At 69.0% G+C, this 56,425-nt stretch carries 51 protein-coding genes and 1 tRNA gene (2 of these 52 only partly in view); 20 read left to right on the top strand and 32 right to left on the bottom strand.

Annotated elements, in window-relative coordinates:
- Positions 1-287 carry the 3' end of an argininosuccinate lyase gene (argH, locus tag O9280_RS05350; protein WP_298339790.1) on the top strand. Its footprint begins 1,006 nt before the window's first position, so only the last 287 of its 1,293 coding nucleotides appear in the window; its start codon lies beyond the left edge, outside the window; its stop codon occupies positions 285-287.
- 22 nt (positions 288-309) lie between these two features.
- On the opposite strand, the gene O9280_RS05345 is transcribed toward argH, so the two are convergent.
- The 4 genes from O9280_RS05345 to O9280_RS05330 all read right to left on the bottom strand — a co-directional run bounded on the left by O9280_RS05345 (position 310) and on the right by O9280_RS05330 (position 5,221).
- Positions 310-735: a hypothetical protein gene (locus O9280_RS05345; protein WP_298339787.1), complete on the bottom strand. Its 426-nt coding sequence runs from the start codon at positions 733-735 to the stop codon at positions 310-312.
- Positions 736-817: 82 nt separating this feature from the next.
- Positions 818-2,179: a DUF3999 family protein gene (locus tag O9280_RS05340; protein WP_298339784.1), complete on the bottom strand. Its 1,362-nt coding sequence runs from the start codon at positions 2,177-2,179 to the stop codon at positions 818-820.
- The gene (locus O9280_RS05335) at positions 2,176-4,935 is read right to left on the bottom strand and encodes a DUF2339 domain-containing protein (RefSeq protein ID WP_298339781.1); all 2,760 of its coding nucleotides are present in this window, start codon (positions 4,933-4,935) and stop codon (positions 2,176-2,178) included. Before O9280_RS05335 ends, O9280_RS05340 begins: the two co-directional genes overlap by 4 nt.
- A 209-nt stretch (positions 4,936-5,144) precedes the next feature.
- Positions 5,145-5,221 (bottom strand) — tRNA-Pro (locus O9280_RS05330).
- A 174-nt stretch (positions 5,222-5,395) separates the two neighbouring features.
- Between O9280_RS05330 and hisS the strand changes: the two genes are divergently transcribed.
- Together hisS and O9280_RS05320 are read left to right on the top strand one after the other, a co-directional pair.
- The gene (gene hisS, locus O9280_RS05325; protein WP_298339778.1) at positions 5,396-6,775 is read left to right on the top strand and encodes a histidine--tRNA ligase; all 1,380 of its coding nucleotides are present in this window, start codon (positions 5,396-5,398) and stop codon (positions 6,773-6,775) included.
- Position 6,776: 1 nt separating this feature from the next.
- Positions 6,777-8,651, top strand: coding sequence for an aromatic amino acid ammonia-lyase (locus O9280_RS05320; RefSeq protein WP_298339774.1), 1,875 nt, complete (start codon positions 6,777-6,779; stop codon positions 8,649-8,651).
- 1 nt (position 8,652) lies between these two features.
- Here O9280_RS05320 and O9280_RS05315 read toward each other — a convergent pair whose 3' ends face one another.
- From O9280_RS05315 to O9280_RS05290, 6 genes are read right to left on the bottom strand one after another with little or no spacing between them, the layout of a single operon-like run.
- Positions 8,653-9,789 (bottom strand): PQQ-dependent sugar dehydrogenase, encoded by a 1,137-nt coding sequence (locus tag O9280_RS05315; RefSeq protein WP_298339771.1) that lies wholly within the window; start codon positions 9,787-9,789, stop codon positions 8,653-8,655.
- A gap of 56 nt (positions 9,790-9,845) precedes the next feature.
- A complete protein-coding gene (locus tag O9280_RS05310; RefSeq protein WP_298339768.1) occupies positions 9,846-10,658 on the bottom strand; it encodes a PQQ-dependent sugar dehydrogenase in 813 nt (270 codons plus the stop codon).
- Positions 10,655-11,098, bottom strand: coding sequence for a PQQ-dependent sugar dehydrogenase (locus O9280_RS05305; protein WP_298339766.1), 444 nt, complete (start codon positions 11,096-11,098; stop codon positions 10,655-10,657). Before O9280_RS05305 ends, O9280_RS05310 begins: the two co-directional genes overlap by 4 nt.
- Positions 11,099-11,155: 57 nt before the next feature.
- Positions 11,156-12,421 carry a TIGR03862 family flavoprotein gene (locus tag O9280_RS05300; RefSeq protein WP_298339763.1) on the bottom strand — a complete coding sequence of 422 codons (1,266 nt, stop codon included), beginning with the start codon at positions 12,419-12,421 and terminating at the stop codon, positions 11,156-11,158.
- Positions 12,422-12,431: 10 nt separating this feature from the next.
- Positions 12,432-12,878: an FKBP-type peptidyl-prolyl cis-trans isomerase gene (locus O9280_RS05295; RefSeq protein WP_298340609.1), complete on the bottom strand. Its 447-nt coding sequence runs from the start codon at positions 12,876-12,878 to the stop codon at positions 12,432-12,434.
- Entirely contained in the window at positions 12,878-13,723 is an 846-nt protein-coding gene (locus O9280_RS05290; RefSeq protein WP_298339760.1) for a hypothetical protein, read from the bottom strand. Before O9280_RS05290 ends, O9280_RS05295 begins: the two co-directional genes overlap by 1 nt.
- A gap of 88 nt (positions 13,724-13,811) precedes the next feature.
- On the opposite strand from O9280_RS05290, the gene O9280_RS05285 reads away from it, so the two are divergent.
- Both O9280_RS05285 and putP read left to right on the top strand, forming a co-directional pair.
- Positions 13,812-14,564: a sulfurtransferase gene (locus O9280_RS05285; RefSeq protein ID WP_298339757.1), complete on the top strand. Its 753-nt coding sequence runs from the start codon at positions 13,812-13,814 to the stop codon at positions 14,562-14,564.
- Positions 14,565-14,640: 76 nt separating this feature from the next.
- Complete coding sequence (gene putP, locus O9280_RS05280) at positions 14,641-16,146, top strand: sodium/proline symporter PutP (RefSeq protein ID WP_298339754.1); 1,506 nt, start codon at positions 14,641-14,643, stop codon at positions 16,144-16,146.
- A 51-nt stretch (positions 16,147-16,197) separates the two neighbouring features.
- Here the strand turns inward: putP and O9280_RS05275 are convergent, their stop codons facing one another.
- Positions 16,198-18,102 carry a DEAD/DEAH box helicase gene (locus O9280_RS05275; protein WP_298339752.1) on the bottom strand — a complete coding sequence of 635 codons (1,905 nt, stop codon included), beginning with the start codon at positions 18,100-18,102 and terminating at the stop codon, positions 16,198-16,200.
- Positions 18,103-18,245: 143 nt separating this feature from the next.
- On the opposite strand from O9280_RS05275, the gene O9280_RS05270 reads away from it, so the two are divergent.
- The gene (locus O9280_RS05270; protein WP_298339749.1) at positions 18,246-20,147 is read left to right on the top strand and encodes an ATP-binding cassette domain-containing protein; all 1,902 of its coding nucleotides are present in this window, start codon (positions 18,246-18,248) and stop codon (positions 20,145-20,147) included.
- Between the two features lie 36 nt (positions 20,148-20,183).
- Here O9280_RS05270 and O9280_RS05265 read toward each other — a convergent pair whose 3' ends face one another.
- Both O9280_RS05265 and O9280_RS05260 read right to left on the bottom strand, forming a co-directional pair.
- Entirely contained in the window at positions 20,184-20,798 is a 615-nt protein-coding gene (locus O9280_RS05265; protein WP_298339746.1) for a putative metalloprotease CJM1_0395 family protein, read from the bottom strand.
- An 82-nt stretch (positions 20,799-20,880) separates the two neighbouring features.
- On the bottom strand, positions 20,881-21,258 hold the full coding sequence (locus O9280_RS05260; RefSeq protein WP_298339743.1) for a VOC family protein: 378 nt from the start codon (positions 21,256-21,258) through the stop codon (positions 20,881-20,883).
- A 101-nt stretch (positions 21,259-21,359) separates the two neighbouring features.
- On the opposite strand from O9280_RS05260, the gene O9280_RS05255 reads away from it, so the two are divergent.
- Genes O9280_RS05255 through O9280_RS05235 form a run of 5 tightly spaced genes read left to right on the top strand, consistent with a single transcriptional unit; the run spans position 21,360 to position 32,145 of the window.
- Positions 21,360-23,453 (top strand): amidohydrolase family protein, encoded by a 2,094-nt coding sequence (locus tag O9280_RS05255; protein ID WP_298339740.1) that lies wholly within the window; start codon positions 21,360-21,362, stop codon positions 23,451-23,453.
- 49 nt (positions 23,454-23,502) lie between these two features.
- Positions 23,503-28,350: an NAD-glutamate dehydrogenase gene (locus tag O9280_RS05250; RefSeq protein WP_298339737.1), complete on the top strand. Its 4,848-nt coding sequence runs from the start codon at positions 23,503-23,505 to the stop codon at positions 28,348-28,350.
- Positions 28,351-28,364: 14 nt separating this feature from the next.
- Positions 28,365-29,132 (top strand): NAD kinase, encoded by a 768-nt coding sequence (locus tag O9280_RS05245; protein ID WP_298339734.1) that lies wholly within the window; start codon positions 28,365-28,367, stop codon positions 29,130-29,132.
- Positions 29,132-30,022 carry a 5'-nucleotidase gene (locus tag O9280_RS05240; protein ID WP_298339732.1) on the top strand — a complete coding sequence of 297 codons (891 nt, stop codon included), beginning with the start codon at positions 29,132-29,134 and terminating at the stop codon, positions 30,020-30,022. The genes O9280_RS05245 and O9280_RS05240 overlap by 1 nt, the downstream gene beginning before the upstream one ends.
- Before the next feature lie 59 nt (positions 30,023-30,081).
- The gene (locus tag O9280_RS05235) at positions 30,082-32,145 is read left to right on the top strand and encodes an EAL domain-containing protein (protein ID WP_298339729.1); all 2,064 of its coding nucleotides are present in this window, start codon (positions 30,082-30,084) and stop codon (positions 32,143-32,145) included.
- Here O9280_RS05235 and O9280_RS05230 read toward each other — a convergent pair.
- Positions 32,128-33,282 carry an MFS transporter gene (locus O9280_RS05230; protein WP_298339727.1) on the bottom strand — a complete coding sequence of 385 codons (1,155 nt, stop codon included), beginning with the start codon at positions 33,280-33,282 and terminating at the stop codon, positions 32,128-32,130. The two genes, O9280_RS05235 and O9280_RS05230, sit on opposite strands and share 18 nt — an antisense overlap.
- Before the next feature lie 122 nt (positions 33,283-33,404).
- Between O9280_RS05230 and O9280_RS05225 the strand changes: the two genes are divergently transcribed.
- The 4 genes from O9280_RS05225 to O9280_RS05210 all read left to right on the top strand — a co-directional run bounded on the left by O9280_RS05225 (position 33,405) and on the right by O9280_RS05210 (position 35,760).
- Positions 33,405-33,743, top strand: a complete 339-nt coding sequence (locus O9280_RS05225) for a metalloregulator ArsR/SmtB family transcription factor (RefSeq protein ID WP_298339724.1) — start codon at positions 33,405-33,407, stop codon at positions 33,741-33,743.
- On the top strand, positions 33,740-34,126 hold the full coding sequence (locus tag O9280_RS05220; protein ID WP_298339721.1) for an arsenate reductase ArsC: 387 nt from the start codon (positions 33,740-33,742) through the stop codon (positions 34,124-34,126). Before O9280_RS05225 ends, O9280_RS05220 begins: the two co-directional genes overlap by 4 nt.
- Positions 34,123-34,794: an MIP/aquaporin family protein gene (locus O9280_RS05215; RefSeq protein ID WP_298339718.1), complete on the top strand. Its 672-nt coding sequence runs from the start codon at positions 34,123-34,125 to the stop codon at positions 34,792-34,794. Before O9280_RS05220 ends, O9280_RS05215 begins: the two co-directional genes overlap by 4 nt.
- Positions 34,795-34,860: 66 nt before the next feature.
- Positions 34,861-35,760 carry an ion transporter gene (locus O9280_RS05210; protein ID WP_298339715.1) on the top strand — a complete coding sequence of 300 codons (900 nt, stop codon included), beginning with the start codon at positions 34,861-34,863 and terminating at the stop codon, positions 35,758-35,760.
- A gap of 40 nt (positions 35,761-35,800) precedes the next feature.
- Here O9280_RS05210 and O9280_RS05205 read toward each other — a convergent pair whose 3' ends face one another.
- The 17 genes from O9280_RS05205 to asnS all read right to left on the bottom strand — a co-directional run bounded on the left by O9280_RS05205 (position 35,801) and on the right by asnS (position 51,699).
- Positions 35,801-37,939 (bottom strand): GGDEF domain-containing phosphodiesterase, encoded by a 2,139-nt coding sequence (locus O9280_RS05205; RefSeq protein ID WP_298339712.1) that lies wholly within the window; start codon positions 37,937-37,939, stop codon positions 35,801-35,803.
- Positions 37,920-38,465: a heme NO-binding domain-containing protein gene (locus O9280_RS05200; protein WP_298339709.1), complete on the bottom strand. Its 546-nt coding sequence runs from the start codon at positions 38,463-38,465 to the stop codon at positions 37,920-37,922. Before O9280_RS05200 ends, O9280_RS05205 begins: the two co-directional genes overlap by 20 nt.
- Before the next feature lie 12 nt (positions 38,466-38,477).
- Positions 38,478-39,929 carry an exodeoxyribonuclease I gene (gene sbcB, locus O9280_RS05195; RefSeq protein WP_298339707.1) on the bottom strand — a complete coding sequence of 484 codons (1,452 nt, stop codon included), beginning with the start codon at positions 39,927-39,929 and terminating at the stop codon, positions 38,478-38,480.
- Positions 39,926-41,311, bottom strand: coding sequence for an NAD(P)/FAD-dependent oxidoreductase (locus tag O9280_RS05190; RefSeq protein ID WP_298340608.1), 1,386 nt, complete (start codon positions 41,309-41,311; stop codon positions 39,926-39,928). Before O9280_RS05190 ends, sbcB begins: the two co-directional genes overlap by 4 nt.
- A complete protein-coding gene (kynU, locus tag O9280_RS05185) occupies positions 41,296-42,573 on the bottom strand; it encodes a kynureninase (protein WP_298339705.1) in 1,278 nt (425 codons plus the stop codon). The genes O9280_RS05190 and kynU overlap by 16 nt, the downstream gene beginning before the upstream one ends.
- 8 nt (positions 42,574-42,581) lie before the next feature.
- Entirely contained in the window at positions 42,582-43,592 is a 1,011-nt protein-coding gene (locus tag O9280_RS05180; protein ID WP_298339702.1) for an amidohydrolase family protein, read from the bottom strand.
- A gap of 1 nt (position 43,593) precedes the next feature.
- Positions 43,594-44,553 (bottom strand): sodium-dependent bicarbonate transport family permease, encoded by a 960-nt coding sequence (locus O9280_RS05175; protein WP_297867192.1) that lies wholly within the window; start codon positions 44,551-44,553, stop codon positions 43,594-43,596.
- Entirely contained in the window at positions 44,550-45,080 is a 531-nt protein-coding gene (locus O9280_RS05170) for a 3-hydroxyanthranilate 3,4-dioxygenase (RefSeq protein WP_298339699.1), read from the bottom strand. Before O9280_RS05170 ends, O9280_RS05175 begins: the two co-directional genes overlap by 4 nt.
- Positions 45,081-45,105: 25 nt before the next feature.
- A complete protein-coding gene (locus tag O9280_RS05165) occupies positions 45,106-45,531 on the bottom strand; it encodes a Rid family hydrolase (protein WP_298339696.1) in 426 nt (141 codons plus the stop codon).
- Positions 45,528-46,184 (bottom strand): carbonate dehydratase, encoded by a 657-nt coding sequence (gene can / locus O9280_RS05160; RefSeq protein ID WP_298339693.1) that lies wholly within the window; start codon positions 46,182-46,184, stop codon positions 45,528-45,530. Before can ends, O9280_RS05165 begins: the two co-directional genes overlap by 4 nt.
- On the bottom strand, positions 46,169-47,605 hold the full coding sequence (locus O9280_RS05155) for an aldehyde dehydrogenase family protein (protein ID WP_298339689.1): 1,437 nt from the start codon (positions 47,603-47,605) through the stop codon (positions 46,169-46,171). The genes can and O9280_RS05155 overlap by 16 nt, the downstream gene beginning before the upstream one ends.
- 48 nt (positions 47,606-47,653) lie before the next feature.
- Positions 47,654-48,445: an endonuclease VIII gene (gene nei, locus O9280_RS05150; RefSeq protein ID WP_298339686.1), complete on the bottom strand. Its 792-nt coding sequence runs from the start codon at positions 48,443-48,445 to the stop codon at positions 47,654-47,656.
- 45 nt (positions 48,446-48,490) lie between these two features.
- The gene (locus O9280_RS05145; protein WP_298339683.1) at positions 48,491-48,808 is read right to left on the bottom strand and encodes a PilZ domain-containing protein; all 318 of its coding nucleotides are present in this window, start codon (positions 48,806-48,808) and stop codon (positions 48,491-48,493) included.
- A gap of 23 nt (positions 48,809-48,831) precedes the next feature.
- Entirely contained in the window at positions 48,832-49,605 is a 774-nt protein-coding gene (locus O9280_RS05140; protein WP_298339680.1) for an SDR family oxidoreductase, read from the bottom strand.
- Positions 49,602-49,865, bottom strand: coding sequence for a hypothetical protein (locus O9280_RS05135; RefSeq protein ID WP_298340607.1), 264 nt, complete (start codon positions 49,863-49,865; stop codon positions 49,602-49,604). Before O9280_RS05135 ends, O9280_RS05140 begins: the two co-directional genes overlap by 4 nt.
- A gap of 112 nt (positions 49,866-49,977) precedes the next feature.
- The gene (locus O9280_RS05130; protein ID WP_298339677.1) at positions 49,978-50,271 is read right to left on the bottom strand and encodes a hypothetical protein; all 294 of its coding nucleotides are present in this window, start codon (positions 50,269-50,271) and stop codon (positions 49,978-49,980) included.
- 27 nt (positions 50,272-50,298) lie between these two features.
- Positions 50,299-51,699 (bottom strand): asparagine--tRNA ligase, encoded by a 1,401-nt coding sequence (gene asnS, locus O9280_RS05125; RefSeq protein ID WP_298339673.1) that lies wholly within the window; start codon positions 51,697-51,699, stop codon positions 50,299-50,301.
- A gap of 133 nt (positions 51,700-51,832) precedes the next feature.
- Between asnS and O9280_RS05120 the strand changes: the two genes are divergently transcribed.
- Entirely contained in the window at positions 51,833-52,174 is a 342-nt protein-coding gene (locus tag O9280_RS05120) for an iron-sulfur cluster assembly accessory protein (protein WP_298339670.1), read from the top strand.
- Positions 52,175-52,268: 94 nt separating this feature from the next.
- Here O9280_RS05120 and O9280_RS05115 read toward each other — a convergent pair whose 3' ends face one another.
- Positions 52,269-53,573, bottom strand: a complete 1,305-nt coding sequence (locus O9280_RS05115) for a M12 family metallo-peptidase (RefSeq protein WP_298339667.1) — start codon at positions 53,571-53,573, stop codon at positions 52,269-52,271.
- 320 nt (positions 53,574-53,893) lie between these two features.
- Here O9280_RS05115 and rpsF point away from each other — a divergent pair, with 320 nt between their 5' ends.
- The 4 genes from rpsF to O9280_RS05095 all read left to right on the top strand — a co-directional run.
- Positions 53,894-54,304: a 30S ribosomal protein S6 gene (rpsF, locus tag O9280_RS05110; protein ID WP_298339665.1), complete on the top strand. Its 411-nt coding sequence runs from the start codon at positions 53,894-53,896 to the stop codon at positions 54,302-54,304.
- Entirely contained in the window at positions 54,304-54,576 is a 273-nt protein-coding gene (gene rpsR / locus O9280_RS05105) for a 30S ribosomal protein S18 (RefSeq protein WP_297867205.1), read from the top strand. The genes rpsF and rpsR overlap by 1 nt, the downstream gene beginning before the upstream one ends.
- 95 nt (positions 54,577-54,671) lie before the next feature.
- A complete protein-coding gene (gene rplI, locus O9280_RS05100; RefSeq protein WP_298339662.1) occupies positions 54,672-55,121 on the top strand; it encodes a 50S ribosomal protein L9 in 450 nt (149 codons plus the stop codon).
- Between the two features lie 188 nt (positions 55,122-55,309).
- Positions 55,310-56,425, top strand: the 5' portion of a protein-coding gene (locus O9280_RS05095) for a replicative DNA helicase (RefSeq protein WP_297867207.1). 276 nt of this gene lie beyond the right edge of the window; the window shows 1,116 of its 1,392 coding nt (coding positions 1-1,116); it begins with the start codon at positions 55,310-55,312; the stop codon falls past the right edge of the window.

Here is a 56,425-nt window from a genome sequence, read left to right as displayed (position 1 = left end):
GTGGCCTGGCGGCACTGGGTTTGCTGCCGGACCTGCTGCGGGCGTTGGAATGGCAGCCGGAGCGCATGCGTGCCGCCATCGAGCCTTCGATGTACGCCACCGATCTGGCCGTTGAACTCTCCGCTGGGGGCATGCCGTTCCGCGACGCCTACCAGCAGGCCGCGGACCCGACGCAATGGGCCGAGCGTGATCCGCAGGGCAGCCTCGAATCGCGGGTGTCGCCGGGTGCTGCGGGCGATCTCAGGCTGTCCGTTCTCGTCGCCCGCTGGTCGTCCTTGAACCGCTGAGGCGAAGGCCGGGACGCCTCGCTCAGCGCAGGATCGAGCGGTTGGCGTCGGCCCGGCGCGATTCGAGGGCGCGGAGGACGCGATTCATCGCGTCGCCGATGCGGTCATGCGAATCGCGGGGTTCGCGCAGGCCGAGCGCACGCTCGAGGTCGGCGAAGTTGGCATCGTCCGGAAGGGCGTTGAGCGCGTCGATGATCCGGTTCACCGCGTCCAGCGTTGGCTTCAGCTCCACGGCCTTCAGGTTCGCGAGGACGAGGCTTCCTCCGAGGGCGAGGACGAGGGGTGACCAGGCCGGCTGGGCCGGGACCGCGCCACCGTCCGGATCGGAGCGCAGGGCGAGGGTGTTCACGCGTTTTTCCGCGGCACGCCAGCCACTGTGTGGGGCGATGCGGCCGCGCGCCGAGATGTCGAAGGCGTCAACGTGGGGAATCGGGGCGATCGCATCCATGGCTCGTCTGGGTGTCAATAACTGTCAATAAGTGCAGTCTGTCACGCATCGACCCCCGTGTGTATGAACGTTTCGTCAGAAATCACTCCGCGGGCGTCGGTGCCCGCAGAAGGCGCCAAGCGAGGCCCCCGACGACCAGCGCCCCGAGGCCCAAGACCGCCCAGAGGCCCCACCGCCCCACGTCGGTCGGTGGCGCCAGGGCCGCGGCTCCGGCCAAGGTCTGGGCCGCGCCGACGCCGGCCAGCGGCGGCTGCCAGTCCGCCCCCTGCCGTCGACGGATGGCCGCGAGGGTGTCTTCCATGCCCACCGACGCCTGTCGGAGGCGGGCGCTGCCGGCCAGCAAGCGAAAGGGCGGCGTGCCGTTCGCCATCACGATGACGCGGTCCGGGGCATAGCCGAGCACGAGGCTGGGGGGCCGTGCGGGCTGCGCCAGCTGGATCCGCAGCGGGCCCATGACGCTGCGCCAAAGGGGCGCCGGGGCGGCTTCAAGCGTTTCGCCGCCAATGGAAAGCCGCCACGCCGTGCCGCTGGCCACTGTCTGCCAGCGCTCCCCGACCTGTTCCTCGATGCGGTACTCGAGGATCCCATCCCCGTTCACGAGTCGGACCTCGGCCTGCTGGACGGGCAGGGGACCGAATGGAGCGAAATCGACGCGCAGACCATCCTCGGAGACCGCGACGGCTTCAAGGACACGCGAGGCCAGCGGGGCCGGCTCGGCCTCGCGCCGACGCAAGCCCTCGAGCATGGCCACGATGGGCAGGGCGGATTCCCCGGTGACCGGGCGTAGCGCCAGGTAGCGATGCGTGGTGCGGGCGAAGCGCAGGTCCAGTCGCTCGATGCGACGTCCGTCGCTGGACGCGCGGAGCACGGGGAGGGCGGATTGCAGGTCCTCCCAATGCACCAGATCGTCGGAGCCGCGGATGTCGACCAGCGTCCGGAAATCGGCGTCACTCTGTGGCCTCAGGCGGAGGCCATCGAGACCTCGCCGCGCCTCGGCGCCGACGTCGATCAGCCATTCGGCGGGGGCGGAGCCGTATGCGACAACGTCGGTGCTTCGCAGATCCAGGGCTGACAGCGTGCCTTCGGCATCGCGGCGCACATGCAGTTCCAAAGCACCCGGCATCGACGCGGCGTCACCCGGCACGGCGATCGGCAGCGGCAGCGCAAAGGCTTCCGGCGCCTGCGGCGGGGCGGGCGGCGGCGGGCGATGCAGGCTGATCGGCTGCTCGCGCCCTTGAGCGTCCACCACGACGAGGTCGGCCAGGTCGGAGGTTGTCAGCGTCGCGTAGGCCTCGGCAGGGAGTTCGATCGCGAACACCGGCGCGTCTGCGGGCGCGTCGATGGGGAAGGCGAGCGCGAAGTCCGCGTCGCTGGCGAGCACCGGCACGGCGGACACCGCCACCGCCATCGCGAAAACCAGAGAGCGATTGGCAGGGCGGGTCATTCGGAAGCCTCCAGACGGCTTGGGGGACGGGGCGCGAGTCGGCCGACGATCACCAACAGGCCGCCGACGGTCAGGAAGGACACGATGCCGAGCAGGTCGCCGAGGTTCTCGCGGTCGACCAGCAGCAGTTTCAGTAGCACGGCCGCCAGCAGCAGCGCGCCGAAGGTCCACAGCGGGCGGCTCCCGCGGCGCGAACCGAGGACCCAGCACACCACGCCGGCCAGCGACCACACGACACTGAGTGCGGCCTGCGAGACGGTCCACGACGCGACATCCCCCCAATCCACCGAGGTCATCCACGGCGTGCCTGCGAAGCCCTCGGCGCCCCAATGCCACGATGCCCGCAGGGTCGCCATGGTCATCAAGGTGAACACTGCGGCTCCCAATGCCACGGCCGCGATGGGCCGGGTCGGGGCCTGAGGCGGCAGGCCCTTCAGCCACGCTGCCAGACCCAGCACGCCGATCAGCTGGAACAGCTCGACCGGGTTGAGTAGTGGCACCCAAGGCAGCGGCGCCGCGGTGCCGGCCACCACCTGGGTCACGACCCAGACCGAACCAAGCACGAGCAACGCAAGGCCAAGCGCGATGCGGCGGTAGCCCTGGGCATCCGCGCCCACCGGCCACGCCGCGAGCGTCGGGCGACGGAGCAGCAATGCCGTGAGCGCGGCGAGTGGCAGCCACGGCAGGATCCAGCGCCAGCCGTCCCCGAGGGCCTCGGCGTTGATCGCTTCCAGCCCTTCGCGGATCCCTAGGCCCAAGGCCAAGGTGAGGGCCGCCAGCGCACTGATGTGGGTCGTCGCTTGTCGGCCAGTGAGGCCGCGCATCGTGGGAAGCACCGCGACCATCGCCACGGCCAGCGCGAGCAGGGTGAAGCCCCGGGGCTGCGACAACCAGGACGACGATTCGAGGTAGGCCACGACGACGGCGAAAACGGCGGTCGGCATGGCCAGCGCCGGCAGCCACGCGGGCTTGCGCCAATCGGAAAGGCGACGAAGCCAGGCGGCTAGCAGCGCACTGAGCGCGACGAACAGCAGCCAGCCGGCGCCGAGCTCGAGATCCGCCCCGCCGGTGGAGGCGTAGACATTGTCGAGGCGCTCCACTTCGCGTGCGCCCGCCCAGAACCACCAGCCGAGGGCCGCGGCCGCGAGCAGTGCGCCACCGGCCGAGCGCTGGTTCTCGTGCGCCCGGTCGAGCAGCCACGCGCAGGCCCCCGCACCGGCGACGAGCAGCAGCAGGTTCAGCGTGTGCGCGTTGAGCACGGCCGTGCCGTCATGACCATGTTCGAACGAAGCGACGTAGGCCAAGCCCGCCAGCACCTGCAGGCCGACACCCGCGGCCTGCGGCCAACGGCGCTGTTGCGTCTGTCCGAGCCACAGCAGGGCTACGCCCTGCAGCGCCCAGGTGGCCGAAGTCCAGCGCGCGGAGAGCGCCAGTGGCACGGCGAGGGTGGCGAAGGCGAGGCCGAGGGCCGCCGCGCTCTGGCCAAGCACGCGCAGTTTCTCCTCGCGCCGCGACCACAAGGCCAGCAGCAGGTACACGGCGGCAACCGCGAGGGCCGAGAACGCCAGGGGCATCGTTTCGCCATCGAGCAGCGCCACCTGCATCGGAAACGCGATCAGCGGCGTACCGAACAGGAGGGTCGCATCGACTTTGCCGGGTTCGCGGCCCTTCAGCGCGTAGGCCACGGGGATCGTCACGTACATCAGGAAGAAGGCGACGAGGAACGGCTCGGTCGTACTGAACAGTTCGGGGCGGAAGTACTTCGCGCCCCACAGGGCACCGACGCCGAAGGTGAACACGAAGCCCATCAGGTTCAGCGCACGCCACGGGCGCACCCAGGCCATGGCGAAGACCGCGCCATTGAGTAGCGCGTAGTAACTGAAGAGCGCGACGTGGTTGCCACTGCCGGTCGAGAGCAGGATGGGCGCGAGGTAGCCGCCGAGGAATCCGATGACCGCGAGCCACACCGCGTTCTGGCGGATGGCGAGTACGGCCGCACCAGCGACCAGCACCAGCACCAGGGCGAACGCGAGGCCGGCGGGCAGCAAGTCCGGCACGCGGAAGCTGCCGAACACGGTCAGCAGCAGGATGCCGATGGCGCCGCCCTGCAGGCTGAGCCCGAAAGCGGGGCGCTCGCGGACCTGCTTCAGTCCATAAACGAGCATCGCGATGGCTGCCAGCGCGATGCCGGCGTAGCGCATGGACACGGGCACGGTGAGCCAGCCTGCGCTCGCGGCATAGCGGATCAGCGCGGCGACACCGAACAAAGAAACAAGCAGGCCGAGCTTGACCGGCACGTTGCCTTCGAAAAGGAACACCCGCAGGCGCGCCGCGAAACGCTCGATCGCATCGGGCTCGGCCGGCGGCGCGCGAGAGGCGGCAGGACGTGGTGCAGGGCGCTCGAAAGCGGGCGAGGGGCTTGGGGTGGCTGCGGGTTTCGCGTCGACCATCGACGGGATCGGTGGCGGTTCCTCGGGCGCTGGCGCAGCCGCGGGCGACGTCGATTCCGCCACCGTTCGCGAGGGCTCCGGCGTCGGAGCTTCGGCCGGACGGGCCCGCGATTCGGGCTGCGGGCCACGCCGCGCTTCGAGGTCGCGAAGGCGCGCCGTCAGTGCATCAATGCGGCTGGACTGGCGATGCAGCAATCCGAGCGCGGCAACGATGAGAAAGCCCGCGCCGAAGCCGAACACGGCCTCCGCCTCGGACGCCAGCAAGGCGCCCATCAGGGCTGCGGCGAATGCGAGCACCCAGATCATTGAACGCGTCTCCCCGCGCGTGAAGTCCGCCGCAGTTCATCCGGATTGGGGCGGGACGTCAACGAAGCCTCGACGAGGTGCGCATGCGTCTCGCGTGGCAGCACGCGGAAGCGCGGATTCCGCTACCTGTGGTCCGCCGCCGATCATCGCGGCGCTACCGGGGACGAAAACGCAAAACCCGCCTTTCGGCGGGTTCGGCTTGGAACTTTTGGTCGGGGAGACAGGATTCGAACCTGCGACTTCTACGTCCCGAACGTAGCGCTCTACCAGGCTGAGCTACACCCCGACGGGAGCCGCAAAGAATAGTGGGATTTGCCGCCCATCGCAAGCCCCCCGACACTCTGCCGCCGCGCGTCGCCCTCCTCTCGGCCCCCGATGTTTGCCGTCATCGCGCCACCGCGCCGCCTCGCGGTCGATTTGCGACAATCCGCGGCCTATCGATATCCCCCGGAGAGTCCGCGTGATCAAGCCCCGCACCCCGCCCGGCGTCCTGGAACTGCTGCCTCGCGACCAGATCGCCTTCCAGCGCGTGCTCGACGTGATCCGTCGCAACTACGAGCGCTTCGGTTTCCTGCCGGTCGAAACGCCGGTGTTCGAACTCACCGATGTGCTGCTGACGAAGAGCGGCGGCGAAACCGAGCGCCAGGTGTACTTCGCCCAGTCCACCGGCGCGCTGGAGAAAAAGGACGAAGGCCTGCCGGAACTCGCGCTGCGCTTCGACCTCACCGTGCCGCTGGCCCGCTACGTGGCCGAGCATGAGCACGACCTCGCGTTCCCGTTCCGCCGCTACCAGATGCAACGCGTCTACCGCGGCGAACGCCAGCAGCGCGGGCGTTTCCGCGAGTTCTACCAGTGCGATATCGACGTGATCGGCAAGGACGCGCTCTCGGTGCGCCACGATGCCGAGATGCCCGCAGTGATCCACGCGATCTTCGCCGAGCTCGGCATCGGAAAGTTCACCATCCAGATGAACAACCGCAAGCTGATGCGCGGCTTCTTCGAGCGCCTCGGCGTCGCGGATGGCGCCCTGCAGATGTCGGTGCTGCGCGAGGTGGACAAGATCGACAAGCGCGGTGCCGACTACGTGCGCGACACCTTGACCGGCGAGGGCTTCGGCCTGTCCGCCGAATCGGTCGCGCAGATCCTCGCCTTCGTCTCGGTCCGCTCGAACGGCCACGACGACGCGCTGGCGAAGCTCGATGCCCTCGGTGGCGGTAACGCCACGTTGGAGCAGGGCGTCGCCGAGTTGCGCGAAGTGCTGTCGCTGGTGAGGGCGCTCGGCGTCCCCGAAGCCGACTACGCGATCAACTTCTCGATCGCGCGCGGCCTCGACTACTACACCGGCACCGTCTACGAGACGACGCTCGACGCCCACCCGCAGATCGGCTCGATCTGTTCGGGTGGCCGCTACGACAACCTCGCCAGCCACTACACGAAGTCGCACTTGCCCGGCGTCGGCATCTCCATCGGCGTGACGCGCCTGTTCTGGCAGCTGCGCGAGGCGGGGCTCATCGCCACGGCGGAGAGCAGCGTCGAATGCCTCGTCGCCCTGATGGACGATGCCGGCCTCGCTGATGCCCTGGCGCTCGGCAGCCGCCTGCGCACGGGCGGCATCAACGCCGAAGTGCAGCTCGAGCCGAAGAAGCTGGCCAAGCAGTTCCAGTACGCCGACCGCGCCGGCATCCGCTTCGTGCTGCTGCGTGGCGAGGACGAGCTGGCCAAGGGCACCGTCGCGGTGAAGGATTTGCGCCGCAACGAGCAGTTCGAAGTCGCGGAATCCGAGCTTGTCGCGGCCCTGAAGGTCGAGCTGGCGCAACATCGCGCGCTCGCGGGGCGCTGACGTGGCCGCCGCTCCCCAAGCCATCCGCCTCGACGGCGCGTCCCTCACCCGCGAACAGGTCGTGGCCGTCGCTCGCGGCGCGTCGGTCGTGCTCGATGCGACGCAGCTCCGCGCCGTGCAGCGCACCGCGGATTTCCTCGCCGAGCAGGTCCGCCGGCAGGAGCCGCTCTATGGCGTTTCGACCGGTTTCGGCAGCAATGCCGACCGGCTGCTGGGCGCGCACCGCCTTCGCGGCGACGGCGAAGCCGGCACCACGCTGCACGAGGAGCTGCAGGAAAACCTGATCACCACGCATGCGGTGTGCATCGGCGAACCGTTCCCCGAGGACGTCGTGCGCGCGATGCTGGTCATCCGCATCAACACGCTGATGAAGGGCCACTCCGGCGTGCGCTCCAGCACGCTCGAGGCCTACGCCGCGATGCTCAACGCCGGCATCGTGCCGGTGGTGCCGAAGCTGGGCTCCGTCGGCGCGAGCGGCGACCTCGCCCCGCTGTCGCACCTCGCCATCGTGCTGCTGGGGCAGGGCGAAGCCTTCTTCCGTGGCGAACGGCTGTCGGGCGGCGAGGCGCTGAAGCGCGCCGGGCTCTCCCCGATCCGCCTCTCGTACAAGGAAGGCCTTGCACTCAACAATGGCACCGCGCAGATGCTGGCCACGGCCGTGCTTTGCGCGGCGCGCCTCGAGACGCTCGTGGACCTCGCCGATCGCTGCGCGGCGATGACGATCGACGCTTTCGCCGGTCGCCGACGTGCCTTTGATGCGCACGTGCACGCATTGCGTCCGCACCCCGGCCAGGTGGCCAGTGCGGCGAACCTGCGGGCATTGCTCGACAGCTCGACGCTCTCCGAAATCGCCTACCACCTCGTCCCACGCGCGAAGCCCTGGCTGCCGTCAAGCTGGCCGAATGCCTCGCTCGCCGCGCTGAGCTTCGATATCGGCTGGGACTGGGTGCCCGCCGACCAGCGCCATGGCCGCGAGCGCTTTTACCAGCGCTTCAAGCCCTTCCGCGGTGGGAAGAAGCACCAGCCGCAGGACAGCTACAGCCTGCGCTGCGTGCCGCAGGTGCACGGCGCGGTGCGCGATGCGCTGGCCCAGCTGCAGCGGGTCGTCGATGTCGAGCTCAATGCCGTGACCGACAACCCGCTGATCTTCCCGGACCTCGACGGCGCGAAGCACATCGAGGACCAGGTGGTCTCCGCCGGTCACTTCCATGGCATGCCGATCGCTCTGGCGATGAGTTACGTCAAGGCGGCGATCCCCGTGCTGGCGTCGATCTCGGAGCGCCGACTCAACAAGCTGGTCGACCCGGCCACCAACGACGGGCTGCCGGCCTTCCTGAGCGGCAACGAGGACGGCACGGATTCGGGCTACATGATCGTGCAGTACACCGCCGCGGCCATCGTCAACGACCTCGCCTCGCGTGCGCATCCGGCCACGGTGTATTCCATACCCACCAGCGCCAACGCCGAAGACCACGTCTCCATGGGCGCGAACGAGGGGCGCCACGTATTGGACATGAGCGCGGACCTCGCCAAAGTGCTCGCACTGGAGCTGATGACCGCGGCGCAGGCTCTGGATTTCCGCCGCGACATGATCGAAGCCGCGCGACGCTTGGCTCGCGAGGCGGACCTCGCGACGTTCGCGTCGAAGGTCGGAAACGCACCGCCCGATCCGCATCCGCAGCGGGCGCAATTCCTCGCTGAGTGCGATGCCCTCCGTGCCGAGCTGGCGTCCTCGGCGGGCTTCACGCCGGGCCGCGAGGTGGCCGACCTGCATGCGACCTTCCGCAGCAAAGTGGCCTTCCTCGGAAAGGACCGCGCCCTCGACGGCGACGTCGCCGCCGCCGTGGCATTCGTGGAGGGTTGGCTGGCGCGCTGAATCAGCGGGCCAGCAGCTCCACCTTCGCGACCTGCCCGTTGCGAGCGTCGGTCAGGACATACAGCGCGCCGTCCGGGCCCTGGCGAACGTCACGGATGCGCTCGTTCCAATCGTCGAGCAGCACCTCGGTGTCCGCCACGCGCTCTCCATCGAGTACGAGCCGCTGGAGGTGCGTCAGCGCCAGCGAACCGACGAAGGCGTTTCCCTTCCACGCCGGGAAGCGGTCGGCCGTGTAGAACGCGAAGCCCGAGGCGCCGATGGACGGCGTCCACTGGTGCAGCGGTTGCTCCATGCCGTCCTTTTCCTTGAGGCCGTCACCGATCGTTGAACCGTTGTAGTTGATGCCGTAGGTGATCACCGGCCAGCCGTAGTTGCGGCCTGCGCGTGGCACGTTGATCTCGTCGCCACCGCGGGGACCGTGTTCGTGGGTCCAGACGAGGCCGGTCTGCGGATGCAGGGCCATACCCTGGATGTTGCGATGGCCGAAGCTGAACACGCCGGGATGCGTGCCTTCGCGGGCGGCGAGCGGAAGGCCCGCCACCGGGGTGCCGTCCTCGTTGAGCTTGAACAGCTTGCCCTGGCCACGGGTGAGGTCTTGGGCGGTGTCCTGCATGCCGCGATCGCCGGAGCTGACGTAGAGCTTGCCCTCGCGGTCGAAGACCAAGCGGGAGCCGTAGTGGAACCCGGTGTCGACCTTCGGTGCCTGGCGGAAGATCACCTGCACGTCCGTCAGAGTCTCGCCCTCGAGGCGGCCCCGGGCCACCGAGGTGCCGGCGCCACCGCTGCCGGGCTCCGAGAAGCTCAGGTACACCAGACCGTTCTCGGCGAACTTCGGATGCAGCACGACATCGAGCAGGCCGCCCTGGCCGCGGGCCTGCACGCGCGGCACGCCGGCGATGGGGCGGGAGAGCGTCCCGTCGGCGTTGACGATGCGGAGGCGCCCCGGCCGCTCCGTCACCAGCATCCGGCCATCGGGCAGGAAGGCGAGGCCCCAGGGGTGCTCGAGGCCTTTGGCCACGGTGGTCACCCGGACGGGGCCGTTCTCGCTCGCGAATTCGTGGGATTCCGCGGCCAGCGTCGAAGCGGCGGGAAGGGCCAAGGCAAGGGCGAGGAGAGCGGCGATTGGGCGTCGGGACATGGTCGGCGGAGTCAGGAAGGACAGCAGAGTGTCACGGCGTCCGCATCAAGGGCGCGTCACCGCGCCTGCCGGGCGGACTTCGCCGGGATCCGCTCTTCGCCGGACGGCGCCGCCGAGGGCGCGGTGGCGGGGCGCTTTCCGCGCGGCGTGGCCGTGGGCGGCTCGATGCGGAGTACGCGGCCGTTGCTGTCGTCGGTCAGGGCGTAGACATTGCCGTCCGCACCGACGCGCACGTCCCGAATGCGCCAGTTCAGGCCCGAGAGCAGTTGCTCCTGCGCAACGACGCGGTTGTCGACGTCGAGACAGAGCCGATGGACGCTGCGCGAGACGAGGCCGCCCACCAGAACGCTGCCAATCCACTCCGGCGATTTCGGGTGGTTGTAGAAGGCCAGACCGCTCGTACCGATCGAGGGAACCCAGTAGTGCTGCGGTTGCTCGAGGCCAGCCGCGCTGGTGCCCGTGGCTTCCGGAATCGGGCGGTCGTCGTAGCCGATGCCCCAGGTGATCGTCGGCCAGCCGTAACTCAGGCCGCGGCCGACGCGGTTGAGTTCGTCGCCGCCTTTCGGGCCGTGCTCGTTCATCCACAGCTGGCCGGTGACCGGATGGAAGGCCATGCCCTGCGGGCTGCGGTGGCCGGTGGACCAGATTTCCGGCAACCACGCACTGTTGCCGACGAAGGGGTTGTCGGGGGGCGCCGTGCCGTCGGTGCGGATGCGCACGATCTTGCCTTGGTGCTGGTTCTGCCGCTGTGCCGTCGCATTGCTGAAGTTGTCGCCCGAGGTGACGTAGAGGAAGCCATCGGGGCCGAAGGCGAGGCGAGAGCCGAAGTGGCCCTGCGTGTTGAGCTTGGGTGTGGCGCGGAAGATCACACGCTGCCGTTCACCAGGCCGGTGCTGCCGGCGTTCAATTCACCCCGGTACACCGCCGTGCCCGCCGTGCCGTTCGTGCCCGGCTCGGCGAAGCTGAGGTAGACGCGACGGTTGGTGGCGAAGGCCGGATCGAGCGCCACGTCCAGCAGGCCGCCCTGGCCCTGCGCGAACACCGCCGGAACACCGGTCAGTGCCGTGGAGACGCCGCCCTGCGGTGTGACGACCCGCAGCCGACCCGGACGCTCGGTGACGAGGAAATTGCCATCGGGCAGGAACGCCAGCCCCCAGGGATTCTGCAGGCCGGTGGCGATCGTGGTGACACGCACAGTGCCCAGCTGGCTGGGGGTGTTCTGGGTGTTGGCCTGCGCGGCGGCAGCCGAGGGCCAGAGCGCGGCGGCGAGCAGGGAGCCGAGGGTGACGGCGAGGGCAGTACGGCGCATGGGGATGGCCTCCGGGGGAAGGAGCCGAGAGGCTAGCGCGGCCCCGATGCCACGACGTTAACGCGGCGTTGTTGCGGCGCGACACGCCGATGCGGCAGCGTGGCCAGCCACCACGCCGCTCGCAAAGCAAGCGGTAAGGAGGTAGCCGCCGGTCGGGGCGTCCCAGTCGAGCATTTCCCCGCAGGCGAACCAGCCGGGCAGGGCGCTGAGTCCGAGCTTCACGTCGACCGCGCCCATGGCGAGCCCGCCCGCTGTGCTGATGGCCTCGGCGATGGGCCGCGGTGCACCGAGACGTACTGGCAGGCGCTTGATGGCCTGCGCCAAACGCCCGGCGTCCGCGAGATCGGCAGGCGGCAGACTTTCGCGCAGCAGGGCCGCTTTCGCGCCGTCGAGTTTCAGTCGGCGGCGCAGGACCTCGCTGAGCGAGCGGCCCTCGCGGGGCTTGGCCAGCGCATCGCGAACGCGCTCGGGCGGGAGCCCGGGGACGAGATCCAGCCCGATGTCCACGTGGCCGTCCCGACGCAAGGCGGCCCGAAGGTCCGGGCCGATGGCGTAGATGAGGCTGCCTTCGATGCCGTGCGCCGACAGGACGCATTCGCCCTGCATTTGGCGTTCGCGCCCACTGGCGTCCCGCCAATGCGCGATCACCGGTTTCAATGGTGCGCCGGCGAACTTCGTGGCGATGAAGGGGCTCCACGCCACGTCGAAGCCGCAATTGGAAGCTTCCAGCGGCACCGTGGGCACTCCGCGCTCGGCCAGCCACGGCAGCCACGCACCGTCGGAGCCGAGTTGCGGCCAGCTTCCCCCGCCGAGGGCCAGCACCACGGCCCGGGCCTCGAGACGTCGAGGCCCGTCGGGGCCTTCGAGCAGGGCATGACCGTCGCTATCGAATCCCGTCCAGCGTTGCCGCATGTGCATGCGGACGCCCTCCTGCTTCAGACGCGCCACCCAGGCGCGCAGCAGCGGCGCGGCCTTCATGTCGTTAGGGAAGACCCGCCCCGAGCTGCCGACGAAGGTCTCGACGCCGAGCTCCCTCGCCCAGGCACGGAGCTGTTCGTTGTCGAAGGCGTCCAGCCAGTGTGCGACATCGCCTGTGCCCCGGCTGTAGCGCTGCTCGAAACGGGGGCGCGCATCGCTATGGGTGAGGTTCAATCCCCCGCGGCCGGCGATCAGGAATTTCCGGCCCACCGACGGCTTGGCTTCGAACAGGTCGACTTCGACGCCCGCACGGCGGGCCACTTCCGCGGCCATCAGGCCCGCCGGCCCGCCGCCGATGATGGCGACGCCGGGGCAGACCCATGCCTGGGTGTTCGCGCCGCTCACGGAACCGCGCTCAACGCGCTGGCTCGACGGCCAGCAGTTCGACTTCGAAGATCAGGGGCTGGTGCGGCGGAATCACGCCACCCGCGCCGCGGCTGCCGTAGCCGAGGTCGGCGGGAATCGCGAGCTCGCGCAGCTCGCCGACCTTCATGCCCACGACGCCCTCGTCCCAGCCGCGGATGACTACGCCACGCCCCAAGGGGAAGTCGAAGGCCTCGCCCCGCGGACGCGAGCTGTCGAACTCCGTGCCTTTCCGGCCGGCGACGCGCTCGTCGTAAAGCCAGCCGGTGTAGTGCACGCGGACGGTGTCACCGCTGCGCGCCACGGCACCATTGCCTGCGCGCAGCACGGTGATCTCGAGATCGGCCGGGCTGCCGCCCGCGGGAGGTCCCTCGGGTGCGCGGCAGCCTGCGAGCAGCACGGCCGCGAGGGCCAGCGCCGCGAAGGGTAGGGAACGGATCACTGTTCGGTCAGGGTGATCGTGTAGTTGCCGTTCTGGTTGCCGTTCGTTCCGACGAAGATCTGGTACTGGCCCGGCGCGAACATGCCGCTGATCTCGGCGTCGAGATCGCCATGGCTGTCGTCGTCGCACCAGGTGCGGTTCGGGCCGACCACCACCAGCGTGGAGTCGGTGGTGCTCTCGACGAAGATCTTCAAGTTCAGGGCCGAGGTCACGGTGAGGCGATGGTCGGGCGTGGTGTCGATGGTGCCCACGCAGGCCTTGCCGAAGCTGCGCGCATCGCGCGAGCCGCCGGTCTCGCCGCGGCTGCGCTGCGGGTCCGGGGTGAAGCCGGCACCGAGCGTGAAGTCTCGGTAGGCCTCGATGCTGCCGTCGCCTCCCGGCCCCGGCCCCGTGCCACCGACGTTCTCGGTGAGGGTGAGCGTGTACTGGCCCGTCTGGCCAAGGTGGCCGACGTACACCTCGTAGCGGCCGGGGCGCAGCACGGCGTTGATCTCGGCGTCGAGCTCGCCGCGGCTGTCGTCGTCGCAGAACGTGCCCGAGGGACCGCGCATCACCAGCGTCGAGTCGGTGGTGCTGGTGGTGTAGAGCTTCAAGTTGACCGCGCTGGTGACCGTGATCACGTGGTCGGGCGTGGTGTCGACGCTGCCACTGCACTGGCCACCAAACGCCTGCGACGCGTCGCGCGCGCCACCGGTGGTGCCGGTGCCCGTCTGCGGGTCGGGAGTGAAGCCGGCGCCGATGCTGAAGTTGCGATAGTCCGAGGCCGTTGCGAGACCGGCAACGAGGGCGGCGCCAAGGGCGATGGACTGCGCGGCGGCGCGGCGGAGGGCGATGCCGTTCATGGCGGCTCCCGTGGTGGTTGCCGGGAAGTCTGGCAACCAGAGGATCAATGTCAAGCTATTGCCCGTTCCCGGCGACCGTCGAGCCCGCATGCCTTCGATCCTAAACATCGCTGCCTATCGGTTCGTCCCGATCGACGACGCGGCATCCCTCCGCGGGCCGATCGCCGCGCGCGCCGACGCGGCGGGCCTCAAGGGCACCGTGCTGGTGGCGCCCGAGGGGATCAATCTCTTTCTCGCCGGCGAGCCGTCGGCACTGCGCGGCTTCCTCGCGTGGCTCGGGGACGACGCCCGGTTTGCCGGTTTGGCCGCCAAGGAGAGCTGGAGCGAGGCCGTTCCTTTCGCGAGGCTCAAGGTGAAGCTCAAGCGCGAGATCATCGCCTTCCGTCGCGATGGCATCGACCCGATCAGGGCGCCGGCGCCTTTCGTCGATCCGCCCACGCTGAAGCGCTGGCTCGACGCGGGGCGCGACGATGTGGGCCGGCCGGTCGTGCTGCTCGACACGCGCAATCGCGAGGAAGTGGCCCACGGCACCTTCGACGGTGCGCTCACCCTGCCGATCGACGACTTCGTGCAACTGCCCGAGGCGCTCGAAGCCGAACGCCATCGGTTGGCCGGTGCCACCGTGGTGAGCTTCTGCACCGGCGGCATCCGCTGCGAGAAGGCCGCGCCCTTGCTCCGTGATCTGTGCTTCGGCGACGTGCGCCAGCTCGAAGGCGGCATCCTTGGCTACTTCGATGCCGTCGGCGGGGCGCATTGGCAGGGCGGGTGTTTCGTCTTTGATGATCGGGTGGCGCTATCCCCCGACCTGCTGCCAGTGGGCAATCCCGACGGGCAGGCCTAGACTCGGCCATCCCGACGGTGCGCGATCTGGCCGATCGCACCCTGATCACCTTCGCCTGCCCGGACACCGTCGACGCATGACCGCCACGCCACTGCTCATCACCTTCGGCCTCTACCTGCTGGTGATGGTGGGCATCGGCGTCTGGGCCTGGTGGCGCACCCGCAGCTTCGACGACTACATCCTCGGCGGCCGCTCGCTCGGCAGCGTGGTCACGGCGCTGTCGGCCGGCGCCTCCGACATGAGCGGTTGGCTGCTGATGGGCCTGCCCGGCGCCCTCTACATCGGCGGCGCGTCGGAGGCGTGGATCGCGATCGGCCTCGTCATCGGCGCTTGGGCGAACTGGAAGTACGTGGCGGGCCCGCTGCGCGTCTACACCGAGCGCACGAGGAACGCGCTCACCTTGCCGGACTACTTCACCCACCGCTTCGAGGACCACGCGAAGTTGCTCCGGGTGTTTTCGGCGACGGTCATCCTCGTCTTCTTCGCCATCTACTGCGCCAGCGGCATCGTCGCCGGTGCACGTCTGTTCGAGAGCGTGTTCGGCCTGCCTTACGCCGAGGCGATCTGGTGGGGGGCCGCGGCCACCATCCTGTACACCTTGATCGGCGGCTTCCTCGCCGTGAGCTGGACCGACACGGTCCAGGCCACGCTGATGATCTTCGCGCTGATCCTCGTGCCGGTGATGGTGGTGATCGGCAGCGGTGGCATCGACGCGAGCCTGGCGCTGATCGGCGAGGCCTCGCCCGCCAAGCTGGATCCCTTCAACGGCGGCGCGCTGGGTTTCGTCGGCATCGTCTCGCTGCTGGCCTGGGGCCTCGGCTATGTGGGGCAGCCGCACATCCTCGCCCGCTTCATGGCCGCCGATTCGCTGAAGACCATCCCGATGGCGCGCCGCATTGGCATGACGTGGATGGTGTTGTGCCTCGGCGGCGCCATGGCCGTCGGCTTCTTCGCGAATGCCTACTTCGCCGTGCATCCCGAACATCTCGGCCCGGTGGCTGCGAACAGCGAACGGGTGTTCATCCAGCTGTCGACGGTGCTGTTCAACCCGTGGGTGGCGGGCGTGCTGCTGTCCGCCATCCTCGCGGCGATCATGAGCACGCTGTCCTGCCAGCTGCTGGTGTGCAGCAGTGCACTCACCGAGGACTTCTACAAGGGCTTCGTGCGGCCGCAAGCCGGGCAGGGCGAACTGGTGTGGTTCGGCCGTGCGATGGTCGCCGCGGTCGCGCTGCTGGCGATCTGGATCGCTCGCGACCCGGATAGCAAGGTGCTGGGCCTCGTCGCTTACGCCTGGGCCGGCTTCGGTGCCGCCTTCGGGCCGGTCGTGATCCTGTCGCTGTTCTGGGGCCGGATGACCCGCAACGGCGCGCTGGCCGGCATGGTCGCCGGTGCGGCAACGGTGATCCTGTGGAAGGAACTCATCGTCGCGGGTGGCCACAGCAGCCTCTACGAGATCGTTCCGGGCTTCATCGCCGCCGCCATTGCCATCGTCGTGGTGAGCCGCTTCGGCTCAGGCCCAAGCGAGGCCATGCGCGAACGCCATGACGGCGTGCGGGCGACGCTGCGCGCCGAAGGCTACTGACCGCCCCTTTCGGCGCGACGTGGATTCGCTTTCACGATCCGAAGCGCGGCCTCACTCGCCGCGCGGCTTGCCCTTGAAGCCCGGCTTGAAGTTGCCGCCCTTGTGCCCGCCGGGCTTGAAGCCGCCCTTCTTCGGGAAGCGCGGTGCAGCGCCTTCGAGCTCGCCGCTGTCGTCCTTCGACGGGTCGTAGGCCTTGAGCATCAGGGCCTGGCCGGCGACGCGCACCTTCTTCAGGTGGGCCATGATCTCCTTGGGCATGCCCTCCGGCAGATCAACCAGCGTGTCGTTGGTGCGGATGTTGATGCGGCCGATGTGCCCGGCTTCGAGGCCGGCCTCGTTGGCGATGGCACCGACGATGTTGCCCGGCTTCACCTGGTGGGCGTGGCCCACGGCGATCCAGTAGGTCGCGAAACCCGGCTCCGGCGCGCGCGGCGCGTCGAACTTGGCCGGACGCGGCTTCGGCGGGCCGTCCTCGCGCGGGGTGCGCATTTCGGGGCGCCAGCTCATCGGCTCGCCGCGCGGTTGGCGCGGCAGCTTGTCGAAGTCCACGCGCTCACGGCGCTCCGGACGCTCGCCGCGCTCTTCCCGCTCCATGCGCGGCTCGCGGGCGTTCGGATCGAGCAGCAAGGAGGTATCGCCCTGCACCAGGCGGGCCAGCGCCGCGGCGATCTCGATGGCCGGCACGTTGTGCTCGGTCTCGTAGCGCTCGACGAGGGCGCGGAAGGGCTCGATGCCCTCCAGCTGGCGAGCCTGCGTGATGCGGTCGAGGAAGCGGCTGATCCGCGAATCGTTGACGGCCTGCACGGAGGGCAGGGTCATCGGCTCGATCGGCTGGCGCGTGGCGCGCTCGATGGCCTTCAGCATGCCGCGCTCGCGCGGGCTGACGAACAGGATCGCTTCGCCGCTGCGCCCGGCGCGGCCGGTGCGGCCGATGCGGTGGACGTAGCTCTCGGTGTCGTAGGGGATGTCGTAATTCAGGACGTGGCTGATGCGATCGACGTCGAGGCCTCGAGCCGCCACGTCGGTGGCCACGAGGATGTCGATCTTGCGGTCCTTGAGCTGCTGGATCGTCCGCTCTCGCTGCGCCTGCTGCACGTCGCCGTGGATGGCTGCGGCGGCGAGGCCGCGGGCGGCGAGCTTCTCGGCAAGTTCCTGCGTGGCCTGCTTCGTGCGCGCGAAGATGATCATCGCGTCGTAGGTCTCGGCCTCGAGGATGCGGGTGAGGGCATCGAGCTTGTGCAGACCGCTGACCATCCACATCCGCTGGCGGATGTTGGTGGCCGTGGTGGTCTTGGCCTTGATGGCCACTTCCACCGGGTCCTTGAGGTAGGTCTGGGCGATGCGCTTGATCGGCGGCGGCATGGTCGCCGAGAACAGGGCGACCTGGCGCTCCGGCGGGGTCTTCTTCAGCACCGCCTCGACGTCGTCGATGAAGCCCATGCGCAGCATCTCGTCGGCTTCGTCGAGCACCAGAGCCTTTAGCTTCGAGAGGTCCAGCGAACCGCGCTCGAGGTGGTCGATGACGCGGCCGGGCGTGCCGACGACGACGTGGACGCCACGCTTGAGGGCGCTCAGCTGCGGGCCGTAGGCCTGGCCACCATAGATCGGCAGCACCTGGAAGCCGGGGATGAAGGCGGCGTACTTCTGGAAGGCCTCGGCGACCTGGATCGCGAGCTCGCGGGTCGGGGCAAGCACCAGCACCTGCGGCGCGCCGGCGGCGCTGCTACCGATGCGGGTGAGCAGAGGCAGGGCGAAGGCGGCGGTCTTGCCGGTGCCGGTCTGCGCCTGGCCGAGGACGTCGCGGCCGTCGAGCAGTGGTGGGATGGTGGCGGCCTGGATCGGCGAGGGCGACTCGTAGCCCACGGCGGCGAGGGCCTTCATCAGGGCATCGGACAGGGCAAGGTCGGCAAAGCGCAGCGAGGGCGCTTCGTTGGAGGTTTCGGTATCGGCGCTCATGGCGGCCTCGAGAGTGCCGGCTGAAGCGCCCGGCGGGAAGGGCGCGGAGTTTACCCGACCTTCGGGCCCGCCACCCCAACGGGAGCCAACCGGCGGTTTGGCCGGGCGGGGAGGTGCTGCAGCCACCGCGTAAACTCCGACCCATGCCTCTGCTCACCTTGAATCGCGTCGACTACGGCGTCGGCGGCCCGCGCCTGCTCGACGGTGTCGACCTCGCCATCGAATCCAACGAACGCATCGCGCTGATCGGCCGCAACGGCGCCGGGAAGTCCACGCTGCTGAAACTGATCGCCGGGGAGATCGTCCCCGACGACGGCGAGCGCCGCCTCGAGGGCGGGGTGCGCGTGGCGCGACTCGAGCAGGAAGTGCCCGCGCATCTCGACGGCTCGATCTACGACGTCGTCGCGGATGGCCTGGGCTCGGTGGGCCACGACATCGCCGAGTTCCACCACCTGAGCCACGCCGACGAGATCGACATGGACGCGCTCGGCCGGGTTCAGGCCCGCATCGACGCCGCCGACGGTTGGCGGCTCGAAGCCAAGGTCGATGCCACCCTGACCAAGCTCGGCCTCGACGGCGAACTGCCCTTCTCCGCGCAGTCCGGCGGTCTGAAGCGCCGCGTGCTGCTGGCCCGCGCCTTCGTGGCCGAGCCGCAGATCCTGCTGCTGGACGAGCCCACCAACCATCTCGACATCGCCGCCATCGAGGCGCTTGAAGCCGCGCTGCTCGACTACAAGGGCTCGATCGTCTTCGTCACCCACGACCGGCGCTTCCTCAAGGCGCTGGCCACGCGGATCGTGGAAATCGACCGGGGCTCCTTGTCGAGCTGGCCGGGCGACTGGGCGAACTACCTGCGCCGTCAGGAGGAGCGCGCCCATTCGGAAGCGCAGGAGAACGCCAAGTTCGACAAGCTCCTGGCGCAGGAGGAAGTCTGGATCCGGCAGGGCATCAAGGCCCGCCGCACCCGCGACGAGGGGCGCGTGCGCCGCCTCGAGGCGATGCGCCGCGAGCGCGCTGAGCGCCGCGACAAGACCGGCAACGTCAAGATGGCCTTGGCGGAAGGCCAGCAGAGCGGCCGCAAGGTCATCGAAACCCAAGGACTCACCTTCGGCCACGGCGAGCGGACGCTCGTCCGCGACCTCGACCTCAGTGTGATGCGCGGCGACCGTATCGGCCTGATCGGCCCGAACGGCAGCGGCAAGACCACCCTGATCAAGCTGCTGCTCGGCGACCTCCAGCCGCAGTCCGGCGAGGTGAAGCAGGGCACGGGCCTGCAGGTGGCCTACTTCGACCAGTACCGGATGGCGCTGCGCGAGGACTGGAACGCGCTCGACAACGTGTCGCAGGGTGCGGAGTTCGTCGAGGTCGGCGGCCAGCGCAAGCACGTGATGGGCTACCTGCAGGACTTCCTGTTCACGCCCGAGCGTGCCCGCGCGCCCATCCACAAACTCAGCGGCGGTGAACGCAACCGCCTGCTGCTCGCCCGTTTGTTCGCCCAGCCCTCCAACCTGCTGGTCATGGACGAACCCACCAACGACCTCGACGTCGAGACGCTGGAACTGCTGGAGGAACTGCTCGGCGAGTACCCGGGCACCCTGCTGCTGGTCAGCCATGACCGCGACTTCATCGATTCGGTGGCGACCTCGACGCTGGTCATGGAAGGGAACGGCCGCGTCGGCGACTACGTCGGCGGCTACACCGACTGGCTGCGGCAGCGCCCGGCGGCGAGCGTGGCCGCGACCTCGGGGGCCGTGGCCAAGTCCGCACCGCCCGCGCCCGCGGCGCGCACGGTGCCGGCGACGGAACCTGCCAAGCCCGCCGCACCGAAGCGCAAGCTGGGCTTCAAGGAGCAGCGTGAACTCGAAGCCTTGCCGGGTCGCATCGATGCCCTCGAGAACGAGATGGCGTCGCTCACCGATGCCCTGACAGCGCCGGGCTTCTATGCGAAAGACAGTGGGGCCCAAGCCGCGCACCACGCACGGATGGCCGCCGCGCAGGCCGAACTGGATGCCGCATTCGCCCGCTGGAGCGAACTCGACGGCTGAGGCTGCTCCCACCGCCCTCGAGGCGGCGACGCGGGTTCAGGCCACGCGTTCGAGCACGAGACCGAGTGAACGCGGCGGTTCGCCGCGATTGCGCAGGGCGTCGCCGAGCGAGGCCTGTTCCGAATAGGCGTTCGCGGCGGCCTCGCGGCGGGCCAGCTCGGCCCGCGCCCGCTGCTCGATCCGGGCGCCCAGTTTGGCGATGGCCAGGTCGGCGCCGGAGGGTTCCGCCGGGGCGAGGGCCGCGGCCTGGATCCGCTCGCCTTTCTCGAGATTCGCTTCCGGATCGTCGCTGGTCTCGCTGGTGTCGATCTCGACGCTGCCGCCCACGGCGTAGCGCTTGCCGTCCGGGCCGGTGATGTAGCTGTAGCTTGGACCGGACTTCAGCAGGCCGCCAGCGGCCGCCATGTGGGCCTGTTCGTGTTGGCGCACTTCGCGGTCGCGGGCCTGCAACTGCTGGATTGCCACCCGCGTGCGAGCGTCCTCGAGGGGATTGCGCGGGCTGCCTGCGGTCACCGGGACAGCGGCACGAAGGGTCTGCGGCTGGGTCGATGCCGGCGCCAGGGCCACCGCTGGCAATGGCGCGGCCACCGCCTCCGTCTTGGACGGGGCGGACGCGGGGGCCGAAGGAGCGATGGACGGGCCGATCAGCATGGGCAGTCCGGTGCGCGGAACACCGGCACCTTACGCCCGCCGCGGCCCCCGTGTCGTGATGCGGCGCACGATCAGCCGGGGGTCAGCCGCCGACCATGCAGAACGCGTTGAACTTGTTGCCGTCGAGGTCGCGGAAGTAGGCGGCGTAGAAGCCGCCACCGCGGGGGCCCGGCGCCCCCTCGTCCGTACCGCCGAGCGCCAGGGCCTTGGCGTGGACCGCGTCGACGTGGGCCGGGTCGCGGCAGGCCAGGGCGAGCATGCTGCCATTGCCGACCGTCGCCGGCTGTCCGTCATGGGGATAGAGCACGCCGAAGCCGGTGCCGCCATCCTTGCCCTCCCAGGCCTTGAACTTGCCCGGCTCCTCCATGAATACCTTGGCCTCCATCAGGACGAGCAGGGCATCGAAGAAAGCGACGGCGCGATGGATGTCGCGCGTTCCGAGGGTGGCGTAACCGATCATCGCGAGTCACCGGGCGTGGGAGAGTAGGGCAGCCTAGCGCCCCGGCTTGCGGCCCACCACCGCGCGGCGCAGCATCGGGGCATCTTCCGGGGAGAGCGACGATGGCGAAACGAGCGGCCAACGCGGCGATGTGGATCGGATGGGCCCTCGTGGCGGCAGGCGCGGCCTCGGCAGCCGAGACGTCGAATCCCCGTCGATGGGTGATCACCGTGGACAACGGCACGGTCGCCGGTGAACAGACGCTCGCCTGCGACGCTGCCGGCGAATGCCGCGGACGCTTCATTTTCAAGGACAACGGCCGCGGCCCGGAGCTGGACGAGGTGTTCCGGATCGCCAACGACGGCAGCCTGCTCAATTATCGCGCCACCGGGGCGACGACCTTCGGTTCGAAGGTGGACGAGCGCTTCGACGTGCAGGGCCGGAAGGCGACTTGGTCGAGCAGCACGGAGCAGGGCGAAAGCAATTCGCCGGGTGGACGCCTGTACGTGCCCTTCAGCCAAAGCGTGGCGCTCGCTGAAGTGATGTTCCAGGCCGCGGCGCGTCGTGGGAACACCCTCGACCTGCTGCCCTCGGGCCGGATGACCCAGCGGGAGATCACGCGCACCACGGTCGGCGAAGGGGCCAGCCGTCGCGAGATCGCCCTGATCGCCCAGAGCGGCCTGGGGCTCACGCCCTCGTTCGGCTGGGTCACCACCGGGGACGAACCGACCTTCTTCGGATTCATCGTTCCGGGCTATCTCGCCGCGTTACCCGAGGGCTACCAGGCCGACGAGAAGCGCCTTGGCGAACTCCAGCTGGCCGCGGAGGCCGAGATCCTCGGCGGATTGAACCAGCGGCTGGCCACCCCGATGCCCGGCCTCTCGGTCATCCGCAATGCCCGCGTGTTCGACAGCGAGGCTGCCAAACTCGGCGAGGAACTGAGCGACGTCTACATTCTTCGCGGCCGCATCGCCGCCGTGCTGCCCGCCGGCAGCGACGCCCGCGGCGCGGCGCGCACGCTCGACGCCGAGGGGCGGGTGCTGCTGCCCGGCCTGTTCGACATGCATGGCCACGTCGGTCGCTGGGAAGGCGGACTCAACCTCGCCGCTGGCGTCACGACGGTGCGCGACATGGGCAACGACAACGCCACGGTGCAACGCATCATCGACGAGACCGCGCGTGGCGAGGTGTTCGGCCCGCAGGTCGTGCCGGCCGGGTTCCTCGAGGGCGAGAGCCCGTACTCCGCGCGGAACGGGTTCGTGGTGAGCACGCTGGAGGAAGCGAAGGCCGCCATCGACTGGTACGCCGCGCGCGGCTATCCGCAAATCAAGGTCTACAACAGCTTCCCGCGCCAGCACCTCCGCGAGACCGTGGCCTACGCGCATTCCCGCGGCCTGCGCGTCAGCGGCCATGTGCCGGCCTTCCTGCGCGCTCGCACCGTCGTCGAATACGGCTTCGACGAGCTGAACCACGTCAACCAGGTGCTGCTCAACTTCCTCGTCAACGACAAGACCGATACGCGCACGCTGGAGCGCTTCTACCTTCCGGCGGCGCGCACCGGCGAGATCGACTTCGACAGCGCGCCGGTGCAGGACTTCATCCGGCTGCTCGACGAGAGAAAGACCGTCGTCGATCCGACCCTCGCCACCTTTGATTTCCTGCGGCAGAAGGACGGCACGGTGTCGCCGGCCTACGCCGCGGTGGCCGACCACTTCCCGCCGAGCGTGCAGCGCGGCTTCCGCAGCGGCGGGATGGAGATTCCCGACGACGCCACGCAACAGCGCTACGAGAAGAGCTATCTGGCGATGATCGATTTCATCGGCCGCCTGCACCGGGCCGGCGTGCCGCTCGTGGCCGGCACCGACGCGATGGCCGGATTCACGCTGCAGCGCGAGCTTAAGCTCTACACGATGGCCGGCATTCCCGCGAACGAGGTGCTGCAGATCGCGACGCGGAACGCCGCGCGCTACAGCGGGCTCGCCAGCGAACGTGGCCGCATCGCGAACGGCTTCGTCGCCGACCTTGCCCTCGTCGATGGCGACCCGACCGCGGACATCACCGCACTCCGGCGTATGGTGACGGTGGTGACGCAGGGCAAGCACATCGACCCGACCGCCGTCTACCAAGAATTGGGCATCAAGCCCTTCGTCGATGGAGGCCCGCGATGGGTGGAAAACGGCCCAGCGGCGCCGTCGGGAGCATCGAGCGGCCGTTGAGACCGCGTACACTTCGAGCTTTCACTCAGTCGCCGGATCGACCGACCCCATGAGCGCCCCGAACGCCGCCCCCAACCCCGAACTTTCCGCCCTGGCCACGGCTGCAGCGAACTCGGGACCTGACGGGGCGGCGCTGTCGCGCTTCGTCGAACGGTTCTACGCCAGGGTGCCGCAGGAGGATCTGGTGCTTCGCCCCGCCGACGCCTGGTTGGCCGTGGCCCGGGACATGCTCGCGTTCGCCGCCGGTCGCGCCGCAGGTGCCCCGAAGCTCCGCCTGCTGAATCCGGAGTCTGCGCCGCAAGGCTTCGGCAGTTCGGCCACGGTGCTGCAGATCGCCAATGACGACATGCCCTTCCTCGTCGACTCGGTGAGCATGGCGCTGGCCGAGCGTGGCATCGGCATCCACCTGCTCGTGCATCCGGTCATCGACGGCGAATCGTTGATGCACATCGAGATCGACCGCCAAGCAACGGAGGACTTCGCCGGCATCCAGCAGGGCATCGAAGGCGCCCTCGCCGACGTGCGCGCCTGCGTGCAGGACTGGGCGGCGATGCGCGACATCATGGTGCGTGCCGCCGACGAGATGTCGACCCGCGCGCTGCCGGTCAACGACGTCATCCGCGCGGAGTCTCAGGATTTCCTCCGCTGGGCCACGGACAACCACTTCACCTTCCTCGGCTACCGCGAATACCGCGTGTCGGGAGACGGCGCGGAGCGCACGCTCGCCCCGGTGGAGGGCAGCGGCCTCGGCCTGATGCGCCACGCCTCCACCCAGCGCCCGCGTGCGGTCAGCGAATTCGTCGCGCCTCGCCATGCGGGAGAGCGGGACGTACTGATCCTGACCAAGACGAATGCCCGGGCGACGGTCCATCGCCCCGGCTACATGGACTACATCGGCGTGCTGGTCTATGACGAGAACGGCGTGGCGGTTGCCGAGCAGCGGTTCCTCGGCCTGTACACCTCGGGTGCCTACAACCGCCGCCCGTGGGAGATCCCGCTGGTGCGCCGCCGGCACGACCAGATCATGGAGCGCTCGGGCCTCTCCGCCGCCAGCCACAGCGGCAAGGCCCTCCGCCATATCCTCGACACGCTGCCGCGCGACGAGCTGTTCCAGAGCTCGGCGGATGAACTCTTCACCACGGTGATGGGCATCCTCGCGCTGCAGGAGCGGGTGCGCAGCCGCCTCTTCCTGCGCCGCGACCGCTACGGTCGTTTCTTCTCGGCGCTGGTGTACATCCCGCGCGACCGCTTCAGCGGCGAGGTGCGCAACCGCATCGAGACGCTGCTGCGCGACGCATTGCAGGGCGAGCGCCTCGATTCCGGCATCAGCATCGGCGAGTCCCCGCTGGCGCAGATGTACCTCGTCATCCGACCGAGGGCCGGCGCCACCGTGCAGGCCGACGCGGCCGCCCTCGAGCAGCGCATCGCCGCCATCGTCCGCAACTGGCAGGACGGCCTGCGCGATGCGCTGGTGCGGGCCAAGGGCGAGAGCGACGGCCTGCGGCTGGCCCGCCGCTTCGCCAAGGGCCTGCCGCCCGGCTACATCGATGCGGTCACGCCGGAGATGGCGGCGCAGGACCTCGTCCGCGCCGACCAGCTCGCGACCGAGAAGGACCTCGCCCTCTCGCTTTACCAGGGCGATGACGGCCTGCGCTTCAAGGCCATGCGCCTCGACCGCGTGATCGCCCTCTCCGACGCGCTGCCGATGCTCGAGAACCTCGGCCTGCGCATCCTGTCCGAACACCCCTACGAGCTCGAAGCCGACGGTCGCCTGGTGGCGATCCAGGATTTCGTGGTGCAGGCCCAGCGCCCGCTCGGCGACCTCGCCGCGGCGCGCGCCGATTTCGAACAGGCGTTCGCGCGCATCTGGTCCGGCGACGCCGAGAACGACGGCTTCAACAAGCTTGTGCTCGCCGCTGGCCTGACTTGGCGCCAGGTGGCGATGCTGCGCGGCTACGCCAAATACCTGCTGCAGACCGGCGTGCCGTTCTCGCAGGCCTACATGGAAGAAACCCTGGTGCGCTACCCGCTGGTGGCGCGCCTTCTGGCGGAACTCTTCGAGGCGCGTTTCAACCCGGCACGCGGCGGCGCCGATGCCGCGCGCAGCGCCGCAACGCGCGATTCGCTGGCCCGCGTGCTGGCCGGGCTTCCCGAGGCCGACCGCACCGCGCTCACTGCCGCCGTCGATGCCGCCGCAATGGCCACAGGACTCGATCGCAACGCCGCGATGGCGGGGATCGAAGAAGCGATGGGCGCCGTGCTGGAGAAGGTGTCGAGCCTCGACGAAGACCGCATCCTGCGCAGCCTGAAGGCGGTGATCCAAGCCACGCTGCGCACGAGCTTCCACCAGACCAAGGGCCGCGACTACATCAGCTTCAAGTTCGACCCGTCGAAGGTGCCGGACCTGCCGAAGCCCAAGCCCTACCGCGAGATCTTCGTGTACTCGCCTTGGGTCGAGGGCGTGCACCTGCGCTTCGGGCCGGTGGCCCGCGGCGGCCTGCGCTGGTCGGACCGCCGCGAGGACTTCCGCACGGAAGTGCTCGGCCTCGTCAAGGCGCAGATGGTGAAGAACACGGTGATCGTGCCGGTGGGTTCGAAGGGCGGCTTCTTCCCGAAGCGCCTGCCGTCCTCGGCCGACCGCGACGCGTGGATGGCGGAAGGCATCGCCAGCTACAAGCGCTTCATCAACGGCCTGCTCGACATCACCGACAACATCGTCGAAGGCAAGATCGTCCCGCCGGTCGACGTCGTTCGCCATGACGCCGACGATCCGTACCTGGTCGTCGCCGCCGACAAGGGCACGGCCACGTTCTCCGACATCGCCAATGGCATCAGCGCCGAGCACGGCTTCTGGCTGGGCGACGCCTTCGCCTCGGGCGGCTCGGTGGGCTACGACCACAAGGGCATGGGCATCACCGCGCGCGGCGGCTGGGAGTCGGTGAAGCGCCACTTCCGCGCCATGGGCCGCGATTCGCAGACGCAGGATTTAACCTGCGTGGGCGTGGGCGACATGTCGGGCGACGTGTTCGGCAACGGCATGCTGCTCTCGAAGCACATCCGCCTGCTGGCGGCCTTCGACCACCGCCACATCTTCCTCGACCCGAACCCGGATTCCGCCCGCTCGTTCGTCGAGCGCGACCGTCTCTTCAAGCTGCCGCGTTCGAGCTGGGACGATTACGACAAATCGCTGATCTCGGCCGGGGGCGGCATCTATCCGCGCTCCGCGAAGCACATCCCGGTGAGCCCGGAAGTGCGCGCGGCGCTCGGCATCGAGGGTGACGTCGAGCAGATGACGCCGGCGCAGCTGATGAACGCCATCCTCAAGGCGCCGGTGGACCTGCTGTGGAACGGCGGCATCGGCACCTACGTGAAGGCCAGCACCGAAACCCACGCCGACGCCGGCGACCGCGCCAACAACGGCTTGCGCGTGGACGGCCGCGAGCTGCGCTGCAAGGTGGTGGGCGAGGGCGGCAACCTCGGCATGACGCAGAAGGGCCGCATCGAGGCCTGCCTCGCGGCCGGCGTGCTGCTCAATACCGATTTCATCGACAACTCGGCCGGCGTCGACACCTCGGACCACGAGGTGAACATCAAGATCCTGCTCGGCGGGGTCATGGCCCGCGGCGGCCTGACGCTCGAGCAGCGCAACACGCTGCTGGCCGAGATGACTGACGAGGTCGGCGACCTGGTGCTGAACGACAACTACCGGCAGAACCAGGCCATCAGCCTGATGGAGCGGATGAGCATCCCGCGCCTTGGCAGCTTCCAGCATCTGATCCGCACGCTGGAATCGCAGGGCCTGCTGGACCGCGCCATCGAGTTCCTGCCGTCCGATGCCGAGTTCAGCGACCGTCGTTCGCGCGGGCTCGGCCTCACGCGCCCCGAGCTGTCGATCCTGCTCAGCTACGACAAGATCGTCATCTTCAACCAGCTGCTCGACAGCGACGTGCCTGAGGATCCCTACCTCTCGCGCGAGCTGCAGCGCTATTTCCCGAAGGCGCTGCAGGAGCGCTACGCGGCCGACATGGAAGGCCACCGCCTGCGCCGCGAGATCATCGCCACGGCGGTGACCAACTCGATGGTCAACCGGATGGGTTCGACCTTCGTGCTGCGCATGCAGGAAGACACCGGCGAGCAGCCGGCGCAGATCGCCAAGGCCTACACCATCGCCCGCGAGATCCTCGACGCGCGCCAGTGGTGGTCGGCGATCGACGCGGCGGACCTCAAGGTGCCGGAATCGGCCCAGATCGACGCCCTGATGGCGGTCTGGAACCTGCTGCGCCAGTACACCCGCTGGATGCTCAACCTGCCGGGCGAGCACCTCGTGATCGCCTCCATGGTCGAGCGCTATTCGGCCAGCCTCGGCGAACTGCGCGCGGTGCTGCCGAAGTCGTTGCCGGGCGAAGCCAAGGCACAGTACGACGCCAGCATCGACGCCTGGACCCGCAAGGGCTTCGCTCCGGCACTGGCGGCTGATTTCGCGGCGCTGCCCTTCCTCGCCTACGGCCTCGACATCGTGCAGATCGCCCTGCAGCGCAAGCTGCCGGTCGCCGACGTCGCCCGCGTGTACTTCTCGCTCTCCGACGCGCTGCACACCAAGTGGCTGATGGACCAGGTGGAGTTGCTGCCGGTCGAAGGCCGCTGGCACGCCCAGGCCCGTGGTGCGCTGCGCGACGAACTGCAGCAGCAGCAGAGCACGCTGGTCGGCCAAGTGCTGGCCGGCAAGGGCGCCGCCGATGCCGTCGGTGCGTGGCTCTCGCGCGAGGATTCGACCCTGCGCTACACGCTCGCGATGTTCGCGGACATGCGCAACCTGCGTGGCATGGATTACGCGACGCTGCTGGTCGCGGTACGCCGCCTCGGCCAAATCGCCGCGGCCGGCGGCCGGGTCGGCTGACGGGGCCGGCCGGGATGGCGTTCTCCCGCATCGCGTTCCTGGCGAGCCCCACGGCGGAAGCCGAGGCGGCCCGCCAGGCGCTCGAGGCCGTGCACGGCCCCTGCGCGCCGGCCGACGCCGAAGTGCTCGTGGCTCTGGGCGGCGACGGCTTCATGCTGCAGACCCTGCATCGGCACGGCGGGCTGGGCCTGCCGGTCTATGGCATGAAGCTCGGTACGGTCGGGTTCCTGATGAACCAGTACCGCGCCGACGGCCTGCATGAGCGTTTGGCCCGCGCTCGCCACAACGTGCTGCGTCCGCTCGAGATGGAGGCAGTGACCGAAGGCGGGCAGACGATCAACTCCTTGGCCTACAACGAAGTCTCGCTGCTACGGCAGACGCGCCAGACGGCGCACCTGCGCATCGCGGTGAACGGCCAGCGCAAGCTGGATGAACTGGTGTGCGACGGCATGCTGGTCGCGACCCCGGCGGGGTCTACGGCCTACAACTACTCCGCGCACGGCCCCATCCTTCCGCTCGGATCCGAAGTGATCGCGATGACGCCGATCGCTGCGTTCCGGCCCCGCCGCTGGCGCGGCGCGTTGCTGCGGTCCGATGCCGAGATCGGCATCGAGGTGCTCGACGCCCTCAAGCGGCCGGTCAGCGCCACCGCCGATTCGCATGAGGTTCGCAACGTCGTCGAGGTCCGCATCCGCGAATCGCGCACGCAGACGGTCACCTTGCTGTTCGACCCGGAGCACGACCTCGCGGACCGCATCCTCAACGAGCAGTTCGAGAGTTGATGCGCCCGCTGGTCGTCGCCATCACCGCTCGGGCGCTGTTCGATTTGGAGCACGGCCACGCGCTGTTCGAACGCGAGGGCCTCAAGGCCTACGCGGCCTACCAGCGAGAGCGCGAGGACCAGCCGCTGCAGCCCGGCATCGCGTTCCCGCTGGTGCGCAAGCTGCTCGCCTTGAACTCGCTGCTGCCGCCGGGCGTGCCGCCGGTCGAAGTGATCCTGCTCTCACGGAATTCGGCGGATACCGGCCTGCGCATCTTCAATGCCATCGAGCACTACGGCCTCGGCATCGTGCGCGCGGTGTTCACCAGCGGTGCCGACACCCACCCCTACATCCAGCCGTTCGGTGCCCAGCTGTTCCTCAGCGCCAACCCCGCCAGCGTGCGCAGCGCGCTCGAGCATGGTGTCGCGGCCGCGACCATCCTGCCGACCGGACTACCGCCGGTGGACCGCCATCCGCAGCTGCGTATCGCCTTCGACGGCGACGCCGTGATCTTCGGCGACGAGAGTGAACGCGTTTCGCAGGAGGAAGGGCTGCAGGCCTTCCACGACCATGAGACGGAACGGGCGCTGGAGCCTCTCTCCGGCGGCCCGTTCCGCGGCTTTCTCTCGGCGCTGCACACGCTGCAGCAGGCCCTGCCGGCCGCCGATCCGCCGATCCGCATCGCGCTGGTCACCGCGCGTTCGGCACCGGCGCACAAGCGGGTGATCCTCACGCTGCGCGAGTGGGGCATCCGCCTCGACGAGGCCCTGTTCCTCGGGGGGCGCCCGAAAGGCCCATTCCTCGACACCTTCGGTGCCGATATCTTCTTCGACGATTCGATGCACAACATCGAGAGCGCGATGCAGCACGTGGCCGCCGGCCATGTCCCGCACGGAGTCTCGAACGAGTAGAGGCCGCAGTACCCCACGCGCCGACGCTGGATGCGACGGCGAACCACAGGAGGGCGCGAATGGACGGGGCAGAAGGCAAGCATCCGGACAGCGATCGCCTGGCGGCGCAGCGCCTCGTCGGCCACCAGGTCGACCGCCTGTACGGCGGACTACCCGCCATCCTGGTCAATCTCGCGGTGATGCCCGTGGTGTTGGGCGTCGCGTTCTGGGGCAGCGTGTCCTCGACCGCGCTCGCGTCGTGGGTGGTCGCGTCGCTCGTCGTGTTGGCGCTTCGCTATGCCCTGATGAAGGCCTACCAGCGTCGTCCATCGGGGGCGCAGGACGCACTGCGCTGGGCGAACCGCTTCACGCTGACCTCGCTGGCCTCCGGACTGCTCTGGGGCGCGGCGGGCTGGGCGTTCTTCACTCCCGACAGTGCGGCGCTGCAGGTTTTCCTCTACACGAGCCTGGTGGGGCTCGCTGCCGGCTCCATCATCGTCACCTCCTACTGGCTGCCCGCGTACTTCGCGTTCGCCGTGCCCTCGGTCGGGCTGGCGGCGCTGCGCCTGGTGATGGAGGGCGGGGCGGAGTACATCAGCCTCGCATTCCTGATGGGGATGTACCTCGTCATCATCACGCGGGTGGCCCGCGTCCAGCACGCCGCGGGCCAGTCCCTGGTTCGGCTTCGCGACGAGAACGTCGACCTCGTGGAGCGCCTGAGCGCCGAGAAGTCGGCCGTGGAAGCGGCCAACCACGAGCTCGACCAACGCGTCCGCGAGCGAACCGCCGAACTGCTCGAAGAAGTCGAAGTTCGAAAGGCAGCCGAGCATCGCCTCGAGCACCTCGCGCACCACGACCCGCTCACCGGCCTGCCCAACCGCTTGGCCTTCGGTCACCAGCTCGACCGCGCCATCGCCCAAGCGTCCCGCCGCCAGCGTCGTTTGGCCCTGCTGTTCATCGACCTCGATCGCTTCAAGGAAGTCAACGACAGTGCAGGGCACAACGTCGGGGATCGCCTGCTGCAAGCGGTGGCGGAGCGCCTCGCCTACAACCTCCGGCTGAGCGACAGCTTGTCGCGGCTCGGAGGCGACGAGTTCGTCTGTTTGCTCGAAGACGTGGTGGACGGCCGCGAGGCGATGCGCGTAGCGGACAAGATGCTCGCACTGCTGGCCGGCACCTTCGATGTAGCCGGGCACGAGGTGCACCTGTCGGGCAGCATCGGCATCTGCGTCTTCCCGGAGGACGGCACCGACCGCGAGACGCTCGTCCGCAACGCCGACACCGCCATGTTCCGGGCCAAGGCCGAAGGACGCGGTCGGTCGCATTTCTATACGCCGGAGATGACCGAGGCCGCACGCCGCCGCCTGCAGATGGACGCCGCGCTGCGGCGCGCGCGCGAGGCTGGCGAACTGTCCCTCCACTACCAGATCAAGGTGGATCGCGAGGGAAGTCCGGCCGGCGCCGAGGCGCTGTTGCGCTGGCACAGCGCCGAATTCGGGCCGGTTCCGCCGTCGCAGTTCATTCCATTGGCCGAGGACACCGGACTCATCGTCCGCCTGGGCGAATGGGTGCTGCGGGAGGCCTGCCTTCAAGCCATGCGCTGGCAGGAGCAAGGCTTGGCAATGCCGTCGATCGCAGTGAACCTTTCGGTGAAGCAGCTGGAGCATCCCGACTTCATGGGACAGCTCGCCGCGGTCGTCGAGGACAGCGGCTGGCCCACCGATCGGCTCGAACTGGAAATCACCGAGTCGATGATCATGGACGGCGAGCGAGCAATCGAGTCGCTGAATCTGCTCCGCGAAGCCGGCTTCGGCATCGCCATCGACGATTTCGGCACGGGCTATTCCTCACTCGCCTACCTCAAGCGGCTGCCGGTGACGGCGCTGAAGATCGATCGCTCCTTCGTCGACGGCATCGGCCGAGGTGGCGGCGACGAGGCGATCATCCGCACCGTGGTCGCGCTGGCACAGCGCTTGGGCTGCACCACCGTGGCCGAAGGCGTGGAGACCGAAGAACAACGACGCGTGCTTCTCGGTGAGGGCGTCGACCTGTTGCAGGGTTACGGCCTTGGGCGCCCCATGGGGGCCGAGGCTTTCGCGGCCGATTGGCAGGCCCGTCTCGCCGGCTCAGGCCGGGTGTCTTGACACTCTCACTCTCGCCTGGTGGAGCACCAGCGCCGACGTGGTGAGTGCCGCGCCCCCCAGGAAAGCCGCGACGCCGCCCTGCCATTCCCACAGCACGGCCGCGAGCAGTGCGCCGATCACGCCGCCGAGGCCGGACGAGAAGCCATACAGCAGGCCTTGGCCGGCACTGGCTTCGTGGCCGGGGAACAGCGCGGCCATGCGCTGCATCAGGCAGGCATGGAAAAGCGCGAAACCGAGGGCATGCGTCAGCTGCGCCGCGACCATCAGGGCCATCGATGCCGGGAACAGCGCGACCACGATCCACCGCGCGACGGTCAGTCCGAGGCATAGCGCCATCAAGGCATGGACGCCGTGGCGGCGGATCAGGCCCGGGGCCCACCAGAACAGCACAATTTCAGCGGACACCCCGACCATCCAGAGCAAGCCGACGGCGAGACCGTCATGGCCGTTGGCCCGCAGGTGCAGGGTGTAGAACACGTAGAACGCACCGAAGCCAGCCTGGACCAGCAGGGCGAGCAGCAGCAGCGGCCGCGTGCCAGCGCGGTTCCACAGCTGGCGCATGGCGACGCGGACGGCGCCCGTGGCGGCGCCGGTGCGTGCTTCATGCCGGAAGGGCCACGCCGCCCAGACCATCAACGCGAACCACGGCAGCGTGGCCCACACGAACCAGACCTCGCCCCAGGCGTCGAGCAAGGCACCGTAGCTCCCGGCGACGACGAGGAAGCCGACCGACCCCCACACGCGCAATCGACCATAGCCCTCGGTCTCGCCAGCGATCGCCCCGAGGGTCATGGCCTCGAACTGCGGCATCACCGCGTTGTAGAACGCGCCGAAAAACAGCATGGCGGCGAACAGCCCGGTGACGCTGGCCACGATGCCGAACGACGCGAAGCCCAGGCTGGCGAGCACGCAGCCGGCCAAGAGCCAGAGGCCCGGCCTCGGGCTTTGCGCCACCAGCCGCGACCACAGCGGGGGCGCCACGATGCGCGACGCGTACCACAGGCCCAACATGCCGCCCGCGACGAGGCCACTGAAGCCGAGGTAGTCCACGAACCGAGCCACATAAGGCGTGTACGCGCCGAGGGCCGCGTAGAAGCAGAAATAGAAGACGGCGTAGCGACGGAGCGGGGAGGGCATGGGCGGCGGGAAGACGACGGCCCGCGGATGATCGCACCGTCGGCCATGCCGCGGCGCGCCTTCCGTTCCCGATGGTCCCGCAGGCTTGAATTAACTTCCATATTTCTGGAATCATGGAACCGATGAAAGCACCCGCCGCCCTCGAGACTCTCGACGCACTGGCCCATGCCACGAGGCTTGCCGCCTTCCGCGCCCTCGTCGTGGCCGGGGCCGAAGGCTTGGCGGTCGGCGAGCTGCGCGAAGCCTTGCGCGTGCCGCCGGCCACGTTGACCGCGCACCTCAACGTGTTGCGCGCGGCGAAGCTCGTGCTCGACCGCCGCGAGGGGCGGAGCATCGTGGTTCGCGCCAACTTCGCGCGGATGAACGACCTGGTCGCCTACCTCACCGAGAACTGCTGCGCCGGCGCCACCTCCTGTGGCCCCGGCGTGATTTGCCCACCTGCCCCGAGATCCGCCCCATGAAGAAGCGCGTGCTGTTCGTCTGTGTCGAAAACGCCAACCGCAGCCAGATGGCGGAGGCCTTCGCCCACATCCACGGCGGCGATGCCGTCGAGGCCTTGAGCGCCGGATCGAAGCCCTCGGGCGTCATCAACCCGAAGGCCATCCGCTTCATGGCCGAGCTGGGCTACGACCTCGCGCGCCACGATTCGAAGTCCCTCGACCAGATCGACGGCGAGTTCGACGCAGTGATCACCATGGGCTGCGGCGACAACTGCCCGTGGATCCCCGCGAAGCGCCGGGAAGACTGGGGCTTGCCCGATCCGAAGCACATGGACGACCCGGAGTACCGCGTGGTCCGCGACGAGATTTCCTCGCGGGTGAAGGCCCTGCTGGATTCGCTGTGAGCCTGCTGCCTCAACGGCTTCTGGCCGAGAGCCTTGGAACGGCGCTGCTGCTCGCGACCGTCGTCGGGTCCGGCGTGATGGGCGTGGCGCTCGCCGACGGCAACGACGCCGTGGCGCTGCTGGCGAATGCCGGAGCGACGGCGGGGATGCTGTATGTATTGATCACGATTCTCGGGCCGATCTCGGGAGCGCACTTCAACCCCGCGGTGACGCTGGCGATGGCGCTCCGCGGCGAATTGCCCCTGCGCGACGCTGCGGCCTACGTGCCCTTCCAGTTGCTTGGTGCGCTTGCCGGCGTGGTGCTGGCCCACGCCATGTTCGATCTCGACCTGCTGCAGCCGGGCACCCGTGTGCGCACCGGCGCGTCGCAATGGCTGAGCGAAGGCGTGGCCACCTTCGGCCTGCTGCTCACCATCCTCCTAGGAGCGCGACACCGTCTGGCAGCACTGCCCTTGCTCGTCGCCGCCTACATCTTCGCGGCCTACTGGTTCACGTCCAGCACGTCCTTCGCGAATCCCGCCGTGACGCTCGCGCGTGCCCTGACGACCACCTTCGCCGGCATCCGCCCGGAGGATGTCCTCGGGTTCGTGCTGGCGCAGTTCGGCGGCGTGGTGGCGGCCTTGGCCGTGGCTCGCGTCCTGGACACCGAGGCGCGGCAAGCCGCCTGAGCGCTTGGCAGGGCGGAGTCGGACAGCGAGACTGTCGGTCCCGGATTTCCCCACCACGTCCCTCCGATGTCTCTCCAAGCCTTCGCCCAACGCGTCGTCCAGGCCACGTCGTTCCAGCACTTCATCACCGGCGTCATCCTGTTCGCGGCGATTCTTGTCGGCGTGGAAACCGACAAGGCGATGGTCGCCGCGCACGGCGACCTCCTGCATGCGCTCGACCGCATCGTGCTGGCGATCTTCGGCGCGGAGATCGTGCTGAAGATGGTCGCCCTCTCGCCGAAGCCCTGGCGCTACTTCCACGACGCGTGGAACGTGTTCGATTTCGCCATCGTCGTGGCCTGCCTGCTGCCGCTCGGATCGCAATCGGCCACCGTCCTGCGGCTACTGCGCCTGCTTCGCGTCCTTCGACTGGTGCACGCCCTGCCGCGACTGCAGGTTTTGGTGGGAACCCTGCTGAAATCCCTGCCCAGCATGGGCTACGTGGGGCTGTTCCTCGTCATGCACTTCTACGTGTACGGCGTGGCCGCGGTGTTCCTGTTCGGAGAGAACGACCCGGTGCACTTCGGATCGCTGCCCTTGGCCGTCCTCACCCTGTTCATCGTGGTGACCGGCGAAAACTGGTCGACGACGCTGTACACCCAGATGTACGGCTGCGAGCGCTTCGGTTACGACGGCATGGAGGCGCTTTGCACGGCCTCGAACGCGCAGCCGGTGCTCGCATCGTTGTTCTTCGTGTCCTTCATCGTGCTCGGCACCATGGTGATCCTCAATCTCGTCATCGGCGTGGTGATGAACTCGATGCAGGAAGCGCAAATCGAGAACGAGCGCATGGACGAGGCGAACCGGGGCGGCGACGAGCACCATCCCAGCCTTGAGCACGAGCTTTTCGAACTGCGCCAGTCGATGGCCGCCACCTTGGAGCGGATGGAACGGCTCACCGAGCGGGCGAAGGCGGAAGAGCGCTGAGCCCGAAGCCCTGCATCGGGGCCACGTGGGAATCGCGGGTTCAGGGCAGCCGGGCGATCGCGTTGAAGTCGAGAGGGCGATGGAAGAGGAATCCCTGGAACTCCGGCGCCCCCAGTTCCACCAGCCGCGCGAACTGGCCCTCGGTTTCGACCCCTTCGGCCACCACCTGCATGTCGAGGGCCGAGCACAGGTCGACAACCCCAGCGATAAGCCGGGCTGCGCGCGCGTCGTCGGTGACGTCCTTCACGAAACTGCGGTCCAGTTTCACTTTGTGGAAGGGCAGGGTCTGGAGGTAGCTCAGCGACGAGTAGCCCGTGCCGAAATCGTCGAGCGCCAGCGTGAATCCTTCGCCGCGCAGCTGGGTGAGGAGCCGGTGCGCACCTTCGATGTCCTGCACCAGGCCGCTTTCGGTCACCTCGAGCTCGATGTCTTCCGCTCTGGCGCCTCCGGCCTCCAACTCGGAGAGCAGGATCTCGCTGAGCATCGGGTCCTGCAGTTGCTTTGCCGCCAGGTTGACGCTGACGAGGGCCTGCCGCCCGGATCGACGCAACTGGGCAGCCAGCGTGACCGCGGCGCGGATGGCCGCCCGACCGATGCGATCGATGAGCCCGTTGTCTTCCGCCAGCGGGATGAATTGCACCGGGCTGACCCAGCCCAGTTCCGGGGAGTGCCAACGCACCAGCACTTCGTACCCGACGATGCAACGTTCGGCATCGACGCGGGGCTGGGCGACGAAGCGGAAATCCTCGCGATCGCAAGCGCGACGCAGGAGGCTGACCATCGTCAGGCGCTGCAAACCATGCTCATCGAGGCTGGGCTCGTAGGCCTCCACGCGCGCCCGTCCGCGGCGCTTGGCATAGCGCAGCGCCGTACCTGCGTTGAGCACGAGCACCTCCGCGGACTCACCATCCCCGGGATACACCGCGAGGCCAGCGCTGGCGGTGAGTGACAGGGAGGTGCCCGCCACCGCCAAGGGCTCGGCCAGCGCGGCGAGCAGGGCTCGGCCCACCGAGAGCCCGTGCTGGGCATCCTGCCCCGGGGGGCCGATGGCCAGCAGTTCGTCGCCGCCCCAGCGCGCCAAAAGCCAGCCGCCGGGCATCACGCCCCGCGCGCGTTCGGCGCAGTGCGTCAGCACGCCGTCTGCTTCGCGGGCGCCAAGCCCGTCGTTCACGACCTTGAATTCATCGAGGTTGAGCCAGATCGTCGGCACCGGTCGTGCGCCGGCCTCGGCGATCCGCGCCGTCAACGCCTCGGTGGCCGCCGCCCGGTTGATGAGACCGGTGAGTGCATCGATGCGTGACGCCGCTGCCAGTTCGATCTCCAGGCGCTTCGCCTCGCGAAGGTCCTTGATCGACACGATCCACTGCGCGGATCGCTGCCCGGATCCCGGGAGCATGGTCGCGGAGACGTCGACCGGAATGCTGGCGCCCGGCAGTTGCAACCGGCAATCGGGCACCCACAAGTGGGTCGCGCCGGCGCCCTCGCGGCCGGAGGCCTCGACGAGCGCCGGAAGCACGCGCGCGATCGCGACGCGTCGGGCGGAATCATGGTTTAAGCCCGAGATGGCGTGGAAAGCCGCGTTCGATTCGAGCACGTGCCAGGTTCCGTCGCACAGCACCAGCGCATCGCGCGAATTGGCGAACGCATGGCCGAGGACGCGAAGCGACTCGTCCTGCTCACGTTGGCGCGTGATGTCCTTCGTCGTGCCCACCATCCGGCAAGCGTTCCCGGTGGCGTCGCGTTCAATGACCCGCCCACGGCTGCGCCGCCATGACTGGCCGTCGCGCAACCGATACTGCATGTCGTACTCGGCCGTGCTGCCGGCAAGGTGGAGGCGCCATGCCAACACGACCGATTCCACATCGGCCGGATGGATCGCATCCAACACGTCGATCAGGAGGGCCTCGGTCTCCTGTGGCGCCGCATCGAGGGCGACGTAGCGCGCACTGCGTACGATGTCGGTCTCGGCGTCCCACTCCCAGATCGATTCGCCGCTGGCCCACAGCGCGAGTTCGAGCCGCCGCTGTGACCGCTCGGAGGCCTGCAGCGCCTCGAAAAGCTCGAGGCTCTTGCCCTCGAGAAGTCGCTCGGCTTCCTTGCGCGCAGCGCGCTCCCGCGCCAGACGGCGCTCGTGCACGGCGTCCGCCTTGCTCGTGTCCTCAGGAACGGGGACGGACATGGAACACCGAAACCGGGCGGCCTTCGTACGTTCCGTGCTCCCAATCCACCTGCAGCGGCTCACCGAAGTGCCGGATGGCGCCGACGATGAGGCCCTGGGCCAGTGCTTCCATGCCACGCGGCGACTCGTAAGCCAGCCGCATCGTATCGCCCTCGCAGGACATCACGTGGAAGCGCGGCAACCGGGCTTCCGGATAGAGCTTGCGCACGGCGACGTGGATGTCGCCATCCAGCTGGCGGAGCAGGTCGATGGTGCCGCGCCGGCCGTCGATCAGCGCCGCATAGCTTTGGGTGAAGCGGCCGAAGAGATGTTCGCCGAAGGCCTGCACCAAGGCCGCGGCGGGGAGGCCGGTCTGCTCGGACAGCGCGACCACGAGCGCGACGATTTCCTCGTGCGGGTAGTAGCCCACGGCCGTGTAGGCGCCCTGGTTGGCCGGTGCCGCCTGTTCGATGATCCGATCGAGCACCTCGGGCGAGAAGCGCTCTTCCACCATCTCCATGAATTCGGTGAACACGATCCCAAGCATCGACGCGCCTCCTCAGGCAAGGGTGTCTGGAATGTCGATCCCCACTTCGGCCAGTCTCTCGCGAACCCACTGATCGGCCGCACGCAGGGCGGCATTGTCACCGGTGGCAGCGAGCATCGCCTGCGCAGCTTCGCGTTCCGTGAGGTAGCTCGCAAGCGTGCCCTCGGCCGGCGCCGAAGCGTGAAACCGGTCACGGCGCCACGCGTCCCACGCACGCCGTTGTTCCACGTCCAGCGAGTCTGGCCAGTTCCGTGCCTGGTAGCGGAAGAGCAGGGCCTTGAACCGGGGATCCTGCAGTTGGGCCTCGAACGCCGGGAGGCTGCCCGGTGCGGCGGTGCGGATCCGCGGAAACAGCCGGCGGTCCGCATCGCCGATGAAGCCGCCGTAGAGATCGCCGTCGGCATCGGTCTCGCCGAAATCGCGCGACTCCGAGAACAGCGACACGCAGCGCGCAATGAACTGGGGGTGTGCGGCCAGCCATCCTGCGCGCTCGTGCGCCGCCCCGGCGTCCAGCTGCAGGCGCTCGAGCTCCGCCGGCCGCACGTGGGCCAAGGGCAGCAGCGCCGGGCAGCGGTTGGTGTGGATCTCCTTCAGGGGAAGGCGCTGGACGCCCTCGGGCAGCTGCGCCCGCGGCGCGAACAAGCGGGCCTTCAGCGTCGCGTCGTCCAGCAGCGCGAACCCGGCGGGATCGACCCCGAGGTCGTAGGCGATCACGCGCGTGCCGATCAACGGATGGACGGCGAGCGGCGCCACTAGGGCGGCGTGCCGCTGCCCGGGCGGGAAGCGCCCCGAGACGTGCAGCATCGGCGTGTGCGCGACAAGGTCGCACAGGCCACGGACCGTCTTCTTGTCCCGTAGCTTCAGCACGTAGTCCCAGAAACGGGGTTGGGCGTCCTTGAGCTTCCGCGCGAGCGCGATCAGCGCGCGGACGTCGCTGAGCGCCTCGTGGGCCAGCCCTTCGCGGACGCCATTGGCTTGCGCGAGTTCCTCGAGCTTGAAGCTCGCGTGCCCATCCTCACGAAGCGGCCATTCGAGCCCCTCGGGCCGCAGCGCGCGAGCGAGACGCAGCACGTCCAGCAGGTCCCATCGGCTGTTGCCGTTGCGCCACTCGCGTTCGTAGGCGTCGTAGAAGTTGCGGTACAGCCCGAACCGGATGAACTCATCGTCGAAGCGAAGGCTGTTGTAGCCGACGGCGCAGGTGCCCGGTTCGGCCATCAGTTCGTGGACACGGGCGAAGAACCCGGCTTCGACAAGGCCCTCCGCCAGGGCCCGCTGCGGCGCGATGCCGGTGATCGCCGTGGCGATCGGGGAGGGCAGCACGTCGCCGGCCGGTTGGCAGAACAACGAAACGGGTGCATCGACCTCGCGCAGGTCGTCGTCGGTGCGGATCGCGGCGAACTGCGCGATGCGCGAGCGGCGCGGATCGCGCCCGAAGGTCTCGAGGTCGTACCAGAGGAAGCTCAACGCGCCAGCTCCAGCCAGTCCTCCGGCAATGGCGCGAGGCCGGCGGCGATGCGGGCGTCGACGGCGCCGAGGTCGACCTGCGCGATGTCGTCGATGCCGCGCGTGGCGTCGACCAGCAGCTCGCGCTGCCAGCGTCCGCGCTCCAAGGCGACGGCGTAGGGTGTGCGGGTGAAGCTGACCATCGAGTAGCGCGGCACGAACCGGCCGGGGTGGCGTTCGGCGAGAAGCAGCTCCAGCGCGCGCTGGCGACGCCAATCCGGGTTGTCCACGGAATCGCGCATCTCGACGTAGTTCTCCAGCGCCATGGTCTGGATGGCTTCCGCGTTCGGCCGGCGGTCGGCTTCGAACGCGGCGAAACCGTCGGCGGTGTCGGCATGCTCGGCCATCAGGCGGTCCAGCGCCGCCACGTCCTCGAAGGCGCAGTTCATGCCCTGCCCGTGGAAGGGCACCATGGCGTGGGCGGCATCGCCGATCAACACCGCGCGCCCGTCGAGGTGCCAGCGCTTCAGGCGCAGCGTGGCGAGCCCGCTGGTGGGGTTGTCGGCCCAGTCGGCGGCGAGGCCCGGCATCAGGGCCAGCGCATCGGGGAACTCGCGCTCGAAGAAGGCCTGCGCCGAAGCAGCATCCGGGAGCTGCTCGAAGCTCGGGGTGCCATCGCGGTGGGCGAGGAAGAGCGTCGCGGTGAACGTGCCCTCGGTGTTCGGCAGGGCGATCAGCATGTAGCCGCCGCGAGGCCAGATATGCAGGGCGTCGCGTGCGATGCGGAAGCCGCCATCGTCCAGCGGCGGGATTTCCAGCTCCTTGTAGCCGTGGCCCAGCGGCTCGAAGTGCTCGTGCAGGTCGACATGGCGCTGCATGGCCGCGCGCAGCGCGCTGCCCGCGCCATCGGCACCGATCAGCGCGTCGAAGTCGATCCACTGCACGCTGCGGTCGTGGTCGTTCACCAGCTCGGCACGGCGTGCCGCGAAATCGACGTAGTTCAGTCGCTGGTGGAAATGCAGGCGCGCCCCGGCCCGTTCCGCCGCATCGAGCAGCAGCAGGTTCAGGTTGCCGCGATGCACCGACCAGATGCACTCACGATCGACGCGGCCATACGGTTGGAAGTTGATCTGACCTTCGCGCGGATGGACCATGCGACCGCGCATCGCCACCGCCTGCGCCAGCACCGCTTCCCCAAGGCCGGCTTCACGGAGCACGGCAAGGCCACGCGCCGCGAGCGCCAGGTTGATCGAGCGCCCGCCCTCGTAGCCCCGCAGCCGCGCGTCCGGACGGCGCTCGAACACGTCGACCTGGTGGCCGCGACGGGCGAGCAGGGCGGCAAGCAGGGCCCCGGCGAGGCCGCCGCCGATGATCGTGTAGGCGCGGCTCATGAGGGGCGCCAGTCGCGCACGCTGCGCGCGAACGCGAGGACATCGGTGAAGCGGTTGTACAGCGGGGCAGGGCTGATGCGGATGACATCGGGTTCGCGCCAGTCGCCGAGCACGCCGTTCGCGGCCAGATGTTCGAACAGCGCACGACCCATGGCACGCCCCCCGACCACGCGCAGCGAGAGCTGGCAGCCGCGGCGCGAGGGATCGGCGGGCGTGAGGATCTCGATGCGTCCGCCGAGGTGCGTGTTCACCAGCGCCTCGAGGTAGCCCGTCAGCGCCAGCGACTTCGCGCGCAGGGCCGGCATCGTCGCGGCGTCGAACAGTTCGAGCGAGGCCCGGATCGGCGCCATCGCGAGGATCGGCGGGTTGCTCATCTGCCAGCCTTCCGCGCCCTCGGCCGGCTCGAACTGCGGCGCCATCAGGAATCGCGTGTCGGCCCGGTGCCCCCACCAGCCGGCGAGTCGCGGCAGGTCGCTGCGGCGGCCATGCCGCTCGTGCACGAAGGCACCAGCCACCGCGCCGGGACCGCTGTTGAGGTACTTGTAGGTGCACCACGCGGCGAAGTCGGCACCGCTGTCATGCAGCGCAAGCGGGAGGTTGCCGGCGGCATGGGCGAGATCGAAACCCACGGCAGATCCCTGCGCCTTGGCCAGCATGGTGATGGCCGCGAGGTCGAAAGCCTGCCCGGTGCGGTACTGCACGCCCGGCCAGAGCACGAGTGCGATGCGCGGCCCGTGCTCCGCCAAAGCGCGCTCGATGGCCGCCATGCTGATCAGGCCGTTCGGCTCGTCGCCTTCGATCTCGATCAGGTCTGTCGTCGGATCGAAGCCATGGAAGCGGATCTGCGACTCGACGGCATGGCGATCCGACGGGAAAGCGCCCGCTTCGATCAGGATGGCCGGCCGTTCGCGCGTCGGTCGGTAGAAGCTGGCCATCAACAGGTGCAGGTTGACGGTGAGCGTGTTCATCACCACCACTTCCGAGGGCAGGGCACCGACCACGCGCGCCATCGGCTCGCGGAGCGTGGCGTGGTAGTGCATCCACGGGCGTTCCCCGCGGAAATGTCCTTCCACGGCGTTCGTCGCCCAGCTCGCCAGTTCCTCGGCAATGGCCCCAGCCGCGGTCTTCGGCTGCAGGCCGAGCGAATTGCCGACGAAGTAGTGCAGGTCGCGGCCGTCGTGCTGCGGCACGTGGAACGCGGCGCGGTGGCGCGCCAGCGGGTCGGCGGCGTCCTGGGCCAGGGCCCAGGCGTCGTGGTCGAGCGAAAGATCCATCGAAGTCCTCAAGCGAATCGCGACGCCGGCAGGCCGAGCCAACGCAGGGCCGTGCCGTGGAAGAGTTGGGCCTGCTCGGCCTCGGAGAGCCCGAGTGCGGCGATGCCCGAGCCGGGCTCCTGCTCGCCGAGCGGGAAGGGGTAGTCGGTGCCCAGCATGACGGTATCGGCACCGGCGACGTCGATCAGGTAGCGCAGCGCGCGCGGATCGTGCACGCAGGAATCGAAGAACAGGCGGCCGAAGTACTCGCGCGGATTGCGCGGGTTGTCGGTGGCGACGAGGTCGGGCCGCATGTGGAAGCCGTGCTCGATGCGTCCGATCGTGTACGGGAAGCTGCCGCCACCGTGCGCGAGGCACACGCGCAGGCGCGGATGCCGCTCGAGCACGCCGCCGAAGATCAGCGCGCAGGCAGCGCGGGACTGCTCGGCCGGCATGCCCACCAGCCACGGCATCCAGTACTTGGGCATCGATTCCGCGCCCATCATGTCCCACGGATGCACGAGGATCGCGGCGCCGAGGTCCTCCGCGGCCTGCCAGAACTCGGTGAGTTCCGGCGCATCGAGGTTCCAGTCGTTGATATGCGAACCGATCTGCACGCCCTGCAGCTCGAGGCCGTCCATGCAGCGCTCCAGCTCGCGCACGGCGAGGCTCGGCGACTGCAGCGGCACCACGCCAAGCCCGGCGTAGTGGCGCGGATGCTCGCGGCAGGCCTCGGCGATGTGGTCGTTCAAGGCCGCATGCAGCTCCAGCGCCTGGTGGCCTTTCGCCCAGTAGCTGAACATCACCGGCACGGTGCTGATCACCTGCACCTGCACGTCGAAGCGCGCGTAGTCGGCGATCCGGATGGCCGGGTCCCAGGTCTTGGGCCAGATCTCGCGGAAGAACTTGCCGTCCTTGTAGATGCGGCAGCGCCCGTCGTCGCCGTGGTGGATCACCGGGAAGCGGACATCCCCGTACTTGGCCGCGAGGTCGGGCCAGCGGTCCGGCAGGTAGTGCGCGTGGGTGTCGATCTTCAGCATGTCAGGCCCCGAGCCAGGCGGCGAAGGCAAAGTAGATCGGGATGCCGATGGCGAGGTTGAACGGGAAGGTGATGCCCAGCGCCGCGGTGATGCAGCGCCCGACGTTGGCTTCCGGCAAGGAGGCGCGAACCGACGCCGGCGCGGCAATGTAGGAGGCGCTGGCCGTCATCGTGCCGAACACGGCCGCACCCGCGGGGGAGAGACCGGCCCAATGCCCGAGCGCCGTACCGATGATTCCGTGCAGCAACGGCAGGGAAACCCCATAGACCGCCAACCGGAAGGCGCCGCGGCCAATGCCGCGCAGCTGCGCCGCCGCCACCATGCCCATGTCGAGCATGAAGAGCATCAGCGTGCCTTGGAACAGCTGGCCGTACATCAGGTTCACCGCGTCGGTGCCGTGCTTGGTGGCGATCGCGCCGATGACCATGCCGCCGATCAGCAGCAGGGCGGTCTTGCCGACCAGCACCTCGCGCACCTGGTGCCACTGCAGCCCGGCATCGCGCTTGGCCAGAGTGAGGCCGAGCAGGATGGCCGGGATCTCCAGCGCCACGACCAAGGCCACCAGCACGCCTTCCGGGGCTTGGCCGCTGCGCTCGCCGAACTGCTGGGCCGCGATGAAGGTCACGGCCGAGACGGAACCGAAGTGCGCGGCGATGGCGCCGGCCTCAAGCGGGCCGTCCTTCAGCCACAGCCGGGCCATCGCGTAGGCCGAGGCGCAGGTGACGATGCCGGCGACGATGGTGACGCCGAGCAGGATCGCGACATCGCCGAAGGAGGTGCTCCGGAGCGCGACGCCGCCCTTCAGACCGATCGCCAACAGAAGGAAGATCGACAGGTAGCTCTGGATCGCCGGCGGAATGGTGAGATCGCTGCGCAGCGCCCGGGCGATCAAGCCCAGCGCGAAGGCGAGCACCACCGGAGAAAGCAGGTTGCTGACCAGCAGTTCGGGGGAGAGGATCACGTCGCCGCCTCGCTGTAGCGGGCCGGTGCGCCGTTGACGTGGCCGCATTGGCCACAGGTGCGATGCGCGAGCGAACGGTAGTAGCGGTCGAAGACCGCGCCGAACTGCGTCTCGATGTTGTCGAGCACGAAGAATTCCTCGTAGACCGGGTGGTTGCAGGCCGCGCAGTACCAGCGCAGCCCGTCGAGTTCGCCTGACGTGCGCTTGCGTTCGATCACCAGACCGACCGAGCCTGGCTTGCGCTGCGGCGAGTGGGGCACGCGTGGAGGCAGGTAGAAGCATTCGCCGGCGCGGATCGGGATGTCGCGCACGCCACCGTCCTCCTGCACGCGCAGCACCATCTCGCCCTCGAGCTGCTGGAACCACTCCGGGCCGTCCTCGATGTGGAAGTCGTCGCGCTCGTTGGGGCCGCCGACGATCATCACGATGTAGTCGCCTGCGACGATGCACTTGTTGCCCACCGGCGGTTTCAGCAGGTGGCGGTGCGCGTCGATCCAGGCGTTCAGGTTGAAGGCGTCGCCAAGCATCGGGGCCTCGGGGAAAGGGCAGGGTTCAGCGCCGCAGGGTCGCGACGCACTTCAGTTCGATGGCGATGGGCGTCGGCAGCGCGGTGATGCCCAGCGTGGTGCGGCACGGAGCGGTGTCGACCTCCGGGAAGTGCTCCGCCCAGACGGCGTTGTACGCCGCGAAATCGCGCGCCATGTCGGTGAGGTAAACGGTGACGTCGACGAGGTCCTCCCAGCGAGCCCCGGAGGCCTCCAGCACGGCGCGGACGTTGGCGAACACCGAGTGGCACTGGGCGACGATGTCGTAGGCCACCAAGCGGCCCTCTGCGTCGACCACGTTGCCGGGCACGCCGTTGGTGGCCGGATCGCGTGGCCCGATGCCGGAGAGGAACAGCAGGTCGCCGACCCGCCGCGCATGCGGATAGCGGCCGACCGCCTTCGGCGCGGCGGCGGCGTGCACGGTGCCACTCACGCCAGCACCTCGCGCTTCTGCAGGCGGTCGATGGCCTCGCTGTAGGTGGGCTCAAGGGCTTCGGCACCGCGCACGTCCATCGCCAGCTCGCGCACGCGGCCGTCGTGGAGGCTGTAGACCCAGCCGTGCACGGAGAGGTTCTGCCCACGCGCCCAGGCGTCCTGCACGATCGTCGTCAGGCACACGTTGCGGGTCTGCTCGATCACGTTCAGTTCGCAGAGCCGCGCATGGCGCAGCGATTCGAGCTCGCACTGGGCCAGGCTGCCCGCGTGCTTGTCGGCCACGTCGCCCACGTGTCGGATCCAGTTGTCCGCCAATCCGAAACGCTGCCCCTTGAGCGCGGCATGGACGCCACCGCAGCCGTAGTGGCCGACGACGAGGATGCAGCGCACTTTCAATACGTCGACGGCGAATTGGATCACAGACAGGCAGTTCAGGTCGGTGTGCACGACGACATTGGCGATGTTGCGATGGACGAAGACCTCGCCAGGCATCAAGCCACAGATCTGGTTTGCCGGCACGCGTGAATCGGAGCAGCCGATCCAGAGGTACTCCGGCGCCTGCTGGCGCGACAGCCGCTTGAAGAACTCGGGGTCCTCGGCCTTGACCTTGGCCGCCCACTCGCGATTGCTCTGGATCAGGTGGCCAGGCATACCGTCCTCGCTTCGGTGAAGAATCGCATCGCGTCCCAGCCCCCTTCGCGGCCGACGCCCGACTGGCGGTTGCCGCCGAAGGGCACGCGCAGATCGCGCTGCATCCAGGTGTTGACCCACACCAACCCGACGTCGAGCGCCGCGGCAACGCGGTGGGCGCGGGCGAGGTCATGCGTGAGCACGGTCGCCGCCAGGCCATACGCCGTGGCGTTCGCCATCGCCAACGCCTCGGCCTCGTCCTCGAACGCATGCAGGGTGAGCACGGGGCCGAAGATCTCCTCGGTGGCGCAGCGGCTTCCAATGCCGACACCGTCGACCACGGCGGGCGCCTGCCACCAGCCGTTGGGATCCGCGCTGTCGAGCACGCGACCCTGAGCAAGCACCGAACCGCTTTCGTCGGTGGCGAGCGCCAGGTAGCCACGCACCTTCGCCGCGTGCGCGGCCGAGGCCAGGGGGCCGATCCGTGCCGCAGCATCGGAGGGCGGGCCGGCCAACCAGCGGGGCAGTTCCGCACGCAGCGCTTCACGCCATTCGTCCAGCCTCGAACGGGGCACCAGCAGCCGCGAGCCGCAGAGGCAGATCTGCCCGGCGTTCTGGAACGCGGCACGCGCCACCAGCCCAACCGCCTCGCCGGGCTCGACGTCCTCGAACGCGATCGTCGCGTTCTTTCCCCCGAGCTCGAGCGAGACCTTCTTCAATTGCTCGCCGCCGATCGCACCGATGCGCCGGCCGACCGCCGTGCTCCCGGTGAAGCTGACTGCCTTGATCGCGGGGTGCCGCACGAGCGCCTCGCCAACGACAGCGCCCTCGCCATGCACCACGTTCAACACGCCACGCGGCAGGCCGATCCGGGTGGCGAGCTGGGCGAAGGCCGTGGCCGTCGCCGGCGTGACCTCGGAAGGTTTGGCGACCACGGTGCAGCCCGCGGCCAGCGCCGGCGCCAGCTTCCACGTGAACAGGTAGAGCGGCAGGTTCCAGGGGCTGATCGTCGCGACGACGCCGAGCGGCGGGCGCAGCATGATGTTCAGGCCGGCCTCGCCGTGCTGCGATTCGCTGCCGAAAGTGCGCGCCGCGGCGGCGAAGAAACGGAGGTTGGCGACGGCGCGGGGAATCTCGAGCTCCCGGCACAGCGCGAGGGGCTTGCCGGTATCGCGCGACTCCAGCGCGACGAAGGTCTCGGCCTCGGCCTCCAGCGCGTCCGCGATGCGCTCGAGCCAGCGGGCACGTTCGGAGGGCTTCTGCGCGGCCCACGCCGGGGCGGCGCGCTGCGCTGCGGCAACGGCAGCCTCGGCATCCGCCGCATCCGCCGCCGCCACGTCGGCCCAAGGGGCGCCCGTGCAGGGATCGAACACCGGCAACCACGCGTCGCGCGCCGAGGCTCGGTCCTCGCCATCGATGTGCAGGGCGAAACGCGGGGTCATCCGCGAAGCGTAGCCGCTACGCGGTCCGTACGGACAGGTTCGGGCCCCTCAGGCTTGGCAGCGCGGGCACCAGTAGAGCCGCCGGGTACCGACCTCCTGCCGCTCGACCGTCGTGCCGCAGGCAATGCAGGGCTCGCCCTCGCGATCGAAGACCATGAAGCGGAAGCCGCCCTTGGCGCTGTGGGCCTTCCCGCGACGCCCGCGGGTGGCATAACTGAGGCGCGGAATGCGCAGGCAGGCGTCGGCCAAGCGCTTGCGCTCGTCGGCATCGAGGTCCTTCGGCCGCCGCATCGGCAGCAGGCCGGCGTCGAACAGGATTTCGGAACGCAGGTAGTTCCCGAGTCCACCGAGGAAGCCCTGATCCAGGAGGAGCGCCCCAAGCTGGCGCCCCGCGAAAGAGGGTTCGGCGAGACGCTTGCGGACCGCGCCCACCGTCGTGCCAGCATCGAGCACGTCGGGGCCGAGCTTGGCGAGAAAGGGATGCGCCGCGACGCCTGCATCATCGAGCAGGGCGATGTCGGACGCCGAATAGAGCAGCAGCGCCTTCTGCGCCGACTCCAGAACGACGCGAAGGCTGCGCGTGGTGTCCGGACGCTCGCCGGCGTCAGCCACGCGCCACACGCCGTAGAGCTGGTTGTGCGTGTACAGCGTCAGGCCGTGGTCGAAGCGCGTCAGTAGCGCCTTGCCGCGCGGCGTGATCGACAGCACGCGCTGCCCGACCAGCGACCCGGCGCGCTTCGAGAGCGTTGGCAGGTTCAGCTCGGCATGGACGATCGGCGCGCCGACGATGGCTTCAGCCAAATCGTCGGCGGCACGGCGGATTTCTGGACCTTCAGGCATGCCCGCATCGTCGGGCATCGACGATGCAGACGACGTCGACGGGACTCAGCCTCGGGCTGCGGCCGGGGCCGTCGCGTGGAGCGAGGGCGGCACGGTCTGCTCGTCGTGGTATTCGAAGCCGATATCGCGCGGGCCCATACGCGCCACGCGTGCACCGACGCCCGGGCCCGGGCCGTTGCGGGTGAGGAAGTACAGGGTCACGACGGCGCCGATGTGCATCTCGAAACCGGCCGGACGCAGCAGTGCGCAGCCGCCCGGGGAAAGATCGAGCACCGCGCTGCGCCAGCCGCGGTCCGGGCAAGCCACCAGCACCTCGGCGGCGAAAGGCAGTCGTTCGTTGTCGCGTCGATTCTGGGCGTCCATGGCCTCGTCCCGGGGCATTGCGATCACAGCGCCTTGGTCCGGCCGCCATCGACCGCGAGCGTGGTGCCGATAATGTAGCCGGCGGCGGGCGACGCATAGAAGGCCACCGCCGCCGCCACTTCGGCGGGCTCGGCGAAACGGCCGGCCGGCACCACCGAAAGGAACTCCGCTTCGACCTCGGCCAACGTGCGGCCGGTGCTGCGGGCGCGGTTCTCGAGGATCTGGGCGAGCCGCGCGGTCTTCGTGAAGCCCGGCAGCACCGAGTTCACCGTGATGCCGTCCGCCGCCACTTCGCTGGCCAGCGTCTTGGCCCAGGCGGCGACCGCCGCGCGGACGGTGTTCGAGACACCGAGGTTCGGGATCGGCTCGCGCACCGACGTGGAGATGATGTTGATGATCCGCCCGAAGCCCCGGGCGCGCATGCCCGGCAGCAGGTGCTGGGCGAGGCCGTGCGCCGCCAGCAGCTGCTGCTGGAGCGTTTCGAGGAACTGCGCCGCGGTGGCGTTCGCGATGGCGCCGGGCGGGGGGCCGGCCGAGTTGTTCACCAGGACCGCGACGGGTTCGTCGCCGATGGCGGCGTGCACGTGGCGCACCAGCGACTCCGGATGCGCGGCATCGGCCACGATGAAGCCGTGGCCATGGCCGGGCAGGGTGGCCAACGCGGTGCGCAGGGTGGTTTCCGTCCGCGCCAGCAGATGCACCTTCGCACCCGCCGCCGCCAGGGCCTGTGCCGAGGCGAGGCCGATGCCGGCCGAACCACCGCAGACCAATGCGAGGCGTCCGTCGAGCGTGCTCACCGCTGCGGCACCTCGAGGGCCCGCATCATCTGAGGCACGAGGTCGTCGTCGTGGTCGCCCTCGGGTGGGATGAGGTCTTCAAGCAGGATGCCCCAGCCGGCCACGTCGTCATCGTCGAGGCCATCGAGGGCGCGGAACTCCGCGTCCATCAACGCGGCACGTGCGGTGTCCTCGCTGTCGTACACCAGCAACTGTCCATCGCAATCCAGCACGTCGCCCACGCCCGATTCGCGCACCTGCAGGCGGGCCCAGACCAGCATGCGCGCCGGGCAGGCCACCCACCACGCGGTCGTGACGACCGGGCTGCGCTCGTCGTACTCGCCGTCGAAATCGCTCTCGATGCCGCTGTTCATGCTCATGGGAGTCTCCAAATCAGGGGTACTGGCGCATCACGATCATCACCGCCGCGCAGGCGATGGCGACGGCGGCGATCCAGCCGGAAAGCATGGCCCAAAAGCCGAAAAAGCCCATGTCGCGGTCGGCGTCGCGCGCGTAGCCGCGCTTCATGAGCCATGCGCTGTAGCCCCACTGGCCGTCCTCGGTGCCCTCGGCGAAGGGCCAGCCGCGGTCGCGGTGATGGCGGTGCGCCAGCAGGCGGAAGCCGATGTGGGCCGGGCCGGCGGAACCGGCCAGACCCAGCATCAGGAAGAGGACGAAATCATCCATGGCGAGGCGGCTAGCGGGACGGGCTGATCAGAACGTCGCCAGGCCGGGCGCGCGCGGGTAGGGGATGGCATCGCGGATGTTCGACAGGCCGCAGGTATAGACGACGAGGCGCTCGAATCCGAGGCCAAAGCCGGCGTGCGGCACGCTGCCATAGCGGCGGAAGTCGCGGTACCACTCGTAGTGCGACGGGTCGAGGCCGAACTGGCGCATGCGGGCGTCGAGCACATCGAGGCGCTCCTCGCGCTGGCTGCCGCCGATGATCTCGCCGATGCCGGGCGCCAGCACGTCCATCGCCGCGACGGTCTTTCCGTCGTCGTTGATGCGCATGTAGAAGGCCTTGATCTGCTCGGGGTAGTTCATCACCACGACCGGACGGCCGACGTGCGTCTCGGTCAGCCAGCGCTCGTGCTCGGTCTGCAGGTCGAGGCCCCATTCCACCGGGTATTCGAACTTGTGCGGCGCCTTCTGCAGCAGCTTCACCGCTTCGGTGTAGTCGATGCGCTCGAAGGGCTCGTCGATGAAGGCCTGCAGGCGGGTGATGGCGTCCTTCTGCACGCGCTCGGCGATGAACTGCATGTCATCCATGCGCTCCTCGAGCACGGCCTTGAAGACGTACTTGAGGAAACGCTCGGCGAGGTTGGCGTCGTCGTTGAGGTCGGCGAAGGCGATCTCCGGCTCGACCATCCAGAACTCGGCGAGGTGGCGGGCCGTGTTCGAATTCTCGGCGCGGAAGGTCGGGCCGAAGGTGTAGACCTTGCTGAGCGCGAGGCAGTAGCCCTCGACGTTCAGCTGGCCGGAGACCGTCAGGAAGGCCTCCTTGCCGAAGAAGTCGCGCGAGAAATCGATGCTGCCGTCGGGCTTGCGCGGCAGGTTCATCATGTCGAGCGTGGAGATGCGGAACATCTGGCCGGCGCCTTCGGCGTCCGAGGTCGAGATGATCGGCGTGTTGACCCAGAAGAAGCCGTCCTCGTGGAAGAAGCGGTGGATGGCCTGGGCGAGGCAGTGGCGGATGCGGGTGACGGCGCCGAACAGGTTGGTGCGCGGGCGCAAGTGGGCCACTTCGCGCAGGAACTCCAGCGAGTGCGGCTTCGGCTGGATCGGGTAGGTCTCCGGGTCGTCGACCCAGCCCAGCACCTCGACCTTCGTGGCCTGGATCTCGAAACTCTGGCCCTGGCCCTGCGAGGGCACCAGCGTGCCGGTGGCGACCACCGAGCAGCCGGCGCTCAGCTTCGCCACTTCCGTCGAATAGTTGGCGAGATCACCGGTGCAGACCAGCTGGATCGGCGCGAAGCAGGAGCCGTCCGAGACGTTCACGAAGCTCAGGCCGGCCTTCGAATCGCGGCGGGTGCGGACCCAGCCCTTCACGGTGACGGTGCTGCCGGGGGCGGGCTGGCCGGCGAGGGCCTGCTGGATGCTGATGACGCTCATGCGATGGGCCTAGGACACGGACCCGCGAGGATACCGTGCGGCCCGCCTTCACGCAGCCTGCAGTGGCCCGCAGGACGGGCAGCGCTACACTGGTGCTCCAGCCACCTTGGCCTGATCCGCTCCTCACGCCCGCATGCCCGTTTCGCTCACCCCCGCTGCCGTTGATCGCGCCCGCCAGTACATCGCCCAGCAACCGGGCGGCACGGGCCTGCGTTTCGGTGTCCGGAAGAACGGCTGCTCCGGCTTCGCCTATGTCATCGACGTGGCCGCATCGGCTGGCCAAGGCGATACGGTGGTCGAGGCCGACGGGGTCCCGGTGTTCATCGATGCCGCCAGCCTCCCGCATGTGGACGGGACCGAGATCGATTTCGTGCGTCGCGGGCTGAACCAGGAGTTCGTCTTCCGCAATCCGCAGGCCACCGGCGAGTGCGGCTGCGGCGAGAGCTTTACGACCCGGGACGACCTGCCCGTCTGAGCCTGACTCGGGCGAGGCGAAGAAAAAACGGCGCCCGAGGGCGCCGTTTTCATGCCGGTGCCGCGAAGCCGGGGCTCCGCGGACCCGATGACGATCAGCGGAAGGCCGAGATCGTCGCCCGCGTGTTGTTGAGGACGCGGGCGTTGTCGCTGCGGGTCGCCGTGCCCATCACCTGGCCGCCATAGGTGCGCAGCGGGCTCGACCAGTAGTTGATGCGCGTGCAGCTCGGCGAGCAGTTGTATGCCATGATCGTGCGCCAGGCCTTGGTGGGCGACTGGTAGCCGTGGCCGTACGCATAGGGCGTGTTGGTCGGGTCGTTGGCGGGGTCGTGGCGGGCCGACTGCAGGTGGCCGATCTCGTGGGCGAACGAGTAGTAGCCCGTGGTGCAGGTGCGCGACACCGAGGCGAAGGCCGTGGTGGCCGTCGCACCGATGGCCGAAGCGAGGCCACAGGACGTGCTGTTGTTGAGGACGATCATGGCCACGTCCGCGGTGTTCTGGTTGCGCAGGCTGTGGATGTTGTCCATGAAGCCGTCCGTCGTGCCGCGGAAGCGCGAAAGATCCGTGCTGAAGCTGCCCGACTCCGTGTAGGTCGTGGTGGAGAGGCCGGCGAGCTGCAGCGTGATCTGGACACCGCTGTTGGCGTAGCCCTGGTTGCTCTCGGTGATGGCGAGGTTGATCAGGCCGGTGAGATCGCCGCTGGCGTTGGCCGCGGCCTGGGTGGCGACGACCATCACGCGGATCACGGTGTTGGCCTTGGCCACGGCCGTCGGGCCCGCGGGCGCGTCGCCGAAGACTTCGTTGTAGCGCGACGGACCGTCCGCCTCCGGCGTCCAGTTCCAGCGCGGCGCGCGGAAGCCGTAGGGACGGTCGGGCAGGCTGAGGCTGCCGCCGGCATAGGTGTAGGGATGGTCGGGCGGCATGCGCGACTCGTCCACCTTCACCGCCACCTGCGTGCCGTCGTGCAGCGGGAGGATGCGGTAGAGCTGGCCTTCCACGCGCACGCTGCCGGTGATCTTGCTACCGTTGCGCACCAGGATGGCACTGTTCATCGGGTCGTCGGCGATCTCGGTGGCACCGGACGCGAGGTCCGCGGTGTCGGTGACGAGGCCTTGCCACACTTCGACGCCGCCGCTGGTCACATGGCTGCGCAGGCGCATGGCTTCCACCTGGCGGCCGCGACCGAGGTCGAGCTGCAGGAACGTGTCGTCGGCGAGGCTGGCATTGCTGCGCTTGGCCAGAGCGGCGTCGAGCAGGATGGGCTGCACATCGGCCGTCGACGGGTCGCGCAGGATCGCCTGCCACGCCGCATCGTTCGGATCGGGCGCCGCGGCGGCGATGGACGACACGGCAAGCGCCAAGGCGCCGACCGCCCGGGACAGATTCGGGTTCACGCTCATTTCGTTGGTTCCCCTGGAGTGGCGACGCCCCGTTCCGGCCCGGGGGGTGGGGCAGCGCCTGGAAAGAGGAGTGGCCCCGGGCCGGCTCCCTGTGCACCGGGATACGCCGCCTTCACGCCGTCGTCAAATGAAAGGAACTCAATGAAATCAAAGACTTGGACTTAACACTGTAACACCGCCCTTGGGCTGGCATTCACGGAAGCGCTTGATCAGAAACGCTTTTGCCGGAATAATCGCGGGCTGCCCACGGGCAGACCTTGCTCCACGGCAACCGCCGGGGGCTGACCGGCCGCAAGGCCGCCATCCGAAAGGAACATTCCATGCGTCACTACGAGATCGTCTTCATGGTCCATCCGGACCAGAGCGAGCAGGTGCCGGCGATGATCGAGCGCTACAAGGCGTCGATCGAAGCCGCCGGCGGTGCCATCCACCGTCTGGAAGATTGGGGCCGCCGCCAGCTGGCCTACCCGATCAACAACCTCGTCAAGGCCCACTACGCGATGCTCAACATCGAGTGCGGCCAGGCCACGCTCAACGAGCTGGTCGAGAGCTTCCGCTTCAACGACGCCGTCCTGCGCCACCTCGTCATCGCCCGCGAAGAAGCGGTGACCGAGCAGTCGGCCATCCTGAAGAGCAAGGACGAGAAGAGCGAGCGCGGCGAACGCCGTCGCCGTGACGAAGACGGCGAAGGTACGGCCGACAACGACAACGACAGCGTGGAGGCTGCCTGATGAAGCCCAAGACCCCCCGCGGCAAAGGCCGCAGCGACGGTGGCTCGAAGTTCTTCCGCCGCCGCAAGTTCTGCAAGTTCACCGCCGAAGACGTGGTGGAGATCGACTACAAGGATCTCAACACGCTCCGCCAGTACCTGACCGAGACGGGCAAGATCGTCCCGGCCCGCATCACCGGCACCAAGTCGAAGTACCAGCGCCAGCTCGCCGCCGCCGTCATGCGCGCGCGCTTCCTGGCCCTGCTGCCGTACAGCGACAGCCACCGCAATTGATCGCGTGCGCCGCCATCGCGCGGCGCCGCGTGATTCGTCCGAACGGACAGCACCCGCTGCGGGCCCTCGAGGCCCGCTAACGTGAAGGAATAGACATGCAACTGATCCTCCTGCAGAAAGTCGTCAACCTCGGCGGCCTCGGCGACAAGGTCCGCGTCAAGCCGGGCTACGGCCGCAACTTCCTGATCCCGTACGGCAAGGCCGTGCCGGCGACGGAAGCCAACATCGCCGCGTTCGAAGCCAAGCGCGCCGATTACGAAGCCAAGGCCAAGGCCCTGCTGTCGGGCGCCGAAGGCCGCAAGGCGCAGCTGGACGGCGTCGACGTGACGCTGGGCGCCAACGCCTCGCCGGAAGGCAAGCTGTACGGCTCGATCACCTCGCGCGACATCGCCGAGGCGCTGACGAAGGCCGGCCACCAGGTCGCCAAGTCGGAAGTCGTGCTCGCGGGCCCGATCCGCGCGCTGGGCGAGTACGACGTGGTCGTGCACCTGCACGCCGACGTCGAAGCCACCGTCAAGGTCGTGGTCAAGGCCGAAGCCGCCTGATCGCTGCCGTACACGGTCGTTGAAGACGGGCGCCTCGCGGCGCCCGTTTTCATTGGTGCTGTCGCAAGGCGTGAGACGCCGGGCGACGACGATTCCCACCGCTTATCCACAGACTTGTCTGCAACGGCGCAGGCGCCAACGCGCCTACGCTGTACGACCGCTGGGACGCCCCGAGTAGAACCCCCGAGATGGCTGCACGACTTCCTCCCCGAGCCTCGATCGATCCCCGCGTGGAGGCGCTGCGCGTGCCACCGCACTCGATCGACGCCGAGCAGGCGGTGCTGGGCGGCCTGATGCTCGACCCGTACGCGCTCGAGAAGATCCTCGACCTGCTGTCGTACACGGACTTCTACCGCCGCGACCACCAGCTCATCTTCAAGGCCATCTCCGAGCTCTCGGAGAAGAGCAGGCCCTACGACGCCGTGACGCTCGGCGACTGGTTCGAGTCGCACGCGCTGGCCGACCAGGTCGGTGGCACGCCGTACCTCGTCGAGCTGGCGCAGACAACGCCGTCGGCCGCCAACATCCGCGCCTACGCCGAGATCGTCCGCGACAAGTCGGTGCTGCGCAGCCTGATCGAGGTCGGCACGCAGATCGCCGAAGACGGCTTCGCCCCAGGCAACCGCGAAACGCCAGACTTGCTTGCCGAGGCCGAGCAGCGCGTCTTCAAGATCGCCGATCAGAACCGCAGCGGCCGCAAGGACATGGTCTCTCTGAAGGAGGCGATGAAGGAGGCTTTCGAGCTCCTGCAGGTGCGCTACGAGACGCAGGGCACGGTCACCGGCCTGCCGACGGGTTTCACCGACTTCGACGAGATGACCGCCGGCCTGCAACCCTCCGACCTGATCGTGCTCGCCGCGCGACCGGCGATGGGCAAGACGACGCTGGCGCTGAACATGGCGGAGTACGCCGCGCTGAAGTCGAAGAAGGCGGTGGTGATCTTCTCGATGGAAATGTCGGCCAGCCAGCTGGCCTTCCGTCTGATCTCCTCGATCGGTCGCATCAACGCCGGCCGGCTGAAGACGGGCCAGCTCGAGGACGAGGATTGGTCGCGCGTGACCATGGCGATGAAGATGCTCTCGGAGAGCAAGATCTTCATCGACGACGAGCCGGCGCTGTCGCCGGCCAAGCTGCTGTCGAAGGCCCGCCGCCTGAAGCGCGAGCACGACCTCGGCCTCGTGGTCGTCGACTACCTGCAGCTGATGCAGGTTCCCGGCAACAGCGAGAACCGCGCCACCGAGATCTCCGAGATCAGCCGCTCGCTGAAGGCGCTGGCGAAGGAGCTCAACCTGCCGGTGATCGCG

The organism is Silanimonas sp. (assembly GCF_027531545.1).
Classification (GTDB): domain Bacteria; phylum Pseudomonadota; class Gammaproteobacteria; order Xanthomonadales; family Xanthomonadaceae; genus Silanimonas.
The sequence above is the reverse complement of the archived record's forward strand: the minus strand, read 5'-3'. Positions and strand labels throughout refer to the sequence as shown.

What these genes read in the sequence shown, in the direction of transcription:
- O9280_RS05345 (WP_298339787.1), bottom strand. Translation starts at nt 735, where the DNA reads ATGGATGCGATCGCCCCGATTCCCCACGTTGACGCCTTCGACATCTCG.
- O9280_RS05340 (WP_298339784.1), bottom strand. Translation starts at nt 2,179, where the DNA reads ATGACCCGCCCTGCCAATCGCTCTCTGGTTTTCGCGATGGCGGTGGCG.
- O9280_RS05335 (WP_298339781.1), bottom strand. Translation starts at nt 4,935, where the DNA reads ATGATCTGGGTGCTCGCATTCGCCGCAGCCCTGATGGGCGCCTTGCTG.
- O9280_RS05315 (WP_298339771.1), bottom strand. Translation starts at nt 9,789, where the DNA reads ATGTCCCGACGCCCAATCGCCGCTCTCCTCGCCCTTGCCTTGGCCCTT.
- O9280_RS05305 (WP_298339766.1), bottom strand. Translation starts at nt 11,098, where the DNA reads ATGCGCCGTACTGCCCTCGCCGTCACCCTCGGCTCCCTGCTCGCCGCC.
- O9280_RS05290 (WP_298339760.1), bottom strand. Translation starts at nt 13,723, where the DNA reads ATGAACGGCATCGCCCTCCGCCGCGCCGCCGCGCAGTCCATCGCCCTT.
- O9280_RS05285 (WP_298339757.1), top strand. Translation starts at nt 13,812, where the DNA reads ATGCCTTCGATCCTAAACATCGCTGCCTATCGGTTCGTCCCGATCGAC.
- putP (WP_298339754.1), top strand. Translation starts at nt 14,641, where the DNA reads ATGACCGCCACGCCACTGCTCATCACCTTCGGCCTCTACCTGCTGGTG.
- O9280_RS05275 (WP_298339752.1), bottom strand. Translation starts at nt 18,102, where the DNA reads ATGAGCGCCGATACCGAAACCTCCAACGAAGCGCCCTCGCTGCGCTTT.
- O9280_RS05270 (WP_298339749.1), top strand. Translation starts at nt 18,246, where the DNA reads ATGCCTCTGCTCACCTTGAATCGCGTCGACTACGGCGTCGGCGGCCCG.
- O9280_RS05265 (WP_298339746.1), bottom strand. Translation starts at nt 20,798, where the DNA reads ATGCTGATCGGCCCGTCCATCGCTCCTTCGGCCCCCGCGTCCGCCCCG.
- O9280_RS05260 (WP_298339743.1), bottom strand. Translation starts at nt 21,258, where the DNA reads ATGATCGGTTACGCCACCCTCGGAACGCGCGACATCCATCGCGCCGTC.
- O9280_RS05255 (WP_298339740.1), top strand. Translation starts at nt 21,360, where the DNA reads ATGGCGAAACGAGCGGCCAACGCGGCGATGTGGATCGGATGGGCCCTC.
- O9280_RS05250 (WP_298339737.1), top strand. Translation starts at nt 23,503, where the DNA reads ATGAGCGCCCCGAACGCCGCCCCCAACCCCGAACTTTCCGCCCTGGCC.
- O9280_RS05245 (WP_298339734.1), top strand. Translation starts at nt 28,365, where the DNA reads ATGGCGTTCTCCCGCATCGCGTTCCTGGCGAGCCCCACGGCGGAAGCC.
- O9280_RS05240 (WP_298339732.1), top strand. Translation starts at nt 29,132, where the DNA reads ATGCGCCCGCTGGTCGTCGCCATCACCGCTCGGGCGCTGTTCGATTTG.
- O9280_RS05235 (WP_298339729.1), top strand. Translation starts at nt 30,082, where the DNA reads ATGGACGGGGCAGAAGGCAAGCATCCGGACAGCGATCGCCTGGCGGCG.
- O9280_RS05230 (WP_298339727.1), bottom strand. Translation starts at nt 33,282, where the DNA reads ATGCCCTCCCCGCTCCGTCGCTACGCCGTCTTCTATTTCTGCTTCTAC.
- O9280_RS05225 (WP_298339724.1), top strand. Translation starts at nt 33,405, where the DNA reads ATGAAAGCACCCGCCGCCCTCGAGACTCTCGACGCACTGGCCCATGCC.
- O9280_RS05220 (WP_298339721.1), top strand. Translation starts at nt 33,740, where the DNA reads ATGAAGAAGCGCGTGCTGTTCGTCTGTGTCGAAAACGCCAACCGCAGC.
- O9280_RS05210 (WP_298339715.1), top strand. Translation starts at nt 34,861, where the DNA reads ATGTCTCTCCAAGCCTTCGCCCAACGCGTCGTCCAGGCCACGTCGTTC.
- O9280_RS05205 (WP_298339712.1), bottom strand. Translation starts at nt 37,939, where the DNA reads ATGTCCGTCCCCGTTCCTGAGGACACGAGCAAGGCGGACGCCGTGCAC.
- O9280_RS05200 (WP_298339709.1), bottom strand. Translation starts at nt 38,465, where the DNA reads ATGCTTGGGATCGTGTTCACCGAATTCATGGAGATGGTGGAAGAGCGC.
- kynU (WP_298339705.1), bottom strand. Translation starts at nt 42,573, where the DNA reads ATGGATCTTTCGCTCGACCACGACGCCTGGGCCCTGGCCCAGGACGCC.
- O9280_RS05180 (WP_298339702.1), bottom strand. Translation starts at nt 43,592, where the DNA reads ATGCTGAAGATCGACACCCACGCGCACTACCTGCCGGACCGCTGGCCC.
- O9280_RS05170 (WP_298339699.1), bottom strand. Translation starts at nt 45,080, where the DNA reads ATGCTTGGCGACGCCTTCAACCTGAACGCCTGGATCGACGCGCACCGC.
- can (WP_298339693.1), bottom strand. Translation starts at nt 46,184, where the DNA reads ATGCCTGGCCACCTGATCCAGAGCAATCGCGAGTGGGCGGCCAAGGTC.
- O9280_RS05155 (WP_298339689.1), bottom strand. Translation starts at nt 47,605, where the DNA reads ATGACCCCGCGTTTCGCCCTGCACATCGATGGCGAGGACCGAGCCTCG.
- nei (WP_298339686.1), bottom strand. Translation starts at nt 48,445, where the DNA reads ATGCCTGAAGGTCCAGAAATCCGCCGTGCCGCCGACGATTTGGCTGAA.
- O9280_RS05145 (WP_298339683.1), bottom strand. Translation starts at nt 48,808, where the DNA reads ATGGACGCCCAGAATCGACGCGACAACGAACGACTGCCTTTCGCCGCC.
- O9280_RS05135 (WP_298340607.1), bottom strand. Translation starts at nt 49,865, where the DNA reads ATGCTGGTCTGGGCCCGCCTGCAGGTGCGCGAATCGGGCGTGGGCGAC.
- O9280_RS05130 (WP_298339677.1), bottom strand. Translation starts at nt 50,271, where the DNA reads ATGGATGATTTCGTCCTCTTCCTGATGCTGGGTCTGGCCGGTTCCGCC.
- asnS (WP_298339673.1), bottom strand. Translation starts at nt 51,699, where the DNA reads ATGAGCGTCATCAGCATCCAGCAGGCCCTCGCCGGCCAGCCCGCCCCC.
- O9280_RS05120 (WP_298339670.1), top strand. Translation starts at nt 51,833, where the DNA reads ATGCCCGTTTCGCTCACCCCCGCTGCCGTTGATCGCGCCCGCCAGTAC.
- O9280_RS05115 (WP_298339667.1), bottom strand. Translation starts at nt 53,573, where the DNA reads ATGAGCGTGAACCCGAATCTGTCCCGGGCGGTCGGCGCCTTGGCGCTT.
- rpsF (WP_298339665.1), top strand. Translation starts at nt 53,894, where the DNA reads ATGCGTCACTACGAGATCGTCTTCATGGTCCATCCGGACCAGAGCGAG.
- rpsR (WP_297867205.1), top strand. Translation starts at nt 54,304, where the DNA reads ATGAAGCCCAAGACCCCCCGCGGCAAAGGCCGCAGCGACGGTGGCTCG.
- rplI (WP_298339662.1), top strand. Translation starts at nt 54,672, where the DNA reads ATGCAACTGATCCTCCTGCAGAAAGTCGTCAACCTCGGCGGCCTCGGC.